Consider the following 55,999-nt stretch of genomic DNA (forward strand, 5'->3'; position numbering starts at 1 on the left):
CTATAAAGAGCGTTATGGTGAGTTCTTCCTTGAGGACGCCTACATGGTGGTCGATGTGCACAATGGGCGCATCGTGAATTTTGAGAGGATGTGGCTCGATGTGGATGAAGTGGGAGAGAGCGTCCCGCTGATCGATATCAAGCGGGCCCTTTACCAGCTGATGACAGAAATCAATCAGCGCAGACAGGTGCAGGCTGAACGTATCGAGGTCACGGATGTGACCGTCGGTTACCGGTTGGGTGGTTCGAGTCTAATCGAGAATATTAAGTCTGGAGAAGCGCTTCCCTATTATCGGATGCTCACGCATAAAGGCGAAGAATACTTCATCGAAGCGGTAGAACCTTAAGGAGTCGAAACATGTTGAAATTTTGTTCGCTGGCCAGCGGTAGCGGTGGCAACTCCCAATATATTTACACGAACGGAACGGGTTTGTTGCTGGACGCTGGGCTCAGTGGAAAGTACATAGAGACGGCCATGCGACAGGTCGAACTGGACATTCAGAAGGTAGATGGCCTGCTCGTCACGCATGAGCATTCCGACCATATCAAGGGGATCGGTGTCCTCATGAGGCGGTATGGATTTCCCCTCTACGTGACAGAAAAGACGTGGACGGCTATGCGCGAAAAAATCGGAAAGGTCAATACGGATCACGTGATCATGATCTCGCCAGACCGCGACACGCAGATCGGGGAGATCAAGGTATCGCCTTACCGGATTTCACACGATGCGGTGGAACCCGTGGCCTATACTTTTCAGAGCGCGGGGAAAAAACTGGCCATCGCCACGGATCTCGGGACCTTTGATCAAGAGATCGTGGACCGTTTGGCGGACGCTGACTTTTTGATGATCGAGTCCAATCACGATGTCGAGATGCTCAAGGTAGGCCCCTATCCCTATTACCTGAAGAAACGAATCCTAAGTCAGGTGGGGCACTTGTCGAATGAAGCGGCAGGAGAGCTAGCTTATGCAGTTCATCGGATGGGCAAAACCCGCAGCTTTCTACTCGCGCATCTATCGAAGGACAACAATTTCCCCGAACTGGCCCATGAGACGGTCAAGGGGATCCTTGAGGCTGAAGGGCTAGCGGTGGGACAAGACTACACCTTGCACATGAGTTATCGCGATCGGGCCAGCCAAATCTTTACGTTATGACCAGGTCGTGGACCTGGTCTTTGTTTTAGCTTAGGAAATAGCATGCGCAAAGAGATGTGGATGAAATGAGAATAAGTAGTTGGCATCAGTAGAGAGGAAAGATAAACTGATACTATGAAAACAACTGTTGATGCCAAATACAGAATAAAAGATATCTTCAGGGATCACTTTGCAGACTTCTGGAAAGAAAATGCCCATAAGTTTCCAGAGTCGCAACGAGAGCAGATTCAATCTCAAGTGAAGAAGATGATCGAATGTGGAGATCCAAAAGGAGGGTATATCAAATATAAGTGTACCCATTGCGCCGAAGAAAAGATAATTGGATTCACCTGTAAAAGTAGGTTTTGTAATAGTTGTGGAAAGAGATATAGTGATGAATGGAGCGATAGGCAGCAGTCTAAACTGCTAGATGTGATCCATCGCCATTGTGTATTCACCATACCTGAGGAATTCAGAGCGCACTTTTTCTATAACAAGGACTGCTTAAAGGATTTGCAAGTCTTGGCGTGGGAAGTCGTTGAGGAAACCATCAACAGGGTGAATGGAAAAAATCGCGAAGCATATGACAGAAGAAAACGACGTAAGCAAAAAGGTTTACTGTGGCAAACTGGTATGATCAGCGTGGTTCATACCTTTGGTCGTGATTTAAAATACAATCCACATGTACATGCATTGATCCCTGAGATAAAGATGAAAGGCGATGAAATAGGTGAACTGAACTATTTCAACTACACGAGTTTTCGAAAGATCTGGCAATATAAGCTTATCCAATACATGATCAAGAAAAATCCCCATAAAAGTCGAGAGTACAGTGGCTATTTCAAACGATACAAAGACGGATTTTATGTTTATGCAGAGGGGAAAATGAAAAGTGCCAAGAAGAGCGCCCAGTATATTGGGCGCTACTTGGCACGACCAGCCATGGCAGAACACCGCATCATGGGGGTCACTGAGAGAGAAATCAGGTATTGGTATATTGATCATAAGAGCGAAAAACGAGAAGAGGTCACAGAAAGCATCCATACATTCATGGGCAAACTCGTTCAACATATCCCAATGAAAAATCAGAAGTTAGTCAGGCGCTATGGAATCTATTCAGGTAGAACTGCTTTGACGAGGAAAAGGATGTATGGTTTACAGCAATATATCAAAAGTGGCTACCAGCGGACCTATTATACAAGCAAAAGCTGGTGGAATAAAAGAGCATCGAAAATGAGTTATCGCCAAAGACTCATTCAAAACTTTTCAAAAGATCCGATGCGTTGTAAGAAATGTAAGCATGTGATGGAATTATGGGAGATATGGCATCCGAAGTATGGATTGATTTATGATGTAACAGAGAATTGTCTTACTATACCATCGAGGAGTGAAGAGAAATGGATGAACGAGAATACACCATCCCATTCGGAGCAGATGCACCAGTTGAGTATGTTCAGTTTCGATGCAAACGTTGTGGCTATGAAGAAGGAATCGATGCAGATATCGTCTACGAAATGTCTACACCAGAAAACTGCGATGAAAAGGGGAAACCCACTGCACTGTGTGTCAAGTGCAATGGGCTTATGGTACCCATAGACTAAATGAATAGTCTAATCACCGTGTAGGTTTTGATTTATTGCCGCCGAAGGCGGTTTTGTTCTTTGGAGGGAAAGACTGTGAAGAGAACGCGACGTCTCAAGAGATATCTGTACAACCGCGATGAGCGACAGTGCTTTTACTGTGGTAAACCCCTGTCCTTTCAACAAATGACTATTGATCATGTGGTGCCCATCAGCCGCGGGGGTACGGACGATGTGTTCAACCTGGTCCTCTGCTGCAGAGAGTGCAACGATGCCAAGGGGGATCGGCCGACGGAAGGGGCGGAAGACTTGCATGTTCATCTTTTCAAAAGGGCGGTACGCGATGGGAAGATCGAGAGTTCCCCGGACGAGGAAATTGTCGCGTCCGTAGATCACGCATGCCGCGAGGGCGATCACACGCTTTTCGAAAGCAAGAGCCATCGCATGCAAGTGCGCGATGATCGGGTGACCAAGATCACCTATTTGGATAGAAAGGGGTTCGAATGAAGGTTACAGTGGTCAGTGTAGGAAAAATCAAAGAAAAATATTTTCGGGCTGCGATCGCGGAGTACGTTAAGCGTCTCGGTCGATACTGCAAGCTAGAGGAAGTCGTGGTAAACGACGAGAAGGCGCCGGAATCGCTCTCGGAAAACGAGATGATCCAAGTGAAAGAGGCCGAGGGGGAGCGCATCCTTGCAAAGATCAAGGACGACCAGTATGTGGTCGCCCTGGCGATCGAGGGCAAGCAGCTTACCTCGGAAGACCTGGCTTCGAAGCTCGGTGACCTGGCGCTTCGCGGAAGAAGCGATGTGGTCTTCGTTATCGGTGGGTCGCTCGGACTGTCGGAGACCGTGATGAAACGAAGTAATATGGCCCTGTCCTTCTCGAAGATGACCTTTCCCCACCAGTTGATGAAGGTGGTCCTCCTTGAACAAATCTACAGGGCCTTCAGGATCCAAAGGAACGAACCCTATCACAAGTGATCGCAAGCATGAAGGGTCTTTCCATGCACAATACACAAAAAAGCTATCCAAAGGATGGCGGAGAAAATGGGTAGTACAGGGATGTCGTGTCTTCGATAAGAGCGCGAGAAGCAAATCGTCCGAGTCGTCTACCGCCCAGAACTAGGAGAGGGCGAATCGCAAGCAGTGTACATCAGAGGGGGCATACCCGTTGAAGAATCCCATTGAGCAGTACCTCGACTACAACAGAAAGATAGGCGATAGAAAAGAGCTGTACCGAGTGGTGGCCGAAACGTTCGGCGTGGAAAGGGCTCTTTATCCCGGCAGTCATGTTGACATCAGTCCCTCCCTAGTGATTCCCCAGGTGGTCTATATTGATAATTTCAATGGAGCGATCCAATTTTTCAAGCAGTTGCAGGTAATCCAAGATTACATCGATGGTGAGAAAATCTATGACAAGGCATGCGAAATCGTGTTTTTCGGTGAGAACTATGAAGGACAATTCGATATTGAAAAGGTCGATCTGATCATTTCCCAGTACGCAGGATTCGTCGGACAAGCGACGAAAAGATACCTCCGAGAGGGCGGCATCTTGCTCGCCAACGATAGCCACGGGGATGCCACCCTAGCCTATCTGGACGAAGCTTACGAGTTCATAGGGATCGTCGATTCCCATCACCAGATCGTAACCTCTGACCTCGAGCAGTATTTTACCTTCGCGAGGAGCAGAGAGATCGACCTCGATCAAGTGCGACGCAAGATGAAGGGCCCCAAGTATAAGACACAAGCGGGAAATTATCTGTTTCGCTTGAAAAACCAGGTGCTGTAGCGGTCCTTTTTGGAAGCGTAGGACCAGTTGGAGAAGGATCCGCAAAGGGAAACTATGGGTAAGATCAATCGAATAGAGTGGGGGTAGTCGGTGGAAAAATACGTTGACGCGGAATTAAAAGCAGAGATCATCGGTCGCTTCGAGCGGTCATACTTCGATACAGTAGAAGAGGTGCTAGGGCAACTCGTATCGCGATGGGAAATCGAAATGCTCGAGCGGCTAGAATTTACCGATGCGAACCTTGTCCTCAGAGGCCTTTCAAAGATCCTTGGACCTGTGGTCCTTAAGTTCGGGAAAAACCCAGGTGAAATCAGGGTAGAAGCCTTTGCATTGCATCATTTTAGAAGTGATGCCATCGTCTCTCTTTATACGGTTGATCCTCAGGGTCGTGCACTGGTGGAAGAAGCCGTTGAACCTGGCAGCACACTTCGGGAGGAAAAGGATGTAAATCTTCGATTGGCCGTTTTCTGCTCTCTTTTCAAGCGCCTGCACAGGAAAGAACGAAGGACAGTCAAGAGACAGGAGCCGGCTTACAGACCAATAACCTACAAGGATTGGGTTTTCCGGGCGTGTGAAGACATAGCACAACGGGAGTCCTGGTGTGAAGTGGCCGACCACATGAAAAGAGCGAAAAAATATTTTATCGACTTAAGCGGAGTTTATCGGTCAGCTGTGTTGCTACATGGCGATTTCCACTACTATAACATTCTGAAAGGGAAGAATGGTTATGTGGTGATCGACCCCAAAGGCGTGATCGGCGATCCGATTTTTGACATCCCGAGGTATATGTTGAATGAGTTTTGGGATCAGCAAGAAGATCAGTCCCTCGACACAAAGATGGAGAAGGTATTCTCTGTGATCGGCAGGGAACTGGGAATACCGACCGAAGTGCTGAGAAGGTTACTCTACATCGAGGGAGCGCTGGCCATGAGCTGGATGGTCGAAGGAGGACTGGACCCCGATAACCAAGAGGCTGTGCTCAGGAGCTTAGACAAGCTTCTGGGCTACTCGAGAGAAGATTGAGAAGAAGGAGATGATCAGCATGAAGAGCAAACCGGTTAAAGCGAACATTCAGTTTGATGACCTGTCTAAAGTAGATATCCGAGTGGGAACAATCGAGTCCCTGGAGAATGTCAAGGGCTCGAAGAAGCTAGTCAAGCTACAGGTGAACTTCGGGGATTTCAATCGGCAGATCCTCGTGGGTATGCAGGGGGAACGGGAAGATCCGCAGGAGATCGTGGGCAAACAGGCTTTGTTCGTGGTCAACATGGCCCCGAAAAAAATGGCCGGTGAGCTATCGGAAGGCATGTTGTTTGACATCGGATACGAGAATGACCTTACCCCTGTTTTGGCCCAACCGGAAAAGCCGGTCCCCAACGGAGCGTGCGCAGGTTAGCGTGGAGAAGGAGAAAGAGGAGCGATCAACCGGACTTCAGCTGATCGCTCCTCATAGAGGAAAGACGTGGGTTATGCCAGAAACATCGGTGGAATCTGACAGACCTTGACCTCGATCTCTTGCCAGACGTTACCTGTGACATAAGGCTCGACGGATAGCCACTGGTCAAGAGCTTCCCTGCTCGTGAAATCCATCATCAGAACCGAGCCGATCATTTGGCCATCATCATCGAGCAGAGCTGCGGCGAAGAGCAATCGCCCCTCTTCTTTCATATCCTTCGCGAGTTGTAGGTGCTTTTCACGCACGGCCAGTCTTCTTTCCATAGCGCCTGCATCTTTGCCATCGTAACCAGAAACAATAAACTGCATGATCATTCCTCCTTGTATACTATATGTATCAGTATATACCATCAGAACAGTCGATAACGCTAAAAATGTCGGATTGAGTACGACTCGGCCAACGCAATCGAAAGGAGCGTGCGTCATATGTGTGCAGATATTTATTGGATTGGCGGATCTCCTTGCTCGGGAAAGAGCACGATTGCTGAGCGGTTGGTCGAGGGGTTCGGTTGGGACTACTATCGATGCGATGACTTTCTCGATACTTATGTAAAAAGAGGAGTTGCCAAGAACATTCCGATCATGAAAAGATTCTCGGAGATGACATTGGATGAAACGTGGTTGAGAACTGTCGATTCACTTGTGGAGGATGAGTTCGCATTTTATCGCGCGGCCTTTGAAGAGATCCTACTGGATGTATCCAACCGCCAGGGAGAAAAGCCCCTCGTGGTGGAAGGTGCAGCCATACTGCCGGGATGCATCGTCAACCGGGGGATCGATCCAAAACGGTATATCTGCCTCGTCCCCACTGAGACATTCCAACGCGAGAAATATGCAGAGCGCACGTGGGTGGCGGACTACTTGCGTGGATGTTCAGATCCCAAACAGGCTTTTGATCATTGGATGGACCGAGATGCTGAGTTCGCTCGTCGGGTAAGGTCGACGGCCGAAGGGAGGGGTTTGGAAGTGATCCTTGTGGATGGTCAGCAGGACATCGAAGCAAACTACAGAAAAGTCAAACGGCACTTTGGCTTGATGGGAGGATCAGCGAGTGAAAAGGGTCTATGAAACGGAGCGTTTGCTCCTCAAGATCTTGGACGAAAGGCACGCGAACCCTGTGGCGGACTATTTCTCGAGAAACCGCACCTTTTTGGACGAGTGGGAGCGCCCAAGGGAAGATGCGTTCTTCGAGGTGACCTACCAAGAGAAGCAGCTCAGAAGAGAACAAATGGAGATGAAAAGGGGAAAGTTATTCAAACTGTGGCTTTTCAAAAAAGAGGAGGAGGGACAGATCATCGGATCTGTTGCCTTCAGCAACATCCTGAGGGGGCCTTTCCAATCGTGTTTCTTGGGGTATAGGTTAGATAGGACCCAGCTGAACCGTGGGTATATGACGGAGGCGCCGGAGATGGGAATCGAGATCATTTTTCGAGAACTAGGCTTGCACCGGATCGAAGCCAATATCATGCCCCGTAACACACCCTCGATCCATCTGGTCGAGAAGCTGGGTTTTCATCAGGAAGGCCTGGCCCGCGACTACCTGATGATCAACGGAAAATGGGAAGATCATATCCATATGGTGTTGTTGAACGACAAGGATGGAGGATACGATGAAACGAGAGATCGTACTGTCGAAAGAGAAGAAAGCTAAGATGATCGAGGAGATCAAGACCTACTTCAGCACAGAACGTGATGAAGACTTGGGTGACCTGGCCGCCATGCTGATCCTCGATTTTGTCATCGAAAAGCTCGGGCCGGAAATCTACAACCAGGGAGTGTACGACGCCCACCTGTACATGAATGGCGCCGTGGAAGACCTGCTCGGCATTCAGAAGTATTGACAAAGAACACACGTGTATTGCGAGGTAAGCAGATGAGGGTAATTAAGAAATTTTCGGATCCAACGCTAGAAGGAACAAAGCCCCAGGAGATATTCAGACGAACCACGGCACGGGGGATTCTGGTCGATGGCGACGAGATCCTGTTGATTTACACGAAATACTACGACGATTATAGTTTCCCCGGCGGTGGTGTAGACGATGAAGAAGCCTTGGAGGAAGGTCTGCGACGAGAACTCGCGGAGGAGACCGGTGCCCAGAATGTGCAGGTGATCGGCCCCTTCGGTAAGGTAGAAGAACTTCGGTCAATCCATTACCCGGAGTACGAGGCTATGCACCAGACCTCCTTTTTCTTCCGGTGCACCTGCGATCGAGAGTTGGGTGAGGCAAAACCCGAGGCCTACGAGGTGGAGAACGGATCGGTGCCCGTATGGGTGAAGATCCAGGAGGCCATCGCTCACAACCGTCGCCTGATCGAGGAAAATCCCAAACACATCGGACTCTCTATCCACAGGGAGACCTGGGTGCTCGAGCAAATTTTCCAAGAGCAGCGGAAGAAGAACGCCGGTTAGTCAGCGAGAAAAGGAGAGGACGTATGAGCATACAGCATCTGCGCATGGCCTATCACACCTCGGACCTGGATCAGCTCATCTCCTTTTACACGGCACTGATGGATCTTGACGTGATCGGTTCTTTTGAGGACCATGAGGGTTACAGCGACGTTTTTTTGGGTCGCGAGGGTCAGACGTGGCATCTGGAGTTCGCTACCGCTTCAGATGTGGAAGAAAGAGACGAGATATTAAGTGCGATGATGGTCTTCTATCATGACGCGCCCGCAGACTATAGAGGAGCGCGTGAAGCGATTTGAAGCGGCGGGCGTTCCCCGCCTTCCATCTGAGAACCCCTACTGGGAGCGTTGGGGCAGGACCTACTTAGATCCCGACGGACATCGAATCGTGCTATGCAAACGAAAATGGTAAATGGCTAAGGAAAAAGTGAGGAGAATTTTCATGTTTCGCAAAATAGGAATCGGTTTCATCGTTGTAATGGTCCTTCTGGCCGCGATGGCGTGCACCCCGGAAGCCGTTGAGGAACCGGGTCCAGAACAGGAGGCGGGGGAAGAACCGATCGAGTGGACAAGCTATGAGAACGAGCGATTCGCCTTCTCGATTTCATACCCGGATCGGTGGACGGGCGTGGAAGCGCAAAATGGAGACGGGATCACTTTGAAATCGGAAGAAGGCGAACAAGAGGTTCGAGCCTTCGGTAATGAGCTGTCCATGGAAGCCTCGCGCACCTTCACGCTATCCGATCGTCCCGGACTCACAGAAGGGACACGGACCCTGTCCAATGGACTCGAGGGCCGCACGCTCTCTGGAGAAGCAGAGGGGCGTTACTACCACGAGGTACTGGTTGTTCAGGACCAACGGGCCGTACACCTGGTCTTCGAACTGTCGCAAGCCTTCTATGAGGAAAATCCTGAGATCGTAGAGCATATGTCGGAAAGCCTCCTCGTCGAGAAACGTGAGACGGATGAGGCAGGGCCCTTGACCCGTGAATTGGCTCTGGAAATCCAGTCGTCTCTCTACACCCTGCTCTTCGATCCCACAGTACGAGAAGGATCCTATGAGGTCGTCGGTTACGAGGACAGGGAAGCGCTCCTGCAAGCGGCTCTCGACTATGCAGAAGAGCCTTTGGTCAGAGAGTACCTGAACACGTATTACCGGGAAGAGGAGGGGAAGCTCGTCGTCGTTCCGACAGAAGGACCGGCACGCCTATCGGCGTCCGACCCGATCGAGTTGGAAACCATTGACGAGACGACAACCCGCGTTATACAGGAGGCAGAGAACGCTCTTTGGGGACCCTACCGCCTTGAGATCCTGTACAGTCGTACGGAGGGAACATGGCGCATAGCGGATCAGAGTATGGAGCTCCTCGATGACGGCAACAATTAAAAAAAATCAATAAGTGTTCAAAAACCTTAGCAATTTTCTTCGCTATTCTGTACAATGGTGATAAGAGAACAGAAGGAGTGAAGTGAATTGAAAAAGGGAGATTTGATCTGGGGGGCGGCCTTCGTCGCCTTTGTACTCTTTGTCGTGATGCCGGGCACACATGCGCTATTCGTGACCTTTACCACAAACCATCCGTTGCTGGGGGGATTCATCAAGTTCGCGATCCTGGCGTCCATGGGAGAACTGATGGCCATTCGAATAGCAACTGGTGATTACCGCAAGCCACCTGCCCTGTTGTTTCGCTCGTTGATCTGGGGATTTTTGGGCATCGTGATCACGCTGATCTTTAACATCTTTGCGACGGGGGTCATGAACTCCCTCGACAAGGGCATGCTACCGGGAGCCGGTACGGCGATTGCCTTCGCCTTTTTCACGAGTGCGATCATGAACCTGACCTTTGCCCCGACATTCATGGCCTTCCACCGTTTCACCGACACCTACCTCGATATGCGCTTCGGTGAGATGAGGAGCGGACTCACTGTCGATCAAGTACTCGAACGCATCGACTGGAAGGGGTTCGTGACCTTCGTGGTCATGAAGACGATCCCATTTTTCTGGATTCCAGCCCACACGATCACTTTCTTATTGCCTCCTGCCTACCGTGTGTTGGTAGCGGCCTTCTTGTCCATCGCGCTGGGTGCCATCTTATCCTTCGCGAAGAAAATGAAATAGGAGAAAATCCCCGGGCGACCGGGGATTTTTTAAGGTGTACTTTGCAGGAAATCACCAGCAGAGAGTCGAAAGTTACCGGGAAAGGAGTATGCCGATGACCATAGAGAAGCATTTGGACTTAACGAGTTTGCAGATCGAGGCGATCCAAGGCCTTGTGGAAACCTGCAATGAGAAAGACCAGCATGAGATCCCTGCCCCCACCTTTGAGACCTACGGAGTGTCGCAGGATTTTCCACGTCACTATTTGGCCTTTGAAGAAGAGGAGCTGATTGGCTACCTGCAGCTCTTCCTCCCCTCCCTTGAGGAAGCGGAAGCCATCGCCTGGGTGAGACCTGACAAGCGGGAGCAGGGCATCTTCCGCTATCTGGTGGAAGACGCTTCGAAAGACCTTGTGGCGGGCGGGTGGAAGGAACTCCTCTTCGTGACCAACGGGCGGTCCAAGGTGGGCGGCAGGGTCCTGCGTGCCATCGGTGCGGGGTACAGCCACTCGGAGCGCGTGATGGTCGCCGAGCTGGGTCTCTCGATCGAGCCACCGACAGGGACCCTGCACCTGTGCACGAAAGCGAATCGCAACTTGTACTTAAGGCTCGATGGAGAGATCTTTGACACGAGCGGCGTTGAGGCAGCGGCATTCTTTGAAAGCCTGGTGTCCGATGAAAAGAGACGTTTTTACCTTTACGAAGTGGACCAAGTATACGTCGGTATGGCCGGCTTCCATAAGACGGGGGATCGGGGCATGATCTTCGGTCTGGGGATTCACCCCGATCGACGGGGAGAGGGCCTCGGACGCGACCTTCTCAGAGGTATTTTGTGGGAGATCGGTCGAGAGAAGAAACCCGCGCTAGAGGTTGACGAGGAAAATACCGTGGCGATCAACCTGTACGAAAGCGCTGGTTTTGTCACGGAAAAGATGTTGGATTACTATAGGAAGGATTTGTAATGATGATGGATGCTATTCGCAAGCTCCTAGTAGAAGACCAAGCGTTCTCTGGATTGGTCGCACTCGATAGCCCCGAGAACAGTTTCAAGATCGCGGCGGGTTACGCCAGTCGCGTTCATGGGGTGAAGAATACCGCGCAGACACGTTTTGCCACGGCTTCCGTCACGAAAGGATTCACAGCGGCGGCGATACTAAGGTACCGCGATCAGGGGAAACTGGATTTGAACGATCCGATCGGGGGCTATCTCGAATTGGCGGGGAGCCAGATCGATCCGTCGATTACACTTTTGCAGCTGTTGGATCATACCTCGGGGATAGCGGATTATTTTGACGAGGACCTAGAGGGAGACTATGAAGCCCTGTGGCGGGACCACCCCACTTACCGGATGCAGCAGACAGAGGACTTCTTTCCGCTCTTCTCAGGTCGTCCGCCGGTTTCCCGGCCAGGGGAAGAATTCTCCTACTGCAACGCCGGCTTCATCCTCTTGGGGATGGTGCTCGAGCGGCTCAGTGGCGTGCGCTATCGTGATGTGATACGCAGGGAAGTGTTCGAACCACTGGGTATGGACGGGACGGATATGGATTCCCTCGATCACCTCGCACCGAAGTCCGCCACGCACTACTTACCCGACGGACGGTCGCATATCTACGCGGTGCCGATCGTCGGTGGACCGGACGGTGGGACTTATACCACGGCGGAGGATCTCAAGCGATTTTGGGAGGGCCTTCTGACGCCGGGTTATCTGGACGAAAACACACGAGCCCTTCTACTGATGCACGATGTACCCGTCAGCGGCCCCTTTTGCTATGGAGTGGGTTTCTGGAGGAAAATCGTTGAAGGGAATCTGTATAAGATCTACCTGCGCGGAGAAGATCCTGGCGTGAGCGTGATGAGCGGGTACTACCCAGAATCCGGGACGATCCTATCGGTATTCTCGAACAACGGATCCCCGACAGCGCAGAAGACGATGGCCATCGAGGTGGCAGTGGACATCCGTTAAACCGTGCAAAGCCTCTCGGATTGTGGTATGCTAGATATCATAGAAAATTTTTTGGAGGCAACAACGTGAAAAACAATCGAGATCTCTATCTACTGCTGACGCACTCCGGATCAGTCCTGAGCCGTATGATCAAGGGACTATCGGGAGCGCCCTATTCACATATCTCCATTGGGATCGATCCTACCTTTCAACGGTTTTATACCTTTGGACGCAAGCAACCGTTCAATCCGTTCTGGGCGGGCTTCGTGGAAGAAGATCTCAGGGATGGCATCTACGCTCATTTTGAGAAAGCATCCTTCGCCCTGTACCGGCTACCCGTGGAAGCCACGGTGTACAACCGCTTTCAGCGGGAACTCAAGCTCTTTTCCATCGGGAAAAACCGTTACCGGTACAATCTGATGGGCATCGTGACAGCCCGAATGGGTTATGAGCTCAATCGAAGCGAAGCCTTCTTCTGTTCTCAGTTTGTGGCCACGTTACTTGCGCTGAGCGGTGTGCAGGGCATTGAAAAACCGGCGGGGTTGATTCATCCTGTTGATTTTCTCTCGCTCCCCGGGCTTGAAAAAATTGCCGAGGGACAGATGATGGACTTTAGAAGCGAACGGTGGGACTGTCGTCCCCGTGCAAAAGTATACAGATAAAAAACGAGCCATCTCCCGTCTCAGGGGAAATGGCTCGTTTTAATACTGGGACATAAGGGTTTGCGTCGCCTCGGCATCGTGGAAGTAGTAACTCAAGCCATCGGGGCCGGAGCCCACGCTCTTTTCGGGGAGCTTGTCGAATCGGACCTGCTCCTCGTCGAGGGTCAAGAGCAGGGGTGTCAAGGGGAGAAGATCCACCATAGTGAGGTCTGTCTCCAGGGTCCCGAGTGCCTTGCTGATCAGCGTGGGGCTGGGGTTCTCTAGTACCTGGGCCAAGGCGCTTTTTAAGAAAGTCTGCTGGCGATCGATACGTCCGAGATCGCCGATGTTCCGCGTACCGTCTTTGTTCTTCCGGAAGCGTAGGTAGCCGAGGGTTTCTTCGCCCGTGAGAACGCGTGGACCGGGTTCAAAATGAATGGAGAGGGGTGGGGAGGCACGGCGGTCATCATAGTGCATGGCATAGGGAACCTCTACGGGGACACCGCCGAGGGCATCGATCAGCGGGGGAATATGCTCATACCGCACACCGATGCTGGCATCGATTTCCAGACCGATGAGTTTTTCTACCGCTTTCTCGAGGCCTTCAGCGCCACCACCTTCTTTGAATCCATAGACAGCGTTGAGCTTCTTTTGTCCTAGACCATTCTTTCCCTCGACGGGATGATAGGTATCCCTGGGGATCGAGAGCACGGATAAACTGGATTCTCCCGGATCAACCGAAACCACGAGAATCGTATCCGTACGCGTGCCCTCGAGCCCGTAAATAAGAAAACGCGACGGTCCTTGCATCTTAACAAGCATAAAACCTAGGGCGACAATGATGACGCCGGCGATCAACCATTTTTTCAATTCATTCACACTCTTTCTTTTTTCGATTCAGGCTAAGCATACCACAGGAAATGCGGTTGTACATCTCAAACGAGTTGCCATCTCGTTACGAAATGATGACAAGAGTCACCCTGCACATGTGTTGGAAAACAGGATTGTACAACGGCCGGCGTGCAGTGGAAGAGGGCTTAATATCTATGCAGGAAATCCGTTTACCAAAGGGGTGTATCGGCCTTTAATTGCAGGGGGATCACGTGTTTAAAGACAAGGGTGATTTTTAAGGTGATCGCCGGGGGACCGACCCGAAGCCTTCCGGTGGCGACCATAAGAAAATGACTGTGACAAGGAAGAGCAAGGCCCTGCCTAGTGGCACCTTTGGTCAAAATAGTACTTGACAGCATTGAAAGCCCCCTGCTACAATAGGTGACAATCCAATCGAACAAAGCGTTGAGCGAGAAAAGTAGGATCCATTCGTTTTTTCAAAGAGAGCCGGTGCAGGTGGGAACCCGGTAGAAAACGAGGATGTGAATGGCCTCGCGAGCGGCAGCCGAAAGCAGTGGTGAGTAGGTGGACCCGGGATTCTCCCGTTACAGAGATAGGATATCGATGCACCATGTGCGTCCTGTGTATCCGAAAAGAGTGGATTTCCCTGCAGGGAATCAACAAGAGGTGGCACCGCGAATAGGATCGTCCTCTATCTATGACAACCGTCATGGATAGGGGGCGTTTTTTGTTGTCCGGCCTGATCATCCGGCGATAGCAACGACAAGTACAGAAGAAACCAGGAGGTTGATGATGATGAAAAAAGGATATTTCGGACAATTCGGCGGTAGTTTTGTACCAAGCAACCTGCAGCGTGCACTCGACGAAGTGGAAGTGGCTTTCGAAGAAGCCATGAAGGACCCCGCCTTTAACGAGGAACTACTGGAGTTGAGAAAACAGTACATCGGCCGTGAGAATCCACTGACCTACGCCAGGCGGCTCAGTGAAGAGGCGGGCGGAGCCAAGATTTACCTCAAACGCGAGGATCTCAATCACACGGGTGCCCATAAGATCAACAATGCGATCGGACAAGCGCTACTGGCCAGGCGGATGGGAAAAAAGCGGGTGGTAGCTGAAACGGGCGCCGGACAGCATGGTGTGGCCACGGCCACGGCATGTGCCCTCTTTGGTATCGAGTGTAGGGTCTACATGGGCGCGGTAGATGTCGAGCGACAGGCGCTGAATGTTTTTAGGATGCAAGCCCTGGGTGCCGAGGTCTTCGCAGTAGAGGAGGGGGCCCGGACGCTTAAGGAGGCGGTGGACGCGGCCCTCGCCGACTACGCCCAAAACGCTGAGACCACCTTTTACCTATTGGGTTCTGCCGTCGGTCCCCACCCCTATCCCACGATCGTGCGTACCTTTCAGCAGGTGATCGGTGAAGAGGCCAGACGACAGATTGTCGAAGCAGAGGGCCGACTGCCCGATGCCCTCGTGGCCTGTGTCGGCGGTGGGAGCAATGCCATCGGTCTCTTCCACCCCTTTGTCGACGATACCGCCGTCCAGATGATCGGCGTAGAACCCGGGGGCATCGGTGATGCCGTGGGAGAACACGCGGTGACCCTTGGCAAGGGTAGCCCGGGGATAATCCACGGATTCAAGTGCTACACCCTTCAAGATGTAGAAGGGAACCCGAGCCCCGTTCATTCCGTGGCCGCTGGATTGGATTACCCGGGTGTCGGACCCGAGCACAGCCATTATCATGCAACGGGTCGAGCGGAATACGTGGCGATCAACGACCGCGAGGCTCTGGAGGCCTTCTTGACCCTATCGAAACTGGAGGGAATTATCCCGGCGCTCGAAAGTGCCCATGCGGTGGCACAGGCCATCAAGACGGCGGGCACCATGACCAAAGACCAGATTATCATCGTGAACCTATCGGGCAGGGGAGATAAGGATGTCCAGACGGTCCGGGCTCTCGTCGAGGAAGGCGCAAAAAAAGAACCCTCCCAGGGGAAGGTTCAAGCATCTTAGCCGATATTCTCTAGATCCCAGACCTCGTCGACGAGGTCGCTGTAGAAGTCGGGTTCGTGGCTGATCATCAAGAGGGTGCCGCTGTACTCCGAAAGGGCGCGAGCCAGCTCCGCCTTGGCATCGAAGTCCAGGTGATTGGTCGGCTCATCGAGCAGGAGCACGTTGGTCTCACGGTTCATGAGCTGACAGAAGCGAACCTTTGCCTGTTCGCCACCGCTTAGAACCCGCACCTGGTTCTCGATGTGCATAGTGGTCAATCCGCATTTGGCCAGCGCGGCCCGCGCCTCAAACTGGGACATGTAGGGGTGGGCCTCCCACATCTCTTCCAGGGAGGTACGGCCGTGATCGACTTTAAGCTCCTGTTCGAAATAGCCGATGGCCAGTTCGTAACCCTTGTCCACCGAGCCGTCGAAGGGCTTGATCTCGCCGATCAAACTCTTCATGAGGGTGGTCTTACCGATGCCGTTGGCACCCGTGATCGCCACACGCATGCCACGCTCGAACCGTAGGTTCAAGGGTTTTGATAGCGGGTCGTCGTAGCCGATGACCAGGTCCTTTGTTTCGAAGATCAATTTGCCCGATGTTCTGGACTCAGCGAAGCGGAAGGTGGGTTTTGGTTTTTCCCGGGTCATCTCAATCCGCTCCATTTTGTCTAGCTTCTTCTGCCGGCTCATGGCCATGTTTCGCGTGGCGACGCGCGCCTTGTTCCTGGCCACGAAATCCTCTAGTTCGGCGATCTCCTGCTGCTGGCGCTTGTAGGCCGCCTCCTGCTGTGATCGTTTCATCTCGTAAACAGCCGTGAAATCATCGTAAGTACCCACGTAACGCTCTAGGCGACGGTCTGCTACGTGATAGATCAAGTTGATCACGCTGTTCAGGAAGGGAAGATCGTGGGAAATGAGGATAAAGGCGTTCTCGTAGTCCTGGAGGTATCGTCGGAGCCAGTTGACGTGCACCTCATCCAGGTGGTTGGTGGGCTCATCGAGCAACAGGATATCCGGTTTTTCCAGTAAGAGCTTAGCGAGCAGTACCTTGGCGCGTTGGCCACCGGATAGTTCGCTGGCAGGGGTGTCGAAGCCCAGGGCGTCGAGGCCCAGACCGCGACCGACTTCTTCGACCTTGGCGTCGATGATGTAAAAATCGTTGTGGTCCAGCAGATCTTGCAGGGTTCCGGTTTCCTCCATGAGACGCTCGAGCTCATCCCCATCGGCAGTACCCATTTCCTCGAAATAGGTCTGCATTTCGCTTTCGATTTCATAGAGGTAGGCGAAGGCGCCCCTCAGGACGTCGCGGATGGTCGCATCGGGATCGATGGAGGTCATCTGATCGAGGTAGCCGATGCGGATGCGCTTAGCCCATTCGACGGTACCGGCATCCGGTTCAATCTTACCGGTGATGATGTTCATGAAGGTGGATTTTCCCTCGCCATTGGCGCCGAGGAGGCCGATGTGCTCCCCTTTGAGCAAGCGGAAGGAGACGTCTTCGAAGATCGCCCGGGCACCAAAACCGTGGGTCAAATGATTAACGGTCAGTAGACTCATAGTCAAGTTCCTCTCTTTTCTAGCATAACAAAAGGATTCCGAGTGAGACTCGGAATCCTTTTTCTAAGTGGTGGAGCTAGGGGGATTCGAACCCCCGGCCTCTTGAATGCCATTCAAGCGCGCTCCCAACTGCGCCATAGCCCCGTGCAAAGACTATTCTACTGGTTCTATGGCGAAAAATCAATGTTTTTTTGTCTGCACAAGATAGATTTTCAGGCTTGCTCTTCCGTTTCTACCTCTTTCTCGTCAAAATGGCGTAGGCGATAGAGCGTGTAGGCCACAGTGATCACGGCCGCACTCCAGTTGGCCAGCACGATTCCCCACCAGATACCTGTTACACCGAGGCCGAAAACGGTGCCCAGGAGATAAAAGAGCGCTGCGGCACCGATGAACTGACGGTACAAGCCGATGCCAATAGCCCACCAGGGTTTCTTCATCCCCTGGAGCAGGGAGATGGAAATATTGAGCAGGATGTAGGTGTTAAAGGCGAGGAACTCGATGCGGAGGTAGTTGGTGCCTATCCGCACGACACCAGGGTCGCTATTGAAGAGGCGGACCAGATAGGGTGCAAGGGGATAGACAGCCACCATGGCCAGGGTCATGATGGTCAGACCATAGCGTAGGCTCTTCTTATAAAGAAGGTAGAGTCTGTCCAGATTCCCAGCGCCGGCGTTTTGACCAGCGATGGATAAGGTGGCGACATTGAGCCCGAGAGCAGGGAGCAGGGCCAGTTGCTCAACCCGCACGGCCACACCGTAGGCGGCGACGGCCTGGTCACCCGCGTGTCTTAAGATGAAATAGTTGATCATGTAAACACCCAGGGCCACGGTCATCATGTTGAGGCCTGCGGGGACCCCCTGTTCGAGCAGCTCGAATTGTTTTGTGAAGGAGAGGACCTTGAGCTGGATTTCTTTGGGATCAAACCACTCTCTGACGATCACCTCGCGTCCGAGATAGATCGTACCGAGCATTTGGATGACCAGCGTGGCGAGGGCCACGCCTGCGGTCTCCAGACGGGGAAGTCCCCACCACCCGTAGATGAAGAGGGGGTCTAGGATCAGATTGAGAAAGAAGCCTGCCACGAGAAAATTTCGATAGGGTTTCGTGTTCCCTTGGCTCGAGAGCACGGCATTGAGCAGGGCGTTCAATATGAAGAAAATCGATCCCAGGTAGAGGGTGTTCACATAAGAAATTCCATAGGCCCTCGCTTCGCCCGTCGCACCGAGCACATCGAAGAGAAAGGGGCTGATCAGATAGCCCGTGAAGGTCAAGAGCAGGGCGGAGAGGATCCCCAGGAAGAAGGCGTTGGTCACCACGATACCGAAGCCCTTGCGGTCCTTCTTGCCCAGATGACGGGAGGCCAGGGCATTGGCACCGGTTCCTAGGCCGGAAGAAAAAGCGATGATCAGGAAGAAAATACTGAAGGACATACTCATCCCGGCGAGAGCCTCGGTGTTAAGACGTCCCGCGTAAAAAGTATCCACCACGTTGAACATGGTGTTGAAGAACATACCGACGCTGGCAGGTATAGCCAGATGTTTAAGATGGCCCGGGATGGAGCCGGTTGTGAGATCCCGTTCTTTTTGAGCCAAGCGCTCACCTCCTCTTTTAGATTGATATCAAACTGTTACCCTCATGAGCGACTGGGCAAACCCATGGTGTCGTGTTAAGATGAAACGAGAAGCAAAGGAGAGGAATTATGGCGACAGAACAAGAACAACTTTTGCAATGGTACAGGGACCACCACCGCGATCTTCCCTGGCGAGAGACCCGAGATCCCTACCGCATCTGGCTTTCGGAAGTTATGCTCCAGCAGACGCGCGTGGACACCGTGATCGACTACTACTATCGATTCTTGGAACGATTCCCAACGGTGGAGGATCTGGCCCATGCCGATCTAGACGACGTGCTCGGCCTCTGGCAGGGGCTCGGTTACTACGGCAGGGGAAAAAGACTCTGGCAGGCGGCCAAGAAGGTTGTCGATGTGCACGGTGGTGTCTTTCCCGACACGATGAAAGAGGTCAGGGCGTTACCGGGGATCGGTCCCTATACGGCGGGAGCGGTGCTGAGCATCGCCTTTAACAAGGCCCACCCAGCGGTGGATGGGAACGTGATGCGCGTGATCGCCCGCTACAAGGGAATCGACGAGGACATTGCCCTGCCCCGCAGTCGCAAGACTTTCGAAGAGGAAGTAGACCGGATGCTCCCGGAGGATCGAAGGCATTTCAACCAGGCCCTGATGGAGCTCGGTGCCCTCATCTGTAAACCGCTGAACCCTTCCTGCGATGTTTGTCCCTGGCGGTCCTCTTGTGTCGCCCTGGCGGAGCAACGTCTAGAGGAGCTACCGGTGAAGACGAAAAAGAAAAAGCCCGTTGAAAAGGATTGGGTGGTTCTTCACCTGGTTGATCAAGATGGGAAGATCCTGTTCGTGAGAAGACCCCAGGAGGGCCTCCTGGCAGACCTGTGGGGTCTACCGATCTATCCTCTCGAGCGTATGGACCATGCGGGGGAACTCGGCGGTGAGGTCCTAGAGGAGCTGGGGGTTCACATAGGGCCTTTGCACTTTGTCCGACGCGAGAAGCATATTTTCACCCACCGCCTTTGGCAGATGCACCGTTACGATGGAAGGGGCCGGTCGGTGAAGCGGGTGGAGGATCCGGAGATCCGATGGGTAGACCCGGGCGAGCTGGAGACCATCGCCCTACCGACGGCATTCAAGAAAGTACTGGGTGAGAAAACATGAACTACGATTATCCCTTATACCGACCGCCCAGCGAAGCCAAGAGCCTGATCCTTCAGGCGACGCTCGGGTGCTCGCACAACCGTTGCACCTTCTGCGATATGTATCGGTCCAAATCCTTCCGCATACGCTCGGAGGAAGCCGTGATGATGGATCTAGAGAAACTGGCAACCGCACAACCGCGGGCGCGACGTCTCTTTATCGCTGACGGTGACGCACTCATCCTCTCGATGAAGCGGTGGCGTGGGCTACTGCAAAGGGCCTTTGTCCTGTTTCCGGACCTCGAACGCGTCTCGGCCTACGGGAGCCCCCTGTCCATCGAGCAAAAAACGCCAGAAGAGCTGTCCGAACTCAAGGCCCTCGGCTTGACCTTGATCTACATGGGTGTCGAGACCGGTGATGACCGCCTGCTTGATGAAATTCAAAAAGGGACCCGTCACCAGGGCCTCGTGGAGGCCGGTCGGAAGGTGATGGCCTGCGGTATGGGGCTATCGGTGACGGTCATCGCCGGACTCGGTGGGAAGGCGGGCTGGAGGGAACACGCGAAGGCCACAGGTCATTTGATCGGGACGCTCTCGCCGACGTACACGGGTGTGCTCTCTCTGGTGCTATCCCCCGGGACACCGCTCGCCCGAAGAGTGGAGGAAGGCACCTTTGTTCCCCTCGATGGTCGGGAGACCCTGGAGGAGGTGCGGTACATGCTCGCGCATGCCACCGGTGCAGAGACCGTATTCCGTATGAATCATGCGTCCAACGATCTACTTCTCAAGGGCACGCTCCCGGCGGACCGGGAGGAGCTGATGCGGAAGATCGATGATCGTTTGGGTCGAAAAGATCGGATTTCCCGTGGCCCGCGCATGTTGTAAAGGGAAAGTTAAGGTGGGGTCACTTGACCCGAGACGGGTCGCTTCCGTACACTGAAAGATAAGAAGAGATACACGTTGAGGAGGTGATCCGGATGATCGCATTGGCGGTAAACAACCTGCGCTTTGGCTACGATGATGACGACCTGCTGACGGAGCTTGATCTGGAGGTCAAAGAGGGCGAGGTAGTGGCCCTTGTCGGTGAGAATGGAACGGGAAAAACCACCCTGCTCGAGTTGCTCGCCGGTCGCCGGCAACCGACGGCCGGTGAGATCATGCGGAAGAAGGGGTTGTCGGTGGGATACCTCGAGCAGCTACCGGCTGTGACAGAAGGCATGAGCGTCCTATCTTACCTAGAAGGAGCCTTCGGGGGGCTCGATAGCTTGGAACGGACACTGCGGAAGATGGAAGCAAGGCTCGAGAAAGCACCTGGAGAGGGACGACTGTTGCGGGATTATGGTGATGCACAGGCACGGTACGAGTTGGCCGGCGGCTACGAACGCGACGTCCACCTCGGACGGATTATCACGGGATTCGGCTTTTCCGAGTCGTTCTTGTCCCAGTCCCACGAAACACTTTCCGGTGGAGAGAAGACCCGGGTGGCCCTCGCGCGCCTGTTGTTGGAGCAGCACGACTTGCTCCTTCTCGACGAGCCGACCAATCATTTGGATCTGCGCACGACCGTTTGGCTGGAGACCTTCATCAACGAGAGACAGCTGACAATTTTGATGGTCAGCCACGATCGGGCCTTTATGAACCGGACCGTTAAGAAGATTTACGAGCTGGAGGAGGGGCGGGCCGTATGCTATCTCGGGGATTACGATGCCTATCGAAGGGAACGTGCTTTGCGGCGGGAACGGCTCCTAGCGGCCTACGAAGCCCAGAAGAAAGAAGTGGCCCGCATGGAGGAGGCGATCGATCGCTTCCGCAGTTGGGGGGACCAGGGGGATAATGCGAAGTTCTTCAAAAAAGCCAAGATGCTGGAAAAACGGATCGATAAGATGGAGGAACGCACGGCCCCGCGACGCGAGAGGAGGCTCCGGGGTCTCGGCTTTTCAAGTGAAGGTCGCGCTTCTAAGGAAGCGATCCGCTTGGAGCACCTTTCCCATGGCTATGGCGACAAGCCCCTTTTCAAATCGATTGGAAAGACATTGTTCGCCGGTGAGCGAATCGCGCTGGTGGGCGATAACGGTGTGGGCAAAAGCACCCTCTTGCGCTTGATTTTAGGTCGGGAGACCCCTGTCAAGGGACGCGTGGTCCTGGGTCCCAGCACGGAAGTAGCCTATCTGCCACAGGAAGTGCAGTTCGCTGACGAAAGTGCATCGCTACTCGAAGAAATCAGACAGACCCTACACATGGGTGAGCAAGCGGCTAGAGAACACCTCGCTCGTTTTCACTTCCACAGGGAAGCCGTGTTTCGTTCGCTGAGCAGTCTCTCGGGAGGCGAGCGTACGCGGCTACGGCTATCGGAACTGATCGCCAGTTCCTTTAATTGTCTGCTGTTGGATGAACCGACGAACCACCTGGATCTACCGGCGAGAGAGCAGTTGGAAGAAGCGCTAGAAACCTTCGGGGGCACACTCCTCGTAGTGAGCCACGACCGTTACTTCAACGATCGTGTGGTCGATCGATTTTGGATTTTGACCCCGGACGGAATCGAAGAGTGGGAGGGTGTGATCGAAGACTACCTGGCACTTGACTCGAAAGAGGTGCATCCTGCGAACAAGGCAACAAAAGCGAAAGTGGGAAGGGAACCTGGGGCGCAAGGGGTGAATCCCTGGAGGGTTGCGGAACTTGAGAAAGAGATCGAAAGCCTTGAGATCGAGCTTTTTGAATTGTCCGAAGCGGTGGAGGAGGCTGGTTCCGATCATCATAAGCTCATGCGTTTGAACGAGAAGATCGGGGTATCAAATAGAAGGAGAGAGGCCCTCATCGAAGCGTGGATGCGGGCACAAGGAGAAGGAGAGGATTCATCGTGAGAAAAACCATCGTGCTCGGAGGCGGCTGCTTCTGGGGCGTAGAAGCGTATTATCGTCGGATGGATGGTGTGGTCGACACAGAGGTCGCCTATGCCAATGGTCACACGGAAAACCCAACCTATGAAGAAGTGTGTAGCGGTAGGACCGGCCATGCGGAGGTGGTCAAGGTCACCTACGATTCAGACCGCATCTCTCTGGAGACGCTTCTCGAAAAACTCTTTGAAGTGATCGACCCCACCCTGATCAACCGGCAGGGGCCCGATATCGGGGAACAGTACCGATCGGGTATTTACTACACGGACCCGGAGGATCGCGAACGGATCGAGGCCTTTATTGAAGAGAAGCAATCCGAGTACAACCTGCCCATCGCTACAGAAGTAGAGCCGCTCGATACCTACTATCCGGCTGAAACCTACCACCAACGCTATCTGGAGAAGAATCCCAACGGCTACTGCCACATCCCGCTTTGAACTACACGGCACTGAAGTGCCAAGATTCCTAGGAAGACCGCCCTAACGGGCAGTTGTTTATTAGGCTAGCCCCGTGGTCCCCACGGTTAGAAGCCGTAAAGCTTCGGTTTGAAGATTCATGCTTGCGTTAACATCTCGGTCATGAGCGGTGCCACATTCAGGGCATGTCCATGTTCTCACGGAGAGATCTTTAACGGCTTTGTTTCTGTATCCGCATGATGAACAGAGCTGGCTTGAAGGGAAGTTCCGGGCAACTTTTACTACGGTCTTTCCATACCAGTCTGCTTTGTACTCGAGCATTTCGCGAAAAAGCCCCCAGCTTGCCTCGGAGATTGCCTTCGAAAGCTTTTTGTTCTTCACCATACCTTTTACGCGAAAATCTTCTAGGCCGATCACGTCGTGGTTTTTGACGATATCGGTGGAAAGCTTATGGAGGTAGTCTTCGCGTCTGTTCCTAATTTTCTCATGAAGGAGAGAGACTTTTCGCTTCTGCTTTTGATAGTTCTTCGCTTCGGACAGTTTCCGTCCCTCTTTTTTCGCTCGCTCTTTTCTGCGAGAAAGAATACGCTGTTCTTTAGCTAATTTTTTCTCGAGTGAGCGAAAGAATTTAGGGTTGTCATAGACCGTTCCGTCGGAAAGAATGGCAAAATCCTTCAGCCCAAGGTCAATGCCGACAGAAGAACCCGTCTTTTTTAATGGCTCAATGTCGACTTCGCAAAGAATTGAAACAAAGTGCTTGTTCGCAGCATTTCTGCGGACGGTAGCATTCATGATCCGCCCTTCAACCTCGCGGCTTTTGGCGAACTTCACCCAACCCAGTTTCGGAAGCTTGAGGCGGTTGCCTTTGACTTCGATGTTGTTATTGGTGAATTTTGTTTTGTAAGACTGGACGGGATTTTTCTTGCTCTTGAACCGTGGATGTTTTGATTCTCCTTTGAAAAACCGTGTATAGGCATCTTGGAGGTTTTCAATTGACGCTTGAAGAGCAATGGCATCAGGTTCCTTTAGCCAGGAGAGCTCTTTCTTAAGCGAAGGAAGCTGACTCGAACAAATGCTGCGGGTTAATCCTTTGCCGGTGGTTTTGTAGGCGGTTTCCCATTCGTGAAGGAAGTGATTGAAGATGTATCGACTACAGCCGATTGTCTTTGCGATCTGTTCTTTTTGAGCGTTGTCAGGATAGATTCTGAACTTGTACGCCTTATGCTTTAACAAAAAACCACCTCCTTGCAAAAATTTTATGAGAATATATGTTCATGTCTAGTTTATCAGTGACTCTAGGACAAAGTCAAGCGATTCATCCCACGACTAAAGTCACGGGTGTTCTTGCTTATTGCATAAAAAAAAGAAGGGTCTCGCTATCATTCGTTAGCGGGACCCTTCTGTCGTTGTTTCAAAGAGTGCTTTGTAATTGTCATAGGTCACTACCTCGCCAAAGAGCAGGCGACCGGGTGCGATGTTCTTATCGAAGTAGCTGGTGGTCAGATGCAGGTGGGGTCCTGTGGAAAAGCCCGTGGTGCCCACCGTTCCGATCTGCTCACCGGCCGCCACCAGATCGCCGTCCGAGGCATCCAGTGTATGGAGGTGGAAGTAGACGGAAAAAAGGCCGCGCCCGTGATCGATGACCACGGTGTTGCCGGTCAGGATAAGAGACCGCGCCAGGGTGATGCGCCCCCTGGCGAGTGCCCCGACGGGTGTCCCGGTGGGAGCGGCGATGTCAATACCGGAATGCCGGTAGCTGGTGGGAGAACCATTCACATAGCGGGTTTCCCCGAAGCTTGTGCTCAATCGCCCCTTGACGGGGAGGACGAAATGTCCCTCGGCAAGGTCCCGTGCGTCGGAGACGCTTCGTGCCGGCGGAAAATACATATTGTATTCATTGTAGGCCGCATCGTTTCGCGTGCTCGCCGCTACATTGGGATCGATCCATAGGTGCTGGATTTCGAAGGTTCCCGGCTCGAGGATAATCTCTTCCTCATATTGGGCGCCGTTTTCGATACCGTAGCGAAGCGTATAGGTACCCGGCGTATCGTGATAGGAAGCGGCGAGGCGTGCGACCCGGCTGCTCCCCTCGCCATAGAAGCGACTGCTCCCAAAGGGGACCTCGAGATAGGGGGTCTCGTCATCATCGAGGTGGTTGACCTCGAGGGTGATCATCTCGCCGCGCTCGAGCGAATTTTTCTGTAGCGTGAAGGTAGCGGGGTGATTTACCTTCACATCAAAGTGGCTTTCTCTTGTCCCGCGGAGGGTACCGAGATCATACTGCAACTGGAGCTTCACCCGGTAAATGCCCTCATCCTCCGGAAGCGGCAAGGTGCGGTCGAGGGACCAGGGTGTCTGCACATCGTCGACCCAGAGGGTCCCGGAGGTCGCATCGGAGTGCAGGGTCGGTGGATTCTCCCTGGAGAGATCGAACTGTGTATCCACGATTTCGGTCACGAGATCGATGGAGAGCCAGTGATCGGCAGCGGCACGGTATTCCAAACTTCCCCGGGTGGTGGGGAGGGTGTGTCGTTCCCCGCGGGTCCTTAGTTGCACCGGCTCGAGTTCGGGGGGATCATAGAGAAAATTGAAATCTTTACTGATCATGAAATCCGGGAGTTCGTAGGCTTTCTGTCCCTCGAGGAGCAAGCCGGTTTCCCGATCGAGGATGAAAGCCTCCGTGCGCTCGAGTCCACTTTTCAGATGGTGCGTGATGGTGAGCGGTACAGAATCTTGGCTTTGGGCGGGGGCCTCGGTCTCGACGCGGCGGTAGAAGGATCTCAGAGAAGAGGTCTCTTCAATCGTTTCCTCGCCCTTTTCCGATCGAATCGTAATCTGATCCGTGGTGGCCGTTCCTGGGATCGTGAGACCCGCAGTGATGAAGAGCAATATGAGGAGCAAGGGTACAATGCGTAGCATCCATCTTTTCATTTGGATTCCCTCCTGTGGGCTTTTCTTTTATCTAAAAAAAGCATATCATCATATTGACTCCCTGAAAAGCGAAAGGAGCAGACTGTCATGAGAAAGTTAGGTTACTTGATACCATTATTGATTGTACTGACAGCGTGTGGCCCGAGTCAAGAGGAACCCACACCCGAGTTTATACCCCCCGAGCAACCGGTCGTCGAGGCAGAGATCCCCCCGGAAGAAGAAGCACCGGAGGGGCTCCCGGGGATCCTGTTCGATGCACAGGCAGCTGCAGTGGGCGATAGGGTTGGAGCGTGGACCATTGCGAGCATCGATCGGCTTCCTCATGCCGTGGGATCCGATTATTCGGCCCAGATTGCCTTCGAGGGGAGCGTGCTTGTCGAAGGCACCTATACACGTCACAAGGGAGATGAACTGCTGGGGGATCTGATCACCTTTCGACCGGGGGAGGCCTCTGCCCAAGCGTTCCCACGGATGAGCGTCGATGAACGCTATATCTGGTTTGCCTTTGCCAACCAAGAGGCGGCCGAAGAGATCTTACCATCCGGAGACGGTGGTGAGGTGACCATCGAAGTCTCTGCCTACACCATTCACTTTGCCCCTTCCGATGTGCACAATACCGCCGTGATCGAGGCGGTCCGATGATCGGTGCCCTCAAGCTATTCGTCAGACTGATCGTCGGACTCTTCCTCTTTGCCCTGGGGATCTCACTGACCATTCGGGCGAACATCGGTTTAGCTCCATGGGATGTTTTTCACCAGGGCCTGGGAACGGTCGTTGGACTGACCATCGGACAGGTGAGCATTCTGGTGGGTCTTGTGATCGTGGTCTTCAATACCCTGATGGGCGAGCGCGTCGGATGGGGAACACTGGGGAACATGCTCTTGATCGGCTTGTTCCTCGACCTGCTCTTGATCCACGGACCGATCCCCACGATGAGAACACCCCTCGGGGGCGCTTTGATGGCATCGGTGGGTCTTTTGACCATCGCTGTGGCCAGCTACTTCTATCTCAGCTCCGGACTGGGATCGGGACCGCGGGATGGGCTGATGGTCGTGCTCACCAAACGAACGGGTCTGCCCGTCGGCGTGGTACGCAATGGCATTGAAATCTTGGTGCTTGCCGCGGGATACCTGATGGGTGGGTTTCTGGGTGTGGGGACCTTTGCCATGGCCCTTTTGATCGGGACCTTTGTACAGGTGGTTTTCAAGTGGTTTGATTTCGATGTGAAGACCCTGGAACACCGTTTCATCGATGACGACGTGAAAAGATTGAAAACATGGTACAATAATAAGGAGAGAACACAGCAGAAAAATAAGGAGTGACGCCATGATTCGCACGGGCATCATTGGATTCGGCCTGTCCGGCCGCGTCTTCCACAGTCCCTTTTTGACAGCACATCCTTCTTATGAATTGGTCTCGGTGATGACCCGGAATCTCGAATCCAGGGCATTTTTATCAAGTCTACAGCCTGCTCCACGGCCTGTGGATACACCGGAGGCGATCTTGGGCGATCCATCCATCGAGCTGGTGATCATCGCATCGCCGAACACAACCCATCATCCCTTGGCCAAGGCGGCCCTCGAGGCGGGAAAGCACGTGGTCGTGGAAAAACCCTTCACCGTGACGAGCGAAGAAGCGGACGATCTGATCGAAACGGCCAAGCGAAACCAGCGGGTCTTGACGGTTTACCAGAACCGACGCTACGATGGTGAGTTTCTCACGCTCAAGAAATTGTTATCTGAGGATCGCCTCGGTCGTATCGTAGCCTACGAGGCGACCTTCGATCGCTTCCGTCTTATACCCAAGGAGAACTGGCGCGAGGAAGAGCGGCCGGGATCGGGGAACCTCTATGACCTCGGCCCGCACCTGATCGACCAGGCCCTCTTTCTCTTCGGATGGCCGGAGAGATTGCTAGCCGATGTGAGAACCGAGCGGGCGGGAGCGCGGGTAGATGATGCCTTTGATCTTACGCTTTTTTACCCCGACCTGCGTGTGGACCTGAGGGCCCGGAGCCTTCTGGCCGGTCACCCGATGAAGTTGATGGTGCGGGGAACCAAGGGGACCTACATCAAGTACGGTCTCGATCCTCAGGAAGCCCGCCTGCGTGGGGGTTGGAAAGGTTCTTTGGAAGAGCTGGGGATCGAGCCAGCGGAGGCCTACGGTCGCTTGGAAACAATCGCCGGCGGTGAGGTGATCCCGACAGAAGCCGGTTGTTACAAAGCCTATTACGATACCTTGGCCGATGCAATCGCCGGAAAGGACACTGCTCCGGTAGCGCCCGAGGAGGCGCGGGATGTGATCCGGTTGATCGAGTGGGCCCTGCACAGTGCCAAGATCGGACAGGTTGTCCGGTTGTCGAAAGGAGGGGAGACGATATGATCGAGATAGTACGTGCGGACCGGTTCGATGATAAGACCATCTACTCGGTTTTCAAGGAAGCTTACAGCGATTACATCGTGAACATCATCCCACCCTACGGCGTTTTCATCGATCGTTTTTTCGGCGCGGAAGGAAATCGACGGGATCTGTCCTTTCTGGCCCTAGAAGAGGGTCGTCCCATCGGACTCGTCCTGTCGGGACTCGTGAACTACGGGGGCAAACGTATGATGCGATGCGGGACCCTGGCCGTGATTCCTTCGGCCCGCAGGCGCGGGATCGGGGATCAACTGCTTGAGAAACATCTCGAAGAGGGCGAGGCCAGGGGTGCAGAGGGCTTCTTTCTCGAGGTGATCACGGGCAACGATCGTGCCCTTCATCTCTATCGAAACGAGGGCTATGAGCCCGTGGAAACCATCTTGTATATTCGCGGCATGCCCAACCTCGTCAGAGGAGACACGATGGGCGTCCGGGAACTCGAGACTCCCGAGGGGGAAGCATTCCTCATGGGTCGCGTCGATGGCCATCTACCCTGGCAGTGTCACCCGGAGTATTACCGGGAGGATCCCAGTGCACTTTATTTGGGCTACAGGGACAACGGTGAGCTTGTCGGTGTGCTCCTGGGCACAGAAGCAGGGCACATCGCGGCTTTGCACGTGCACCCACGGTTCCGGGGGCGCGGTATCGGACGACGGTTGGTAACATATTTTTGGGAGGCGCTCGATGGCGCTGAGCTTCGATCGGCCTTTTTCGAGAGCACGGACCTTTTGCGGTTTTTCGAGGGTATCGGTTTAAAACGAACCTCCCTCTCCCAGTACCACTGCGTGAAGAATTAAAAAAAGACCGCGCGAGGCGGTCAACTGGATAGGATGAACCCGATGAGATAGAGGGCATGGAAGGCGATGGTCAGATAATTGGTCGCCGGGATGCCCTCTTTTCGTGATTTCGAGGTGCTTTTGTAGGCGGCAAGGGCCATGGGGACCGTGAGCAAGGTGAGTAGCGTCCCGAGGGGCAGCTGGTCCGTTGAGACGAAGATGAGGATCATCAGGTAACTTGAAGTGATCAGACCGATGAAGAGCGCCTTCCCCCTCTCGAAGCCCAACCGAACCACGGCGGTCTTGACCCCGTGCTCGAGGTCCCGCTGGTAGTCCCTGAGTTCGTTCGAGAACATCAAGAGCGGGATGAACAGCGTCGCCGGTAGGGTCAACACCACCACCGATAGGTCCACGCGGTGGGAGAAAACAAAATAGGCACCGACCACCATGAGGGGGCCCATGAGCAGAAAGGAGAGCGGTGCACCGAGTCCGCGTTTCTTGTAGACGATAGGTTCGCCGGTGTAGGCATAGCCGCCCAGGATGCCAGCGACACCGAAGAAGAAGAGGCGCAGATCCCCCGTGATCATGAGGTAGAGGCCGATGAGCGCTGCAAGGCCGAAACTGGCCAGACTCCACCCAAAAACCAAGAGGTCGAAGGCCGTCCGTTTTTAGCCGAGAAAGCGGTAGGTCTTCTCCTCCGGGCGGTGGTACTTAAAGGATCCCTCGAAAAAGTCATTCACCAGATTGGTGCCGGCTTGTGCCGATAGTCCGGCCAGCAGAACGAGGAAGATTCTCAGGCGGTCATCGGCTGTGCTGGGATCCAGGTAACCGAACCGCCTGGCAAAGAGCATCCCCATGCCCGTTGAGGCCACGGCGAGAGAGAGGGATAAGGCGCGAAGCGCCGTCCAAAGGTCTTTGAAAAATTTGCGATCAATCGTAAACATCTTACACTCCTTTCTCCAATGTTGACATTATGCCACAATTTCACTTGCAATTGAACTGCTCATGACAGAAGTCACGGGATTCGGGGACCGCCTCACGGTGGAGACGACCACTCTTTTCGTTTCATCGTCAAGCCAAGGCTGAAAAGCCCGATGTTACTAAACGCTTGTATTTTAATGTTGTTGGCCGTCTTCCCCTTCCCTCCGTGCACAGCTCCACAGCCCCGTGTTCTACCGCTCTGGGTGCGGGCGATTCCCTCCTCAAAAACTTTTGCATAAGCCGCCAAAAAGGCATATCATAGATGTGTTAATGAAATCACAGGAGGTTTATGATGAAAAAAATGATGCTACTGACTATGATGCTTGCCCTTTTGCTCGCGGGATGCACCGCAGAAACGGAAGAGCCGACACCCGCTACACCGGACGAGCCGCTTACCCTTTCCATCGGTGTTATGCCGGCGGTAGACAGCGCTCCGATTTTCCTCGCGGAACAAGAGGGTTACTTTGAAGAGCTAGGACTCGACATCGAGATCCAAGTGTACATGAACGCCATGAACCGACAGAGCGCCCTGATCAGCGGTGAGCTCGACGGAGCGATGACCGATGTGATCGCCCTCGTGAACAATGTGGACAACGGTTTCGATATCAAGGTGACGACGAGCACCGATGGGAGCTTCCCGATCCTGCTCAGAGACGACTTTGAAGAGACGACCAACGTGACCGTCGGTATGATGGAGGTCAGCGTCTCCAACTATCTTTCGGACGCAGCACTCAAGGATACCTATACCCTCGAGAAAATCTACATCAACGAGATTCCAGCGCGCCTGGAGATGATCAAGAGTGGACAGGTGGATATGGCGGTGCTCCCAGAACCACTTGCGTCCATGGGCGCTTTGGCTGGACTGGAGAAGAGAGTTTACGAGAATCCGGATGACTTCTATCCCGAGGTGATGGTCTTTACCGGAAGGGCCATCGAAGACAAGGCAGCGGCCGTGGAGGCCTTCCACAGGGGCTATGACAGGGCAGTCGAAGCGATACGCGCCGACACGTCCCTGGCCAGAAGTGTGCTGGTCAACCGCTTGGAGCTCAATCCCGAGGTGAAGGATCTGATGCACCTGCCAGATTACCAGCTTTCCCGTGTGCCGGATGAAGCCTACCTAGAAAAAATTATGACCTGGAATGAGCAAGTCATCGGAAAAGCGATCGACCTGGGTTATGAGGAACTTGTTGACGATCGTTTCGCAGCGCAATGATCAAGCTGAAGGGTCTGCGCGTTGACTACGGTCATACACGGGCCCTGGACGGGATCGATCTGACCATTGAAAAACAGAAGGCCACGATGATCGTCGGGCCATCGGGATGCGGGAAGACGACACTCCTCATGGTCTTGGCCGGCTTGATCAGGCCCACAGCGGGCGACGTGATCGAGGGAGGGTCTAGGGGGAGCAGGGGGCTGATCCTTCAGGACCTCGGTCTCTTTCCCTGGAAAACGGTGGAACAAAATGTGGCCTTGCCCCTGCTTTACGATAAAGTGTTGCCCGGGGTGCTTCGGAAGAAAGTGCAGGATCAATTGCAGGAGCTGGGGATCTCCCCGCTGGCCGATCGCTTCCTCGATACACTGAGCGGCGGCCAAAAACAGCGGGTGGCCATCGCCCGCACCTTGATTTCAAATCCCGAGCTACTGCTCCTCGATGAGGTCTCCTCATCGCTAGATGCCATGTCGAAAGAGGCCCTCCAAGATCTCCTCTTATCTCTCGTGGCTCGGCATCGGCTGACGCTCGTGGGCGTCACCCACGATTTGGAGGAAGCGGCCCTACTGGGCCAGACCATCGTGGTGATGAAAGAAGGGCGCGTCGTAACACGTCTCGACAATCCTTTCTACGGACGGGCCCACCTGAGGGAAAGCCTGGATTTCTATCGCTTTTGCCTGGAGATCAGGGGGTGGTTATCGTGAGCCGGCTATGGAAGCAGCTCTACGCACCCGTGGTACTCCTTGCGGCCTGGCAGGGATTGACCCTGTGGGTGGGCGCACAGCTCGTGCCGTCCCCCCTTACGACCCTTCTCCTTTTCTTCCGATTACTGCCGACGACACTCCTGCCCCACGTGATGGCCAGCATGGGGCGGATCCTAGCGGCGCTGGCCATCGCTCTCTTTCTTGGGGTGAGCACTGGTCTCGCGGCGGGTCTCCACCGCCGGGTGGACGCCCTGCTCTCCCCCCTGGTCTATGGCCTCTACCCGCTTCCCAAAGTCGCCTTCATGCCGCTTTTGATGATTCTCTTTGGTCTGGGAAACGCCCCTAAGGTAGCCCTGATCGTTCTGATCATCGTCTTTCAGATTTACGTGACCACCCGCGATGCCGTCCGTTCGATTCCAGCGCACCTCTTCACAGCCCTCAGCTCGCTCGATCTACCGGAGCGCGCACTCTACACCCACTTGGTCTTTCCTGCCATTCTCCCGAAGCTCTTCACGACGCTTCGGGTGAGCATCGGGATCGCCGTGGCGGTGCTGTTTTTCGCAGAGAACTTCGCGACGGACCTAGGGGTGGGGTACTTCATCATGAACAGCTGGAGCATGGTGAATATCCCGTCGATGTACGCTGGGATCTTGACCCTGGCGGTCCTCGGTTTTCTTCTCTTCACGTTACTCGATCGTTTGGAAAAACATTTTTGCGCATGGACCTTGGTGGGTAAAGATGAAGAATAAGGAGTTGATAAGGATGCATTTTAAGTTTGCTACGATTACCGTGACGGATATGGACGCCTCCCTGGCCTTTTATGAAAAGGTGCTGGGGTTAAAACTACACCAAAAGATCAGCCCGAAGGACGGCATGACCATCGCCTTTATGGTGGACGACCGGGGTGGTGCCCTGGAGTTGATCGGATACAATGAGATTTACGAGGGTGAGGCCACGAACCAGCGCGTGAGCCTGGCCTATGAGGTAGAGAGCCTGAAGGAATGTATCTCGCGGCTGGCCGTGGACGATATCGAGATCAAACGGGGACCCGTGGAGGCAGAAGGTGGCGTGCGCTTTCTCTTCATCGAGGATCCCAACGGGATCGAGATCGAATTGATCGAAGGGTTCAGTCTCGCATGATGACGGAGCTGCTACCGGGACTCTACCGCATCGAGATTCCGCTGCCCAAGAACCCGTTGAAGGCCCTCAATGCCTACGCCGTGGTCGGAGAAGGACGTCATTTGGTCGTGGACACGGGGTTCAACACCGAGGATAGCCAGCGGGCTTGGCTCGATGCTAGCCAGGCGATCGGTCTGGATTTTGCGAAAACGGACCTGGTGTTGACCCACTTGCACTCAGACCACACGGGTCTCGCCTCTTGGTTCGCCCAGAAGGGCGCGCGGCTTTTCGCGTCACCTGTGGACGGCGACCTGATCAACAAGATGACGGAGGAGAGTTACTGGCGCCGGTTCGGGGGATTGACAACGGCCTTCGATCTCGACCGAGATGAGGTGTCGATCGATCGCCATCCCGGCTATCGCTACTGTCCGAAGGAGCCGATGGAGATCACGCCCCTGACCGAGGGTGAGAGGCGTTCCTACGGGACCTTTACCTTCGAAGTCATGGATCTGCCCGGCCATACGCCGGGACATATCGGTCTCTACGACCCGGTCCACGAGCTTTTGATCGGAGGGGACTCGATCCTGGCTTCGATTACCCCCAATATCTCCTATTGGTCTGAGGATTTCGATAGTCTCAAGGTGTACTTCGAGACCCTCGAGAAAATCGAAGCCCTCGCCCCCGCAAAAATCCTGTCCTCGCACCGGGTGATCCTGACGGAGCCCAAGGTAAGGATCGATGAGCTGAGAGACCATCACGCCCATCGCCTGAACGAGGTGCTGGCCCTAGTCTCGGAGGGGAGACAGACGGCGCGCGATGTCGCGAGGGGCATGCACTGGGATTACCGGGCGAAAGATTGGTCGGCTTTCCCCGATCCTCAGAAGTGGTTCGCCACATCGGAAGCCATGAGTCACCTGATCTACCTCGTGGGTACCGGGAAGATCGCCATCGACCGTTCCAAACCCACCTGGCACTTCACTAGGACCTGAAAAGGTCCTTTTTTTAATGGGTTTCACCTTGTCACCCCCCGTGTGAAGGGATATAATTGTAGCTGACTTAGGAGATATGGAGGAATGATATGCTAAGAGAAAAATTGATCAACACCATTCGTTTTCTTTCGGCGGATGCGGTTGAAAAGGCGCAGTCTGGACACCCGGGTCTACCGCTCGGGGCCGCTCCCGCTGGTTACGTGCTCTATGACAAGATCATGAAGCACAATCCGGCCAACAGCAAATGGTTCGACCGCGACCGATTCATCCTATCGGCGGGACACGGATCCATGATGCTCTACAGCTTACTGCACTTGTACGGTTACGATCTACCGATCACCGAACTCGAGGATTTCCGGCAGCTGGGCAGCAAAACACCAGGCCACCCCGAGTACGGCCATACCGATGGTGTAGAGACGACCACGGGTCCTCTGGGACAGGGTTTTGCCAATGCCGTGGGAATGGCCATGGCGGAAAAATTGATGGCCAAGACCTACAATAAAGAGGGTCACACCATCGTCGATCACTACACCTACACCATGGTGGGCGACGGTTGTCTGATGGAAGGGATCACGAACGAGGCGGCTTCCATGGCGGGCCATTTGAAGCTCGGCAAACTGATCGCTCTCTACGATTCTAACCAGATTTCTATCGAGGGGAGCACGGATATCGCCTTCACAGAAGATGTGGGGAAACGCTTTGAAGCCCTCGAGTGGCATGTGGTCACGGTGGAAGATGGCAACGATGTCGAGGCCATCGAGCAGGCGATCCTCGATGCCAAAGCGGAACAAGGGCGTCCTTCGCTGGTGATTGTCGAGACGACCATCGGTTACGGATCCGGGGAAAAAGCGGGTACGGCTGATGTACACGGTGCCCCGCTCGGGGAAGAGGCTATCGCGGGGATGCGCGAATTTTTCGATTGGACCTACGCGGCCTTTGAAGTGCCCGAAGAGGTCACCGCTTATCTCGAGGAAAAGAAAAAAGAGCTCGCCGCCCACGAGGCAGAGTGGATCGAGCGATATGAAGCGTATCAGAAGGCCTACCCAGAGCTCGCAGAGCAGTTCGAAAACGCCCTGCTCGGCAAGATCGAGTCGGTGGACTTCGAAGAGATCGAGAGCAAACGTAAGAATGCCGCGACGCGCGCGTCATCTGGGGATGTCTTGAACATGCTGGCCAAAACGAACCCTCAGTTCGTGGGTGGTTCTGCAGATTTGGCCCCTTCGAACAAATCGGAGATGAAGGGCATCGATCACTTTACCTCAGCGGAGGCTGGTCGCAACCTGCACTTTGGTGTGCGCGAACACGCCATGGGTGCGGTCGCCAACGGTTTGGCCCTGCACGGTGGTTTGAAGGTCTACGCTTCAACCTTCCTCGTCTTCAGCGATTACATGAAGCCGGCGATCCGCCTGGCGGCCCTCAGCAACATCGATATGACCTATGTCTTCACGCACGATAGCATTGGCGTAGGCGAAGATGGTCCGACGCACCAACCGATCGAGCATCTGACGATGTTGCGAAGCATCCCCAATGTCAAGGTCTACCGACCCGCGGATTACTTCGAGACAGCCGTTTGCTGGCAGTGTGCGATGGAAGACGAGGGCCCCAGTGTCCTCGCGCTGACCCGCCAAGGTCTCGACAACATCCCGACCTCTTCGCTCGAAGCGAAAAAGGGTGCCTACGTGGTGCGGGATGTCGCTTCACCGAATCTCGTGTTCATGGCCTCAGGGTCAGAGGTCAACATCTGCCTGGGCGCAGCGGAGATATTGGCCAAAACGGGTGTCAACGCCCGCGTGGTCAGCGTGCCGAGCATGGAGCGCTTCAACGCACAGGGTGCTGACTACCGTGCCGGGCTCCTCCCCGCCGGTGTACCTCGCGTTGCCGTGGAAGCCGGCGTCACGATGCCCTGGTACCGCTACATGGGCGAGAAGGATCTCGTGATCGGACTCGATGACTTCGGTGCCTCCGGTAAGGGTTCCGAGGTATTCGAACACTTCGGCCTCACGCCCGAGGGCGTTGCGGCAAATGCCAAGTCCGTTCTGTAAACATAAGAAAGATTTCAGAGGGCCTCACCATCGGTGGGGCCCTTTTTGGTATACTAGAGAGAGTAGATAGAAAATTGGCACGAGAAGAGGGGGTGAGGCCCGTGAAAGATCATGCGATCTTCAGGAGTCTCTATGAAAACGAAGTGTTTTTCGAACAAGTGACGGATGCCATCACCTTTGTGGACCGCGAGGGGTACATCGTCTATATCAACAAAAAGGCCGCGGAGATCATCGGGTATACCCGCGGGGAGAAGGCGGTGAAACTGGCCGAGGTCTACGCAGACTCCCACCTGATGCAGATCATGGACCAGCAGCGGATGGAGCACGAGGTGACCATCCACATCAACGGCTACGACTGTATCGCCACGCGCTTTCCCCTCTACCGCGAGGGGCGTGTGATCGGTGCGGCGGCAATTTTTAACGACATCTCCCATTATAACGCCCTGAATGAAAAGATCCTGGAGGGTAACTCCGAGATCAACATCCTGAACACCATCCTGGAGATCGCCTACGACGGCATCGTGGTGGTGGACGCCGAGGGATACATCACCATGATGTCCAACGCCTATAAGAAATTCCTTGGGCTCGAGGACCGGGATGTCATCGGCAAGCACGTCACCGACGTGATCGAGAACACGCGCATGCACCTGGTGGCCAAGAGCAAGATCCCGGAGATCAACGACCTGCAGGAGATCAACGGTAACTATATGGTCGCCACACGAATCCCCTACTACAACGAGAGTCGATTCGCCGGGGTCATCGGCAAGGTCATTTTTCGCAACGTGTCGGAGCTCAACGAGATCTACGAGAAGATCCACAAGATGGAACAGGAGATCAAGAGCTACAAGATGGAGTTCGAACACATGTACAATGCCAAGTACAACTTCGAATCGATCATCGGTCGATCGAAAAAGATCCGCACGCTCAAGCATACGGTGGAACGGGTGGCGGCCAGTCGCTCGAACGTCCTGATCATGGGCGAGAGCGGAACGGGTAAGGAGCTCTTCGCCCACGCCCTGCACAACAGCAGCCGCCGCAGTCTTCGCCCCTTCGTGAGCGTCAACTGTGCGGCGATCCCCGAGGCGCTACTGGAAGCGGAGCTCTTCGGCTACGAGAAGGGCGCCTTCACCGGTGCGGACCAGAACGGACGGATCGGAAAGTTCGAGATCGCCGACGGTGGAAGCATCTTCCTCGATGAGATCGGCGACATGCCCCTGGCCATGCAGGCTAAAATCCTGCGTGTGATCCAGGAGGGCGAGGTAGAACGTATCGGATCGAACAAGCCCAAACAAATCGACGTCCGTATCATCGCCGCCACCAATCGACCGCTCAAGGAGATGGTGGCGGACAAGACCTTTCGCGAGGACCTGTACTACCGCTTGAACGTCTTCAATCTGAACATCCCGCCCCTCAGGGAGCGCAAGGCGGATATCAACGATATCTCTGCGCATTTCATCGAGAAGCTCAACCGGGAAATGGGGCGCAAGATCGATGGATTCAGCAAGAAGGCCGAGCACCTGATCATGCGGTACGATTGGCCTGGAAACGTACGGGAACTGATCAATGTGATCGAGCGGGCCTATACGATCATTGAGAGTGAAACGTCTATTCAAACCTACCATCTGCCGTCGAATCTCAAGGGAGAGCAGAAGAAATTCGCTGGGGAAAACTTAAAAGAGCTGATGGAAGACTATGAGAAAAGAATTATTATCGATCGGCTGGCAGCCCTGGAGGGCAACAAATCCAAGGTGGCCGAGGATCTAGGGGTCAGTCGGATGACGCTGTACAATAAGTTGGAGCGATATGGCCTCGAGGAATTGTAAATATTTTTTGACACACTTCCAAAAATAACCGGAAAAGTGTAAATAATTAATGACACATTCCCAACACACGAACACCTTATGTCAAATAAAATTGACACAAGGTGTTGTTTTTTTGTTGTTTCTTGTATGGAAAAGGCGGAAAAGTGGTCAAATGCACCGAAAAAGTTGGCACCCATCTTGCTCCTAGTAAGAGGCAGGAGGTGAAAACGTTTACCAATGAAAGAAAGGATGGTATCTATGATCACACATTACTTTGGAGATCGAGCCAAGTTTTCAAAATTCCTCTTTCTCTCCACTTTGACCTTCGTCCTTGCACAGCAGATCTATTTCCCGCAAACGCATAAATATTTTCACCTGGCGGTATTATTCGTTTTCATGATTTTCACGGATTCATACCGGTCGGAATTCCGCAATTATAACCGGGAGTATCTGATCAATGGGATCGTGGCCTTTGCAAGCATCGTCACGATTGCCGATCACGTTTTTTCGATGCAGCTGTCACTGGTCTATCTCGTGTCGCTGATCGCCGCCGTCGTCGTTGCCGCATCCCTCTTCATCGAAATGATGAGCATACTGGGCACCGAAGACGCCAACATTTGTTTAAAAGAAGACAGTCAGAAGGCCTTTGAGAAGGGACCCCGTTTCATCAAGGGACTCCTTTACGGTCTGATGGGCATTCTTCTTTTAGCCGCGCTCTACGCGGTATACGCTATTTTCCTACTATTTATTTAAGGGAGGGCTACACCAATGCTAGGAGTATTATCAATTATCTTGACCCTGTTCGCATTAATGTTCTTTGCGTACAAAGGCGTCACCGTACTCGTACTCGCACCACTTCTCGCAATGCTTGCCGCACTGTTGTCTGGAGAAATTCCAGCACTACACGCACTATCCAATATCTTTATGCCTGCAGCCGCAGGATACATTTCCGCCTACTTCCCCGTGTTCCTCGCCGGAGCAATTTTCGGTAAGCTCATGGGTATCACCGGAGCAGCTTCTGCCATCGCCAATGTGATTGCAGACAGATTCGGTACAAAACGTGCCATCTCGGCCATCGTTGTGGCCACGGCGCTCCTTACATACGGAGGGGTATCGCTCTTCGTAGTCGTTTTCGCCATGTACCCCATCGGCGCCACACTGCTTCGTAAAGCGGGCATGCCCAAGCGACTGCTCCCCGCGGCCATCGCACTCGGTGCTTTCACCTTCACAATGACAGCACTACCTGGTTCTCCACAGTACATCAACACGATGCCTACGATTTTCTTTGGAACGGATATTTACGCTGCTCCAGTACTGGGAATCATGGGTGGGGCCATGATGTTCGGTCTCGGTGTCTTCTGGTTGAACAAACGAGCCAAAGATATGATGGCTGCTGGCGAAGGTTACGGGGATCATCAGAATGAGAACCTCCACCTTCTCGACGACAACATTCCTTCGGCAGGTCTAGCTTTTGCGCCGATCGTTATGGTTTTCATCGGCAACTTCATTCTGACGAACTGGTACTTCAAAATGCCCTCTGTGATGGCGTCCTACGAAGCCATCGGATCTGGGGTCAATGGTACATGGCCTGTCGTGATTTCTCTCACCGTGGCTGTTGTGTTCATCTTGATCTCCATGCGTTCTTACATCGCACATGCCAACAAGACAGTCTTCGACGGCGCAGTCGGCGCACTGCTCCCGATCTTCAATACGGCTTCTGAGGTTGGTTACGGTGGCGTGATCAAGTCACTCGCTGCCTTCACGACAGTCAAGTTGGGTATCGTGGCCCTGTCCATCCCATCCATCTTCAAAGTGGCAATCTCCACTACCCTCCTCGCGGGTATCGTGGGTTCTTCTTCCGGTGGTACGGCCATCGCGCTCGAAGTACTGTCTGAAGAATTCTTGACGATGGGTATTCACCCCGAGGCGCTTCACCGGATCATGATCATGGCTGCCGGCGGACTGGATAGCCTGCCGCACTGTGGTGCTGTTATCACGCTCCTTTCCGTAACACAGCTGAACCATAAAGAGAGTTACTTCGACATCGCTGCCATGACAGTGGTTATCCCGCTGATCACCGTGTTCTTTGTTTCACTCTTCTACCTGATGACGGGAATCGTCTAGGTTATACAAACACCCAATACAAGAAAAAGTGAGGTTGAACATGACAAAATTAATGAGTTTGGAAGATGCAATCAAACTGATTGAGAGTGGTTCGACCGTCGCTACGGGAGGCTTCGTGGGTAACATGCACCCCGAAGCCCTTTCCCGTGGCGTCGAAGAACTGTTCCTGAAAGAAGGCAAGCCCACGGACCTGACGCTGGTGTACGCTGCAGGACAGGGTGATGGTAAAGACCGCGGTCTGAATCACCTCGGTCACGAGGGTCTCGTGAAGCGCGTGATCGGCGGACACTGGGGCTTGGCCCCCAAGCTCCAGAAGCTGGCCATCGAAAACAAAATCGAAGCCTACAATTTCCCGCAGGGAGCGATTAGCCACCTCTTCCGCACCATTGCCGGTAAGAAGCCGGGCGTGGTGACCAAGGTGGGTCTGAAGACCTTTGCTGACCCGAGACTCGAGGGTGGAAAGATCAATGACGTGACATCGGAAGACCTCGTGGAGGTCATCAACTTGCGCGGCGAAGAGTGGATGTTCTACCATTCCTTCCCCATCGACGTGGCACTGATTCGCGGGACCTACGCCGATCCGGCCGGGAACTGCACCTTCGAAAAAGAGGCCCTGAGCCTCGAGATGCTGGCCATGGCTCAAGCTGCCAAGAATTCCGGCGGCAAGGTCATCCTCCAGGTGGAAAAGGTCGTGGAGCCTGGCACTATCGACTACTCTCAGGTTAAGATCCCGGGGATCTATGTAGATGCGATCGTCGAGGCAGATGCCAAGGATCATATGCAGACCTTCGCAGAGCAACACAACCCTTCGTACTCCCAGGAGATTCGGGTGCCGGTCACTAGCATTCCTCCGCTTCCGCTCAACGAGCGTAAGGTTATCGCCAGACGGGCCGCTATGGAGCTCGTGCCCCATGCGATCACGAACCTGGGGATCGGGATGCCAGAAGGCGTATCGATCGTAGCCAATGAAGAGGGTGTCGAGGGTCTCGTGCTCACCACGGAGGCCGGTACCATCGGCGGTATACCCGCAGGCGGACTCAGCTTTGGTGCGGCGACCAACCCCGATATGATCATCGACCAGCCTTACCAGTTTGATTTCTACGACGGCGGCGGCCTCGACGTGACTTTCCTGGGTCTGGCCCAGTGTGATGGTCGCGGAAACGTGAATGTATCGAAGTTCGGGCCGAAAATCGCCGGTTGCGGTGGATTCGTGAACATTTCCCAGAATGCCAAAAAAGTGGTGTACTGTGGAACCTTCACGGCCGGTGGCCTTAAGATCAATGTGGCCGACGGGAAGATCGAGATCGCGCAGGAAGGAAAGTTCAAGAAATTCCTCGAGCACGTGGAGCAGGTCACCTTCTCCGGGGACTTTGCTTTCGAACAGGGACAGCCTGTTGTCTACATCACTGAGCGCGCTGTTTTCGAACTGACGGAAGCTGGGTTGACGCTCACTGAAATCGCACCGGGCGTGGATCTCGAGAAGGATATTTTCGCACAGATGCACTTCAAGCCCGCCGTTTCTGACAATCTGAAGGAAATGGACGCACGCATTTTCCACGCGGAGAAGATGAATCTAAAACTCTAGTAAAAACCATCAGCCAATAAGGAGGCAAAATCATGCGTTTGCAAGATAAAGTAGCCATCGTGACGGGTGCGTCACGCGGCATCGGTAAAGCCATTGCACTCACCTATGTCCGTGAAGGCGCAAAAGTCGTGAACTTGAGTTTCGACGAGCCGGATTACGAGAACGAAAATGTAGAATTCTATAAAGGCGACGTAACGGATCGCGACGGACTGAAAAAGTTCTTCGATCACGTGGTGGAAAAATACGGGAAGATTGATATCCTCGTGAACAACGCCGGGATCACACGCGATGCGCTGATCCACAAGATGTCCGAGGACATGTGGGATTTCGTCATCGATGTCAACCTCAAGGGTGTCTTCAACCTCGTTCAGCTGATCGGTCCTCAGATGATGCAGCAGGGTGCCGGATCGATCATCAACATCTCATCGGTCGTTGGTGAATTCGGTAACGTGGGTCAGACCAACTACGCGGCGACAAAAGCTGGCGTGATCGCTATGGCGAAGACTTGGGCGAAAGAGTTCTCGCGCAAGGGTGCAGCCGTTCGAGCGAATGCTATTGCCCCCGGTTACATCAACACGGAAATGATGCAGACGGTACCGGATAAGGTGCTCGATCCGATTCGCGAGAAGACAATGCTCAAGCGACTTGGGGAACCTCAGGAGATCGCCAATGCGGCCCTCTTCCTGGCCAGCGACGAATCGTCCTTCGTGACAGGGCACCTGTTGTCTGTCAACGGCGGACTTCGACTGTAATCGAAAGGAGCACCTAAGATGCGTGAAGTAGTAATCGTCTCGGCCGTCAGAACCCCAGTGGGTTCTTTCGGTGGAGCGTTGAAATCGAAAACAGCGGTGGACCTCGGTACCATCGCGGCCAAAGAAGCCATCAAGCGTGCCGGCATCCAGCCGGAGATCATCGACGAGATCATGATCGGAAATATCTTGAGCGCTGGACAGGGACAGAACGTATCACGTCAAGTGGCCGTGAACGCGGGCATTCCTTACGAGAAACCGGCCATGGCGCTGAACATCTTGTGCGGTAGCGGTCTCCGGGCCGTGAGCCTCGCGGCACAGCTGATCAAGCTCGGCGATGCTGACACGATTCTTTGCGGTGGTACGGAGAGCATGTCCAATGCGCCTTACCTCTCGGATACCAATCGTTTTGGTTCCAAGATGGGCGATGTGAAAATGGTGGACCACATGATCAAGGATGCGCTCACCGATGCCTTCCACGGTTACCACATGGGCATCACGGCAGAGAACATCGCCGAGAGATGGCAACTCACACGCGAAGAGCAAGATGCTTTCGCCGTGATGAGTCAGAATCGTGCGGAGAAAGCACAGAAGGAAGGGCGTTTCAAGGCGGAGATCGTACCCGTTGAGATTCCCCAGAGAAAGAAAGACCCGATCATCGTGGAGGATGACGAGTACATCCGCTACGGTGCGACGACCGAGGGCCTCGGCAAGTTGAGACCTGCCTTCAAGAAAGACGGTACGGTTACCGCGGGGAATGCCTCGGGCATCAACGACGGTGCGGCCATGCTGATTGTGATGTCAAAAGAAAAAGCAGACGCGCTGGGACTCGAGCCCCTCGCGAAGATCGTCGCTTACGGAACGGCCGGTGTAGACCCAGCGATCATGGGCTATGGACCAGTTCCCGCAACGAAGATCGCCCTGGAGCAATCCGGTTGGAAGATCGAGGATCTCGACCTGGTGGAGGCCAACGAAGCTTTCGCAGCCCAGAGCCTCGCCGTCGTGAAAGACCTTGGTCTGAATCCTGACATCGTGAACGTCAACGGTGGTGCCATTGCCATCGGACACCCCGTGGGTGCTTCCGGTGCTAGGATCCTGACGACGCTGATCTACGAGATGAAGAAACGAGAGTCCAAGAAGGGACTCGCCACGCTATGCGTCGGTGGCGGTATGGGTACCTCTTTACTCATCGAAATGTAACACCTACACGAAGAATCGTCCGATGAAATGTCGGGCGATTTTTCATTTTTTGGCACATAGGATGATATAATGGTGAGCGAAAAGAAATCAGGCAAAGGAGACGATTATCCCATGACCATCGCAGCTTTTTTCAAGTATGTAGAAATCCAGACCAAAGTCGCCAGTGTCTTTCCCTATCTGGTGGGCACCTTGTACGCGCTCTACCGATTCGATACCTTTGATATGCCCGCGGCGCTCTTGATGCTCGGGTCCCTTCTCTTGATCGATATGGCGACGACCGCCGTGAACAATTACCAGGATTATCGCAAGGCCAAAATGAAGGAAGGCTACGGCTACGAAGTGCATAACGCTGTGGTGGCCCACGGGCTGTCGAAAAAAGAGGCCCTGGGCACCATCGCGGGACTGCTAGCAGCGGCGGCATTTTTGGGCATCCTCCTCGTGTTACGGACAGGACCGCTGACGCTTCTTATCGGCATGATCGCAGCGGGCATCGGTATGCTGTATTCCTTCGGTCCCGCATCGATCAACCGGACGCCCTACGGGGAAGCGATCTCAGGCATCACCATGGGCTTCGGAATCGTCTTTCTCGTCGTGTACATCCACGCGGGACCCACCGTGGCTTCGCTCACCCTCAAGACCGGTCTTTGGTCCCTCACAGTGGATCCTCAGGAACTCTTGGGACTGATCCTGGTTTCTCTACCCCTGGTGACGGGAATCGCCAACATTATGCTGGCCAACAATCTTTGCGATCTGGAGGAAGATGCGCACAATCACCGCCTCACACTGGTGGTAGCCATCGGAAGAGAGCGGGGTCTGGTTCTCTTCAAGTGGCTCTATATCACAGGATTCGTAGGGACGGTGGCTGCCTCCATCGTGGGTTTTTTACCGCTTTTCGGCGTCATCCTGTCTCTCGTCCTGATTCCGATCCTAAAGAATGTGGCGACTTTTTCGGCGGATCCGCACAAGGGGCGGACCTTTGTGCTGGCGGTGAAGAATTTCGTGCTCTCGGCCGCGGGATTGATCGCGGTTCTAGCGGTAGCATGGCTCGCGGGGTGGTAATCGATGCGTATCGGACGGTTTGCCAAGAAGAATGATCTGTCGACGGATGCGATCCGACACTATATGGATCTGGGTCTTCTCCTGCCCCAGAAGCAGGGTGGGCAGTATGATTTCGACGGGCGGTGCCAGGAGGATCTCGAACGCCTCTTCACCTATCGCGAGATGGGCTTCAACCTCAAAGAGATCCGTACGATCTTTTGGTTCTTCCGACTGGGGACCCTGCGGACGGAGGAAGAGCTCGATCATCTCGTGGGGTTGATGCGTGAGAAGCGTGCCCATCTGATCGAGGAGATCAGAGAGCGACAAGGGTTTATCGAAAACCTGGATGCCCGCGTGAAGGAACTCGAGAAAACAGAGGAGCGGAGTTACCACCGACTCGATCTGCCCCTATCCTGTTTGGAAGATCTAGGTTGTCACAGGTGTGGGGGCGCCCTTCAGCTGAGCGCCGACGAGGTGGTGGATAACCAGGTGAGGTCGGGGGAACTCCGCTGCAGTTGCGGTCAGCTGTACAGGATCGCATCGGGAATCCTGTTCGCTGAAGGGGTTTATCGACCAAAGGAGAATTTCACCTACTCCATGCTGTCCTTCATCAACGGCACACCGCCGGTGTACCTCAACGCCTTCACGGAAGGTCTCGCTTGGTTTCTAAAAACCATGGATTTCTCCAGGCTTTCGGGCCACCGGGTTTTAGAATTGGGATCGGGCGCGGGTTTTTTCCTCCGCCACGTGCTCAGTAGCCTCCCCGAAGAGGTGACCTATTATGCAGTGGACTTTCACGAGGGCATGGTACGCCAGCTGAAGGCAATCCTGGAGTCCTTAGAGATCCGGCGGAATATTGTGTTCATCTGCAGCGATTTCAGGGCGATTCCTTTGAAAAAGGGAATCGTGGACACCGTGATCGATCAATCGGGCTCGAGCAACTTTGCCTTTGACGAGCCAATTTTTTTACTGGAGGTCGTCTCGCCCCTGATGGCACCGAAGTGTACGTTGGCCGGAGCCTATATCTTATACGACCACTTTGGTCCCGCGGCCGTTGTCTCTGCGGAGAAGAGACCGCAGTTTCAAGAGCAGAAGATCCTGGACAAAATCGACCGGCTGGGTTTCGACAGACTGGCGATGCGAAAGGGCCCGGAGATCGCTGAGACGGGCGGTGCCCACGAAAACTACCTGAAGCCCGGCGATCGGATCCACATGATTTCTTTGATCGCTGAAAAAGATGGGGTGGACCCCACGGTTTAGGGAGAAAGCATTAAAATGCACGCGGCTCACCTCTTGCGATGGTGTCTACACCACATCCTATGATGTAGACAAGAGGTGATCGACATGATGTACGATACAGTGGTACTTGAAAAACAAATGGAATCGAAGGAAAGACGGAACCTCGTGCTGTTCACGATGGGAAAGCTGGTCTCCCTGCTCGGTTCCTCCATCTATACCTTTGCCATCGGTCTTTATGTATTGACAGTAACGGGTTCAGCCGGTTCCTTTGCCACGACCCTGGTCTTCGGCATGATCCCGATGCTCCTGATCAATCCTTTCGCCGGCGTGCTGGCCGATCGGCTGGACAAGAAGAAGTTGGTCGTGGGGGCCGATGCGATCAGCGGGCTGTCCCTGGTGGGGCTTTATCTCTTCACGAGCGAGCGCCCGCTGACGCTCACCCTCGTGTACGGGAGCGTGTTTCTCCTGGCCCTGCTCAATACCTTTTTCGGCATCGCGCTGGAAGCTTCAAAACCCCAGATCGTGGCCAAAGACCGGCTCCTTTCGCTCAATGCATCCTCCAAGGTAGTGGATTCGCTTTCGACGATCGGCGGACCGATGCTCGGTGGCCTGATCTACGCTCTGGTCGACATCCGTTTCTTCCTCCTGTGCAACGGGATCTCTTTTCTGCTCTCCGCCCTATCAGAGGGTTTCATCGATTTTCATCTTTATCAGACCAGGGAAAAGATGACGGGCCCCATCGGATTTCGAAGAGAGATCCGTGAGGCCTTCGACTACCTGCGGGCACACGCCGATATGCAGTTCGTGATGTGGATTTTCTTGGCGATCAATTTCATATTGGGCTTCGCCGTCATGGTACCGCTACCCTATATCGTGAACGAGGTCTTTCGTCTGGAGTCCACGGCCTACGGGATCATCCAATCGGCCAGTTCGGTGGGCTTGATTTTGGGGGCGCTGGTCGTCGGGCGAATCACCAAGCACATGAGCTACAGCCGCCTGCTCCTTATGGTGAACACCCTGCTGGGGGTCTGTATCCTGGCAATGGCACTGCCGCTCGGATGGGCGGTTCCGATGGACCTGACCGTCTACTTGACCCTCGTGATGGGGCTGCTCGGGGTGGCGATCTCGCTTTTGGATATTCCCATCATGGCCATCATGCAGACCCGTGTGCCGGAAGCCATGCTCGGACGCGTGATGAGCCTGGTGATGACCCTGGTCAAGATAATCGCTCCCTTGGGCTTACTGCTCTCGGGTTGGGCGATTCAATACATCCCCACTTTTTGGATGCTGACGCTCTCGGGTATGGTCATGGTGGCACTGACCCTCTTGTACCGAAAGCTCATGACCCGAATCGATATGACGCTCTAGAAAGACCCTTCGCGGTCTTTCTTTGTTTTGTGGTAGAATAGACTTAATGAATAGGGAGGGGGAAGACCGTGCGCTGGGTATCGATGTTTTTCGTGGTGATTGTGACGGTGTTCTACCATATCTCTCAGAAGGCCATCGACACGGTGGTTCACCCTGCTGTCTCCCTGGTGGTGACCTATACGGTTTCCCTGGTGCTCTCGCTTTTGATCTTGTTGATCTGGCCACCGGAAGGAACCATCGTCGGTGAGCTGGGACGCGTGAACCGGTGGTCCGTCTTGCTGGGTGTGGCTATCGTGGGCATTGAGATCGGGTTCCTTTTGATCTACAGGAGCAGCTGGCCCATCGGGACGGCTTCCCTCGTGGCCAACGGACTGGTCGCTGCAGTGCTCTTTGCGGTGGGGGTCCTGGTCTTTGCGGAGCCCATGGGAACAAGACAGCTGATCGGACTGGTCTTTGCATTGATCGGTCTGGTGCTTTTGAACGGTTGAGGAGGAAATACAATTGGATCAGATCGATCGACAACTACTGGAACTTCTAAAGCAAAATAGCCGGCGCTCGATCTCCGATATGAGTCGTGCGGTGGATCTATCGATCCCGGCGGTTCGCGACCGGGTAAAACGCCTAGAGGAGCAGGGCGTCATCGCCAAGTACACCCTCCGGGTGGACCGGGGGATGACGGACCAGGGACTGCTCACCTATGTGGGCATCAACGTGGAACACAGCATGGATCTACCCTCTTTCAAGGCTTTTGTCCTGGGCGATGACCGGATCCTGTCCTGCCATCACATTTCGGGGGAGTTCGACTACTTCATGAAGGTGGCCTTGAAGGATACGGATTCCTTGGAGGACTTCATCATGAAGGACTTGAAGTGCTTCGAAGGCGTGAAGGAAATCAAGACCATGGTGGCTTTTTCCACGATCAAAGAAGAATGAATAGGGGCCGTTCATAGAACGGCCATTTTTTCGTCACACGCACGTTATTGTCATTTGGTAGACTTCGTGATACGGTTAGTAGAGTTGAAACGTAGAAGAAAAGGAGCGACTGAAAATGAAGCAGATGAAGAAATATGGATTACTCACGCTCATGGTGGCGGTAGCCATCACCGGAGCCGCTTGTTCACAAGAATCGGAAACCCCAGCGCCGGAGGCCGCTCAAGAAGAGATGGCTGTCGATGCGGTGGCAACGGTGAACGGTGAGCCGATCACACAGGAGCGATTCGATAGGCAGCTCGATCAGTTCCGCGCCATGTACGAGCAGCAGGGTCTCGACCTCGATGCAGAGGAGAACGCCGAGATGCTGACGCAGATCGAGAACAGCGCACTGAACCAGCTGGTGCAGGAAGAGGTGCTCCTCCAGGCCGCAGAAGAAGCCGGTGTGGAGACTTCTACAGAAGAAGTCGCCGCTGAGATCGAACTGATGAAGACGCAGTTTGGTTCTGAGGAAGAGTTCAACACCATCTTAGAGGACATCGGCATGACGCTCGAAGACCTCGACCAGATGGTGAAGATCCAGATGACCATCGATCGCTATCTTGCCGAAGCGGTGGAAGCCATCGAAGTAACGGATGAAAGAGTTCAGGAGAGCTACGACGAGTACGTGGCCTATATGGGTGCACAAGAAGTACCCGAGGGTGAAGAAGCCCAGGAAATCCCGGAGTTTGAAGAGATCAAGGAAGCCCTGAGGGATCAGATCGCCAGCCAAGAGCAGGAGACGGCGATCGGCGAGCACATCAGCAACCTCATGGAAGAGAGTACGATCGAGATCGACCAAGAAGAAGTGTCGGAAAGCGAAACAACAGAAGAATAATCGATCCAAGTAGAAGCGGCCCCCCGCCCCTTCCCCTACAAGGGAAAGGCGGGAGGCCGCATTTTATTATTCGTAGGTTTTCTTTACGTCGCTGGCGATACTGGCGAAAAGCATGGCCTGGTAGTAGGGGTAGAAGGAAAGGGTGTCGCCCACACGAAGGATTTTCTCCGACTTGGTGACATCCAGGATGAGATGGTCGCTGGAGCTGCCCACGACCGTCACGCCTGCCATGGTGGGGATCAGTTTCTCGTGGTCGCCCATGTCCTGTTTACCGAGGGCGACCAGTGCCCGCTTGCACACGCCGATATCCTCGTAGGTGGGGCGGTTACCGAAGGCATCGATGGTGATTTCGCCCACGGGATAGCTGGGTTTGTCCTTGATCTCGATGATCTGGGCGGTGATGCGCATGGTGGTGTTGATCAGGTCGTCTTGGTCGTAGCCCCAGAAATCCGTGAGATCTCTCGCGAGCAGAATCCCCTCTCCTATACGCAGGTGGTTGATCCGCGGGGGCATCTCATCGTCGTAGAGGAGCGTCAGGGAGCTGGTGGCGCCACCGCTGATGATCTCAAGAGAGCGGTGGATGATCTCGGTCTCGATGGACTCGGCGAGATCCACGAGACGGCCCAGGTTCTCCTTGGTAGGGCGGATGGATCCGTAGCAGCCGAGGTTCGTCCCGATGCCCACGAGCTCCAGGTACTTGTTCTCTTCCACGAAGGAAGCGGCTTCAAAGAGTGCCTCTGGTTCGAAGAAGCCCTCCCGTAAATCCCCGAGGTCCATCATGAGGATCACGCCGTGGTGCTTTTCCTTTTTTTCACAGAGCTTTGCCAGTGCTTTGAGCGTCTTCAGGTCGGATTGCAGGCTGCGGTCCGCGCCGGTGAGCACATCTTCCAATTCGTCCAGCATGGGGATGCGAAGGAGGAGGGTGCGGGTATCCCATTCTTTCCTGTAGGCCTTCAAGTGGTCGATACGAGAACTGGCCAGTTCGGAGGCCCCCATCTTACGAAAAATGCCTGCGATCTCAAGATCGCCTGCCACGCCCTTGGTCACACCGGCCACCTGGATACCGACCTTTTCGCATCTTGCAATGACCTGTTTGGCATTGTGCTCGATCTTCCTGAGGTTATAGATCATCTGTGGATAATTAGCCACGGTGCGTCTCTCCTTTTTCAAATAAATCCTTGGGTATTTCGAATCGCGCGGTGATCTGGGGATCCACTACCTGGCAGATCCGGAGGTCGCCACCCAGGGACATCAGGGTGGCGGCGGTGTTCTTCTCGAGGCCCCTGTGTTCGGTCAGATAGGTGAACATGGCAAGGCTGGCCGCTTCGAGCGCCGCATCCGTTGTTTTTCGCGAAGCGATGGTTGCAAAGCGGTCTTTTGTCTCGACAAAAGGTGTGGGTAGGGCGCTGTCCTGAAGAACCTCTACGGAAAGGGTGATCCTCCCGGGGATCTCCAGGCCGCTGACGCAGACCTCGCCATCCCCCATGGCCGCGTGGAGGTCGCCCACGGACAAAAGGCCGCCGTCCACCTGGGCGCGGAGGGTTACGAGGCTCCCCTCGGTGATCAGTTTGCAGTCCATGTTGCCGCCGTGCTCGTGGGGGGTGTAATTGTCCACGGCCTCGACGGGCGCCACGCCGATGATCCCGATCATGGGATCGACGGGAACGGAGAGGCCCTCGGCGATCTGGATGCGACCGCCTTTGATCTCAAAGCGGCTGACCTTTCCCTCGTCGAGCAGCGGGGCCAAATACCCGAAGGTATCGTCGGTGGCAGCGTAACCGTCCTCTTCAATCTCGATGCGGTGGATGGTGATCCGGAGCAGGTCACCCGCCCGGGCGCCCTCGATGCCCAGGGGGCCGCTAGCGGGATTTTTCTGTTTCGGCAGGTCCTCTCGGTAACCGTTCCCCCAGCAGTCGTAGGTCTCGAACTGGACCCTTTCGCCCGGTGCGGCCCAGAGAACGGCTTCTTGCGTTCCCACCATTTCCTCGTGACATTGTTCTTTTCGAATTGTTTGCATGATCTCCCTCCTCATGCACCCATTATAACAAAATTTTCTCATTCTTTGGGGTGCTCGATTTGCGCCCTTGTCAAAAGGGAGGATCTGGCATACAATGGTCCTGAAAGTAGATAAGGAAAAGGGGAGCTGGCGTACCGGCTGAGAGGAAACGAAAGTTTCGACCCTCGAACCTGATCTGGGTAATGCCAGCGTAGGGACCAAAAGTCGAGAGACAACACGTCGCTATCCTGGTGACGTGTTTTGTTGTTTTTGAAAAGGAGGGTTTTCTCTTGAAAGATATCGTGAACTTAAGCCTGCAGATTTTACCCCGCGTACCGGACGACCAACTCTACGGTGTGGTGGACCAAGTGATCGCCTTGATCCAGGCCTCGGGTTTTCCCTATGAAGTGGGCCCCATGGAGACCACGGTGGAGGGCCCGCTGGACGAGGTGCTCGAGCTGGTGAAAGAGGCACAGGTGATTTGTACGGAAGCCGGTGCCAGCCGGGTGCTGTCGGTGATCAAGATCGATTACCGGCCGGGAGGTGTGACGATGCATGAAAAGATCGGCAAGTATCGATAACCACCTGGCGCCGGCGTCGGTCTTCCTGGGACTCTTGGTCCTCTGGGAGCTGGCGACTCGCCTGGGGGGCGTGCCCGCCTACATTCTACCGGCACCCACGAACATCCTGCGGACCCTCGTGACGGACGCCCCCCGCTTGATTCCCCATGCGATCACCACGCTACAGGAAGCCCTACTCGGTTTCGGCCTGGCGGTACTTTTCGCGCTGATCCTGTCGATCCTGATGGACCGACTGCCCCTGGTGAAGAAGGCGCTCTATCCGCTTTTGGTGTTATCCCAGACAGTACCGATCATCGCACTGGCGCCGCTTTTCGTCCTGTGGTTTGGCTTCGGGATGCTACCGAAGGTCATCGTGGTGATCTTGGTCTGCTTCTTCCCGGTGGCCATCAGTCTCATCGAGGGTTTCGCCTCGGTGGATACAGAGCTTGTGGATATGATGCGCTCCATGGGGGCCTCTCAGACAGCACTTTTTTATCATGTCAAGCTACCGGCGGCCGGTGTGAGTTTTTTCTCCGGCCTTCGGATTGCGGTCACCTACAGCATCATGGGCGCTGTGATCGGCGAGTGGCTCGGTGGGTCATCGGGTCTTGGCGTCTACATGATGCGTGTAAAACAGTCCTTCGACACGACGAAAGTCTTTGCCGTGATCGTCGTGATCGTGCTGCTCAGCATGGGACTTTTTAAACTAATGACGGGCATCCAAAAATGGGTGATGCCCTGGAACCAACAGAGGAGGTAAATGAAAATGAAACGAAAAACAACCACAATGGTCCTAATGACAATCCTGATCCTTTCGGTCGCCGCTTGTGCGCCGGCGGTAGAAGAAGAAACGATGCAAGACGTTACGGTGCTTCTTGACTGGGTACCGAACACCAACCACACGGGTCTTTACGCTGCGCTAGAAGAAGGCTACTTTGCCGAGGAGGGGCTCAACGTGGAGATCATCCAGCCCTCTGAAGGCGGTAGCGCCGATCTGATCGCAGCGGGACAGGCTGATTTTGGAATCAGTTACCAAGAGCAGGTGACCTACGCACGGACGGGTGAGGCAGACCTGCCCATCGTGGCTATCGCGGCTGTGATCCAGCACAACACGTCGGGTTTTGCCTCGCCGGCGGACAAGGGGATCGAGACCCCTGCGGATTTCGAAGGTAAGAAGTACGGCGGGTGGGGCTCGCCGGTGGAAGAGGCCATGCTGCGCTCCATGATGGAGGCGGAGGGCGCTGATTTCGACGAGCTGGAGATGGTGAACATCGGGGCGATGGATTTCTTTGCCAGCGTAGCCGAACATGTGGACTTCACCTGGATTTACTACGGATGGGATGGCGTCGCGGCCGAGCAGAAGGGAATGGACCTCAATTTCATCCTGCTCCAAGATTTTGATGAAGATCTGGACTTCTACACGCCGGTGATCATTGCATCGGAAGACCTGCTCGAAAGGGATCCGGGACTGGCCGAGGCTTTTTTGAGGGCAACATCCAAGGGATACAACTTTGCAATCGAGAACCCCGAGGAGGCTGTGGGCCACCTGCTCACCCATGCGCCGGAGATCGATGCCACCATCGCGCTGGCCAGCCAGGAGTACTTGGCGGAGGAGTATGCGCGGGGTGTGGACCGCTGGGGAGAAATGGAGGCGAGCACCTGGGCGAACTACGCGGACTGGCTTTATGAGCGCGGGCTGATTGCCGAGCCCCTCGATGTGGAGGAGGCTTTCACCAATGCGTACCTCCCCGAGTAAGGGACTCTTTCTCGATGGCATCAGCTATGCCTACGAGGGGATGCCTGTGCTCGAGGACATTGACCTGTCCCTGGCGCCGGGAGAGTTCGCGGCGATCATCGGCCCCTCGGGCTGTGGGAAGACAACGCTCTTCAATATCATAGCGGGCCTCCTCAAACCGGATGAAGGGCGTGTGGTCATCGATGGTGAGGACCACACGAGTATCACGGGTCGGGTGAGCTACATGCACCAGAAGGATCTGCTCCTTCCCTGGAAAAAGGTGATCGACAACGTAGCCCTGCCCCATGTGCTCAAGGGACTGAGGAAAAAAGAGGCGCGCGAACGTGTGCGCCCTTATTTCGAGGTCTTCGGCCTGGAGGGCTTCGAGATGAAGTATCCTTACCAGCTCTCCGGTGGGATGCGTCAGCGGGTGGCCCTCATGCGTACCTATATGTTCTCGGAGGATTTGATTTTGCTCGATGAGCCCTTCGGCGGCCTGGATGCAATCACCAAGGAGCGCCTGCAGGATTGGTGGCTGGACGTCATCGGTCGACTGGACGCGGCTTGTCTGCTGATCACCCACGATGTGGACGAGGCCATTCACATGGCCGATCGGATCTACGTGCTGACGAACCGCCCGGCGGCCATCGGCGATGTGGTGGAGGTTTCGATCGACCGGGAGGATCCCGAGGCCTTTATGGCGCTCAGGAAACGGATCGTGGCAGAGTTGACGGGAGATCGCAAAGCCAAGCGGAAAGGGAAGGAAAGTGATGGACATGGCCCTATTTGACCAGGCGGCCGCTACCTATGACCAGTGGTACACCACGGAGGTCGGAGAGGTGGTGGAAGCGGTGGAATGGAAGTGTGCACGCGACCTGTTGAATCTCACAAAAGGGATGGAAGTGCTCGATGCCGCATGCGGCACGGGCCGATTCGCCCAGGTATTGGCGGACAGAGGGTGCCGCGTCACCGGTGTGGACCAGTCCGCGGCCATGCTGGCAAAGGCGGAGGAGCGACTCGTGGCATACGACCAGGTGACGCTCCTAAAAGAGGATCTCGAGCACTTACCCTTTCCGCAAGATCGGTTCGATCGGGTGGTGTCCATGGCGACCTTTGCTTTTCTAAAGGATCCGAAAGTTGTGCTCGAGGAACTCTTCCGCGTGACGAAACCCGGCGGTCAAATTGTCGTGGGGATCATCACCGCGGACGGAGCCTGGGGAAAACTATACCGATCGGAAGCCTTCCGAGAAGATCCGGTCTTCAGTCGTGTGACCTTTCTCAGCCCGGGAGAACTCGGGAGGATTCACGCTAGTGAGCTGGAGAAAACCGGTGGTTGTCTGTACCTAGCGCCGGGAGAGGAACCCTTCACGGCAGAGGCAGATCGTCAGTTGGATGGAAAAAGAGAGGCGGGGTTCGCGTGTCTGATGTGGCGAAAAGCGCGACCCTAGAGCTTTCTTATTATCCGCTTGGGGTAAGGGACGTCAAGGGATCGGTGGAAAGTATCCTCGAGATCCTGATGGCGTCGGGGCTATCCCACGAGACGAGCGCGATGTCCACGGTGGTTCGCGGGGAGATCGGGGACCTGCTGTCCCTGATCGAGGCGATCCACAGATCGGCCGACGAGAGGGACGAGGCCTTCACTTTGGTGATGAAACTGTCGAACAGTTGTGGTTGCAAAGAGTAAGGTGTGGGCCCTGTCCATGCTCTATGGGATTCAGCCCTGTTGTCTTGGGTATCTATGCGGTATAATGAAACCGTGAGATACTGGAGATATTGGGGGTGATCCCGTGGTGGACAGGGCTTTTGATATGCGTGAGTTTAACGACATCATCAAACAGACGATCGATGCGATCGAGATGAGTAAGAATGAGATCTATCATATTGTCGAGCATGCCCGCGTGGAATTCGAACAGACCAAAGAAAAAATTGACCGGGTGCAGGCACAGGTTGCCCGGGTGATCGAACATGTGGATACGCTGCAGCGCAAGGAGAAGGAAGCCAGGCAGCATCTCATGGTGGTGAGTCGCGATCTGACGCGTTACCAAGAGTCGGATATCAAGGATGCTTATGAGAATGCCACGGAGCTGAGGCTCCAGTTACAGCTGAAGCAAAATGAAGAGAAGCAGCTGATCAAACAACGCAGGGAGCTGGA

General features: G+C 54.3%; 63 protein-coding genes, 1 tRNA gene, 1 riboswitch and 1 other annotated feature (2 of these 66 running past the window's edge). Of the genes, 53 read left to right on the forward strand and 11 right to left on the reverse strand.

The window, feature by feature from the left end:
- The 8 genes from ACULM0_RS09010 to ACULM0_RS09045 all read left to right on the forward strand — a co-directional run.
- Positions 1–346, forward strand: the end of a protein-coding gene (locus tag ACULM0_RS09010; RefSeq protein WP_463677218.1) for a two-component system regulatory protein YycI. Its footprint begins 485 nt before the window's first position; 346 of the gene's 831 nt are visible here — the last part of the coding sequence; the start codon falls outside the window, past its left edge; the stop codon is at positions 344–346.
- Positions 347–357: 11 nt separating this feature from the next.
- A complete protein-coding gene (locus ACULM0_RS09015) occupies positions 358–1,152 on the forward strand; it encodes an MBL fold metallo-hydrolase (protein WP_463677219.1) in 795 nt (264 codons plus the stop codon).
- Positions 1,153–1,266: 114 nt separating this feature from the next.
- Positions 1,267–2,727, forward strand: a complete 1,461-nt coding sequence (locus ACULM0_RS09020; RefSeq protein ID WP_463677149.1) for an IS91 family transposase — start codon at positions 1,267–1,269, stop codon at positions 2,725–2,727.
- An 80-nt stretch (positions 2,728–2,807) separates the two neighbouring features.
- Entirely contained in the window at positions 2,808–3,218 is a 411-nt protein-coding gene (locus ACULM0_RS09025) for an HNH endonuclease (RefSeq protein ID WP_463677220.1), read from the forward strand.
- Positions 3,215–3,694 carry a 23S rRNA (pseudouridine(1915)-N(3))-methyltransferase RlmH gene (gene rlmH, locus ACULM0_RS09030; RefSeq protein WP_463677221.1) on the forward strand — a complete coding sequence of 160 codons (480 nt, stop codon included), beginning with the start codon at positions 3,215–3,217 and terminating at the stop codon, positions 3,692–3,694. The genes ACULM0_RS09025 and rlmH overlap by 4 nt, the downstream gene beginning before the upstream one ends.
- Before the next feature lie 190 nt (positions 3,695–3,884).
- Complete coding sequence (locus tag ACULM0_RS09035) at positions 3,885–4,502, forward strand: hypothetical protein (protein ID WP_463677222.1); 618 nt, start codon at positions 3,885–3,887, stop codon at positions 4,500–4,502.
- A gap of 90 nt (positions 4,503–4,592) precedes the next feature.
- A complete protein-coding gene (locus ACULM0_RS09040; protein ID WP_463677223.1) occupies positions 4,593–5,525 on the forward strand; it encodes an aminoglycoside phosphotransferase family protein in 933 nt (310 codons plus the stop codon).
- A 19-nt stretch (positions 5,526–5,544) separates the two neighbouring features.
- Positions 5,545–5,898, forward strand: coding sequence for a tRNA-binding protein (locus tag ACULM0_RS09045; RefSeq protein WP_463677224.1), 354 nt, complete (start codon positions 5,545–5,547; stop codon positions 5,896–5,898).
- Between the two features lie 71 nt (positions 5,899–5,969).
- On the opposite strand, the gene ACULM0_RS09050 is transcribed toward ACULM0_RS09045, so the two are convergent.
- A complete protein-coding gene (locus ACULM0_RS09050) occupies positions 5,970–6,266 on the reverse strand; it encodes a YciI family protein (RefSeq protein ID WP_463677225.1) in 297 nt (98 codons plus the stop codon).
- 117 nt (positions 6,267–6,383) lie between these two features.
- On the opposite strand from ACULM0_RS09050, the gene ACULM0_RS09055 reads away from it, so the two are divergent.
- From ACULM0_RS09055 to ACULM0_RS09105, 11 genes are all read left to right on the forward strand, one after another.
- Positions 6,384–7,025, forward strand: a complete 642-nt coding sequence (locus ACULM0_RS09055; protein WP_463677226.1) for a hypothetical protein — start codon at positions 6,384–6,386, stop codon at positions 7,023–7,025.
- Positions 7,009–7,608, forward strand: coding sequence for a GNAT family N-acetyltransferase (locus ACULM0_RS09060; protein WP_463677227.1), 600 nt, complete (start codon positions 7,009–7,011; stop codon positions 7,606–7,608). The genes ACULM0_RS09055 and ACULM0_RS09060 overlap by 17 nt, the downstream gene beginning before the upstream one ends.
- Complete coding sequence (locus ACULM0_RS09065) at positions 7,568–7,798, forward strand: DUF2164 domain-containing protein (protein ID WP_463677228.1); 231 nt, start codon at positions 7,568–7,570, stop codon at positions 7,796–7,798. Before ACULM0_RS09060 ends, ACULM0_RS09065 begins: the two co-directional genes overlap by 41 nt.
- Positions 7,799–7,830: 32 nt before the next feature.
- Positions 7,831–8,367: an NUDIX domain-containing protein gene (locus ACULM0_RS09070; RefSeq protein ID WP_463677229.1), complete on the forward strand. Its 537-nt coding sequence runs from the start codon at positions 7,831–7,833 to the stop codon at positions 8,365–8,367.
- 23 nt (positions 8,368–8,390) lie between these two features.
- Positions 8,391–8,663: a hypothetical protein gene (locus ACULM0_RS09075; protein ID WP_463677230.1), complete on the forward strand. Its 273-nt coding sequence runs from the start codon at positions 8,391–8,393 to the stop codon at positions 8,661–8,663.
- Positions 8,620–8,775, forward strand: coding sequence for a VOC family protein (locus tag ACULM0_RS09080; protein WP_463677231.1), 156 nt, complete (start codon positions 8,620–8,622; stop codon positions 8,773–8,775). The genes ACULM0_RS09075 and ACULM0_RS09080 overlap by 44 nt, the downstream gene beginning before the upstream one ends.
- Before the next feature lie 30 nt (positions 8,776–8,805).
- Positions 8,806–9,750, forward strand: a complete 945-nt coding sequence (locus ACULM0_RS09085) for a hypothetical protein (RefSeq protein ID WP_463677232.1) — start codon at positions 8,806–8,808, stop codon at positions 9,748–9,750.
- Between the two features lie 87 nt (positions 9,751–9,837).
- Positions 9,838–10,482, forward strand: a complete 645-nt coding sequence (locus ACULM0_RS09090; protein ID WP_463677233.1) for an Mpv17/PMP22 family protein — start codon at positions 9,838–9,840, stop codon at positions 10,480–10,482.
- Between the two features lie 94 nt (positions 10,483–10,576).
- Positions 10,577–11,422, forward strand: a complete 846-nt coding sequence (locus ACULM0_RS09095; RefSeq protein WP_463677234.1) for a GNAT family N-acetyltransferase — start codon at positions 10,577–10,579, stop codon at positions 11,420–11,422.
- Positions 11,422–12,423: a serine hydrolase domain-containing protein gene (locus tag ACULM0_RS09100; protein ID WP_463677235.1), complete on the forward strand. Its 1,002-nt coding sequence runs from the start codon at positions 11,422–11,424 to the stop codon at positions 12,421–12,423. The genes ACULM0_RS09095 and ACULM0_RS09100 overlap by 1 nt, the downstream gene beginning before the upstream one ends.
- Positions 12,424–12,488: 65 nt before the next feature.
- A complete protein-coding gene (locus ACULM0_RS09105; protein WP_463677236.1) occupies positions 12,489–13,064 on the forward strand; it encodes a hypothetical protein in 576 nt (191 codons plus the stop codon).
- Between the two features lie 39 nt (positions 13,065–13,103).
- Here the strand turns inward: ACULM0_RS09105 and ACULM0_RS09110 are convergent, their stop codons facing one another.
- Positions 13,104–13,913 carry an LCP family protein gene (locus ACULM0_RS09110; RefSeq protein ID WP_463677237.1) on the reverse strand — a complete coding sequence of 270 codons (810 nt, stop codon included), beginning with the start codon at positions 13,911–13,913 and terminating at the stop codon, positions 13,104–13,106.
- A 417-nt stretch (positions 13,914–14,330) separates the two neighbouring features.
- Positions 14,331–14,590 (forward strand) — a binding site (T-box leader).
- Between the two features lie 100 nt (positions 14,591–14,690).
- Between ACULM0_RS09110 and trpB the strand changes: the two genes are divergently transcribed.
- Positions 14,691–15,905 carry a tryptophan synthase subunit beta gene (gene trpB / locus ACULM0_RS09115; RefSeq protein WP_463679875.1) on the forward strand — a complete coding sequence of 405 codons (1,215 nt, stop codon included), beginning with the start codon at positions 14,691–14,693 and terminating at the stop codon, positions 15,903–15,905.
- Here the strand turns inward: trpB and ACULM0_RS09120 are convergent.
- From ACULM0_RS09120 to ACULM0_RS09130, 3 genes are all read right to left on the reverse strand, one after another.
- A complete protein-coding gene (locus tag ACULM0_RS09120; RefSeq protein WP_463677238.1) occupies positions 15,902–17,446 on the reverse strand; it encodes an ABC-F family ATP-binding cassette domain-containing protein in 1,545 nt (514 codons plus the stop codon). The genes trpB and ACULM0_RS09120 overlap by 4 nt on opposite strands.
- 68 nt (positions 17,447–17,514) lie before the next feature.
- Positions 17,515–17,590 (reverse strand) — tRNA-Ala (locus tag ACULM0_RS09125).
- A gap of 68 nt (positions 17,591–17,658) precedes the next feature.
- On the reverse strand, positions 17,659–19,038 hold the full coding sequence (locus ACULM0_RS09130; protein WP_463677239.1) for an MATE family efflux transporter: 1,380 nt from the start codon (positions 19,036–19,038) through the stop codon (positions 17,659–17,661).
- Between the two features lie 107 nt (positions 19,039–19,145).
- On the opposite strand from ACULM0_RS09130, the gene mutY reads away from it, so the two are divergent.
- The 4 genes from mutY (at position 19,146) to msrA (ending at position 23,498) form a co-directional block, all read left to right on the forward strand.
- The gene (gene mutY / locus ACULM0_RS09135; RefSeq protein ID WP_463677240.1) at positions 19,146–20,189 is read left to right on the forward strand and encodes an A/G-specific adenine glycosylase; all 1,044 of its coding nucleotides are present in this window, start codon (positions 19,146–19,148) and stop codon (positions 20,187–20,189) included.
- Positions 20,186–21,052: a radical SAM protein gene (locus ACULM0_RS09140; protein ID WP_463677241.1), complete on the forward strand. Its 867-nt coding sequence runs from the start codon at positions 20,186–20,188 to the stop codon at positions 21,050–21,052. The genes mutY and ACULM0_RS09140 overlap by 4 nt, the downstream gene beginning before the upstream one ends.
- A gap of 92 nt (positions 21,053–21,144) precedes the next feature.
- Positions 21,145–23,028, forward strand: a complete 1,884-nt coding sequence (abc-f, locus tag ACULM0_RS09145; protein WP_463677242.1) for a ribosomal protection-like ABC-F family protein — start codon at positions 21,145–21,147, stop codon at positions 23,026–23,028.
- Complete coding sequence (msrA, locus tag ACULM0_RS09150; RefSeq protein ID WP_463677243.1) at positions 23,025–23,498, forward strand: peptide-methionine (S)-S-oxide reductase MsrA; 474 nt, start codon at positions 23,025–23,027, stop codon at positions 23,496–23,498. The genes abc-f and msrA overlap by 4 nt, the downstream gene beginning before the upstream one ends.
- A 60-nt stretch (positions 23,499–23,558) precedes the next feature.
- Here the strand turns inward: msrA and tnpB are convergent, their stop codons facing one another.
- Both tnpB and ACULM0_RS09160 read right to left on the reverse strand, forming a co-directional pair.
- A complete protein-coding gene (tnpB, locus tag ACULM0_RS09155) occupies positions 23,559–24,710 on the reverse strand; it encodes an IS200/IS605 family element RNA-guided endonuclease TnpB (RefSeq protein ID WP_463677244.1) in 1,152 nt (383 codons plus the stop codon).
- Positions 24,711–24,863: 153 nt separating this feature from the next.
- On the reverse strand, positions 24,864–26,408 hold the full coding sequence (locus ACULM0_RS09160; RefSeq protein WP_463677245.1) for a M23 family metallopeptidase: 1,545 nt from the start codon (positions 26,406–26,408) through the stop codon (positions 24,864–24,866).
- An 87-nt stretch (positions 26,409–26,495) separates the two neighbouring features.
- Between ACULM0_RS09160 and ACULM0_RS09165 the strand changes: the two genes are divergently transcribed.
- The 4 genes from ACULM0_RS09165 to ACULM0_RS09180 are packed head-to-tail and all read left to right on the forward strand — an operon-like array spanning position 26,496 to position 29,620.
- Complete coding sequence (locus tag ACULM0_RS09165) at positions 26,496–27,050, forward strand: hypothetical protein (protein ID WP_463677246.1); 555 nt, start codon at positions 26,496–26,498, stop codon at positions 27,048–27,050.
- Positions 27,047–27,730 carry a YczE/YyaS/YitT family protein gene (locus tag ACULM0_RS09170; RefSeq protein WP_463677247.1) on the forward strand — a complete coding sequence of 228 codons (684 nt, stop codon included), beginning with the start codon at positions 27,047–27,049 and terminating at the stop codon, positions 27,728–27,730. Before ACULM0_RS09165 ends, ACULM0_RS09170 begins: the two co-directional genes overlap by 4 nt.
- A gap of 4 nt (positions 27,731–27,734) precedes the next feature.
- Positions 27,735–28,787, forward strand: coding sequence for a Gfo/Idh/MocA family oxidoreductase (locus ACULM0_RS09175; protein WP_463677248.1), 1,053 nt, complete (start codon positions 27,735–27,737; stop codon positions 28,785–28,787).
- On the forward strand, positions 28,784–29,620 hold the full coding sequence (locus ACULM0_RS09180; RefSeq protein WP_463677249.1) for a GNAT family N-acetyltransferase: 837 nt from the start codon (positions 28,784–28,786) through the stop codon (positions 29,618–29,620). Before ACULM0_RS09175 ends, ACULM0_RS09180 begins: the two co-directional genes overlap by 4 nt.
- A 20-nt stretch (positions 29,621–29,640) precedes the next feature.
- Here the strand turns inward: ACULM0_RS09180 and ACULM0_RS09185 are convergent, their stop codons facing one another.
- Both ACULM0_RS09185 and ACULM0_RS09190 read right to left on the reverse strand, forming a co-directional pair.
- Positions 29,641–30,246, reverse strand: coding sequence for a UbiA family prenyltransferase (locus ACULM0_RS09185; protein ID WP_463677250.1), 606 nt, complete (start codon positions 30,244–30,246; stop codon positions 29,641–29,643).
- A 21-nt stretch (positions 30,247–30,267) separates the two neighbouring features.
- Entirely contained in the window at positions 30,268–30,543 is a 276-nt protein-coding gene (locus ACULM0_RS09190; RefSeq protein ID WP_463677251.1) for a hypothetical protein, read from the reverse strand.
- 326 nt (positions 30,544–30,869) lie between these two features.
- Between ACULM0_RS09190 and ACULM0_RS09195 the strand changes: the two genes are divergently transcribed.
- The 18 genes from ACULM0_RS09195 to ACULM0_RS09280 all read left to right on the forward strand — a co-directional run bounded on the left by ACULM0_RS09195 (position 30,870) and on the right by ACULM0_RS09280 (position 49,556).
- Positions 30,870–31,793 (forward strand): ABC transporter substrate-binding protein, encoded by a 924-nt coding sequence (locus ACULM0_RS09195; RefSeq protein ID WP_463677252.1) that lies wholly within the window; start codon positions 30,870–30,872, stop codon positions 31,791–31,793.
- Entirely contained in the window at positions 31,790–32,494 is a 705-nt protein-coding gene (locus tag ACULM0_RS09200) for an ABC transporter ATP-binding protein (RefSeq protein WP_463677253.1), read from the forward strand. Before ACULM0_RS09195 ends, ACULM0_RS09200 begins: the two co-directional genes overlap by 4 nt.
- A complete protein-coding gene (locus ACULM0_RS09205; RefSeq protein WP_463677254.1) occupies positions 32,491–33,243 on the forward strand; it encodes an ABC transporter permease in 753 nt (250 codons plus the stop codon). The genes ACULM0_RS09200 and ACULM0_RS09205 overlap by 4 nt, the downstream gene beginning before the upstream one ends.
- Before the next feature lie 13 nt (positions 33,244–33,256).
- A complete protein-coding gene (locus ACULM0_RS09210) occupies positions 33,257–33,634 on the forward strand; it encodes a VOC family protein (RefSeq protein WP_463677255.1) in 378 nt (125 codons plus the stop codon).
- A complete protein-coding gene (locus ACULM0_RS09215; RefSeq protein WP_463677256.1) occupies positions 33,631–34,602 on the forward strand; it encodes an MBL fold metallo-hydrolase in 972 nt (323 codons plus the stop codon). The genes ACULM0_RS09210 and ACULM0_RS09215 overlap by 4 nt, the downstream gene beginning before the upstream one ends.
- A gap of 89 nt (positions 34,603–34,691) precedes the next feature.
- Positions 34,692–36,644 (forward strand): transketolase, encoded by a 1,953-nt coding sequence (gene tkt, locus ACULM0_RS09220; RefSeq protein ID WP_463677257.1) that lies wholly within the window; start codon positions 34,692–34,694, stop codon positions 36,642–36,644.
- 101 nt (positions 36,645–36,745) lie between these two features.
- Positions 36,746–38,467 (forward strand): sigma 54-interacting transcriptional regulator, encoded by a 1,722-nt coding sequence (locus tag ACULM0_RS09225; RefSeq protein WP_463677258.1) that lies wholly within the window; start codon positions 36,746–36,748, stop codon positions 38,465–38,467.
- 237 nt (positions 38,468–38,704) lie between these two features.
- Positions 38,705–39,199 (forward strand): hypothetical protein, encoded by a 495-nt coding sequence (locus ACULM0_RS09230; protein WP_463677259.1) that lies wholly within the window; start codon positions 38,705–38,707, stop codon positions 39,197–39,199.
- Between the two features lie 15 nt (positions 39,200–39,214).
- Positions 39,215–40,570 carry a GntP family permease gene (locus tag ACULM0_RS09235; RefSeq protein ID WP_463677260.1) on the forward strand — a complete coding sequence of 452 codons (1,356 nt, stop codon included), beginning with the start codon at positions 39,215–39,217 and terminating at the stop codon, positions 40,568–40,570.
- A 40-nt stretch (positions 40,571–40,610) separates the two neighbouring features.
- On the forward strand, positions 40,611–42,155 hold the full coding sequence (locus ACULM0_RS09240) for an acyl CoA:acetate/3-ketoacid CoA transferase (protein ID WP_463677261.1): 1,545 nt from the start codon (positions 40,611–40,613) through the stop codon (positions 42,153–42,155).
- A gap of 32 nt (positions 42,156–42,187) precedes the next feature.
- Positions 42,188–42,907: a beta-ketoacyl-ACP reductase gene (locus ACULM0_RS09245; RefSeq protein ID WP_463677262.1), complete on the forward strand. Its 720-nt coding sequence runs from the start codon at positions 42,188–42,190 to the stop codon at positions 42,905–42,907.
- Between the two features lie 18 nt (positions 42,908–42,925).
- The gene (locus tag ACULM0_RS09250; protein WP_463677263.1) at positions 42,926–44,104 is read left to right on the forward strand and encodes an acetyl-CoA C-acetyltransferase; all 1,179 of its coding nucleotides are present in this window, start codon (positions 42,926–42,928) and stop codon (positions 44,102–44,104) included.
- Positions 44,105–44,173: 69 nt separating this feature from the next.
- The gene (locus ACULM0_RS09255; RefSeq protein WP_463677264.1) at positions 44,174–45,163 is read left to right on the forward strand and encodes a 1,4-dihydroxy-2-naphthoate polyprenyltransferase; all 990 of its coding nucleotides are present in this window, start codon (positions 44,174–44,176) and stop codon (positions 45,161–45,163) included.
- A gap of 3 nt (positions 45,164–45,166) precedes the next feature.
- Positions 45,167–46,402: a MerR family transcriptional regulator gene (locus ACULM0_RS09260; protein WP_463677265.1), complete on the forward strand. Its 1,236-nt coding sequence runs from the start codon at positions 45,167–45,169 to the stop codon at positions 46,400–46,402.
- A gap of 84 nt (positions 46,403–46,486) precedes the next feature.
- Positions 46,487–47,749, forward strand: coding sequence for an MFS transporter (locus tag ACULM0_RS09265; protein WP_463677266.1), 1,263 nt, complete (start codon positions 46,487–46,489; stop codon positions 47,747–47,749).
- A 68-nt stretch (positions 47,750–47,817) separates the two neighbouring features.
- The gene (locus ACULM0_RS09270) at positions 47,818–48,237 is read left to right on the forward strand and encodes a hypothetical protein (protein WP_463677267.1); all 420 of its coding nucleotides are present in this window, start codon (positions 47,818–47,820) and stop codon (positions 48,235–48,237) included.
- A 13-nt stretch (positions 48,238–48,250) separates the two neighbouring features.
- Complete coding sequence (locus ACULM0_RS09275; protein WP_463677268.1) at positions 48,251–48,682, forward strand: Lrp/AsnC family transcriptional regulator; 432 nt, start codon at positions 48,251–48,253, stop codon at positions 48,680–48,682.
- 115 nt (positions 48,683–48,797) lie between these two features.
- Positions 48,798–49,556, forward strand: coding sequence for a SurA N-terminal domain-containing protein (locus ACULM0_RS09280; RefSeq protein WP_463677269.1), 759 nt, complete (start codon positions 48,798–48,800; stop codon positions 49,554–49,556).
- 66 nt (positions 49,557–49,622) lie between these two features.
- Here the strand turns inward: ACULM0_RS09280 and ACULM0_RS09285 are convergent, their stop codons facing one another.
- Positions 49,623–50,705, reverse strand: coding sequence for an alanine racemase (locus tag ACULM0_RS09285; RefSeq protein ID WP_463677270.1), 1,083 nt, complete (start codon positions 50,703–50,705; stop codon positions 49,623–49,625).
- Positions 50,698–51,573: an acetamidase/formamidase family protein gene (locus ACULM0_RS09290; RefSeq protein ID WP_463677271.1), complete on the reverse strand. Its 876-nt coding sequence runs from the start codon at positions 51,571–51,573 to the stop codon at positions 50,698–50,700. Before ACULM0_RS09290 ends, ACULM0_RS09285 begins: the two co-directional genes overlap by 8 nt.
- A gap of 109 nt (positions 51,574–51,682) precedes the next feature.
- Positions 51,683–51,784, forward strand: a riboswitch (TPP riboswitch).
- A 58-nt stretch (positions 51,785–51,842) separates the two neighbouring features.
- On the opposite strand from ACULM0_RS09290, the gene ACULM0_RS09295 reads away from it, so the two are divergent.
- The 7 genes from ACULM0_RS09295 to ACULM0_RS09325 all read left to right on the forward strand — a co-directional run.
- A complete protein-coding gene (locus ACULM0_RS09295) occupies positions 51,843–52,133 on the forward strand; it encodes a thiamine-binding protein (protein WP_463677272.1) in 291 nt (96 codons plus the stop codon).
- Positions 52,108–52,872: an ABC transporter permease gene (locus ACULM0_RS09300; RefSeq protein ID WP_463677273.1), complete on the forward strand. Its 765-nt coding sequence runs from the start codon at positions 52,108–52,110 to the stop codon at positions 52,870–52,872. The genes ACULM0_RS09295 and ACULM0_RS09300 overlap by 26 nt, the downstream gene beginning before the upstream one ends.
- Before the next feature lie 6 nt (positions 52,873–52,878).
- The gene (locus ACULM0_RS09305; protein WP_463677274.1) at positions 52,879–53,868 is read left to right on the forward strand and encodes an ABC transporter substrate-binding protein; all 990 of its coding nucleotides are present in this window, start codon (positions 52,879–52,881) and stop codon (positions 53,866–53,868) included.
- The gene (locus ACULM0_RS09310; protein WP_463677275.1) at positions 53,849–54,637 is read left to right on the forward strand and encodes an ABC transporter ATP-binding protein; all 789 of its coding nucleotides are present in this window, start codon (positions 53,849–53,851) and stop codon (positions 54,635–54,637) included. Before ACULM0_RS09305 ends, ACULM0_RS09310 begins: the two co-directional genes overlap by 20 nt.
- Positions 54,624–55,295, forward strand: coding sequence for a class I SAM-dependent methyltransferase (locus tag ACULM0_RS09315; protein ID WP_463677276.1), 672 nt, complete (start codon positions 54,624–54,626; stop codon positions 55,293–55,295). The genes ACULM0_RS09310 and ACULM0_RS09315 overlap by 14 nt, the downstream gene beginning before the upstream one ends.
- Positions 55,265–55,531, forward strand: coding sequence for a YkoF family thiamine/hydroxymethylpyrimidine-binding protein (locus ACULM0_RS09320; protein WP_463677277.1), 267 nt, complete (start codon positions 55,265–55,267; stop codon positions 55,529–55,531). Before ACULM0_RS09315 ends, ACULM0_RS09320 begins: the two co-directional genes overlap by 31 nt.
- Positions 55,532–55,637: 106 nt before the next feature.
- Positions 55,638–55,999 carry the 5' end (the start) of a sensor histidine kinase gene (locus tag ACULM0_RS09325; protein ID WP_463677278.1) on the forward strand. It continues 820 nt past the right edge of the window, so 362 of the gene's 1,182 nt are visible here — the first part of the coding sequence; it begins with the start codon at positions 55,638–55,640; its stop codon lies off the right edge, out of view.

The organism is Halotolerantifilum yawarlongkerapense (assembly GCF_054506745.1).

Excerpts from the sequence above, each read along its gene's own strand:
- ACULM0_RS09015 (WP_463677219.1), top strand. The coding sequence starts at position 358 with ATGTTGAAATTTTGTTCGCTGGCCAGCGGTAGCGGTGGCAACTCCCAA.
- ACULM0_RS09020 (WP_463677149.1), top strand. The coding sequence starts at position 1,267 with ATGAAAACAACTGTTGATGCCAAATACAGAATAAAAGATATCTTCAGG.
- rlmH (WP_463677221.1), top strand. The coding sequence starts at position 3,215 with ATGAAGGTTACAGTGGTCAGTGTAGGAAAAATCAAAGAAAAATATTTT.
- ACULM0_RS09045 (WP_463677224.1), top strand. The coding sequence starts at position 5,545 with ATGAAGAGCAAACCGGTTAAAGCGAACATTCAGTTTGATGACCTGTCT.
- ACULM0_RS09050 (WP_463677225.1), bottom strand. The coding sequence starts at position 6,266 with ATGCAGTTTATTGTTTCTGGTTACGATGGCAAAGATGCAGGCGCTATG.
- ACULM0_RS09055 (WP_463677226.1), top strand. The coding sequence starts at position 6,384 with ATGTGTGCAGATATTTATTGGATTGGCGGATCTCCTTGCTCGGGAAAG.
- ACULM0_RS09065 (WP_463677228.1), top strand. The coding sequence starts at position 7,568 with ATGAAACGAGAGATCGTACTGTCGAAAGAGAAGAAAGCTAAGATGATC.
- ACULM0_RS09070 (WP_463677229.1), top strand. The coding sequence starts at position 7,831 with ATGAGGGTAATTAAGAAATTTTCGGATCCAACGCTAGAAGGAACAAAG.
- ACULM0_RS09075 (WP_463677230.1), top strand. The coding sequence starts at position 8,391 with ATGAGCATACAGCATCTGCGCATGGCCTATCACACCTCGGACCTGGAT.
- ACULM0_RS09080 (WP_463677231.1), top strand. The coding sequence starts at position 8,620 with ATGACGCGCCCGCAGACTATAGAGGAGCGCGTGAAGCGATTTGAAGCG.
- ACULM0_RS09085 (WP_463677232.1), top strand. The coding sequence starts at position 8,806 with ATGTTTCGCAAAATAGGAATCGGTTTCATCGTTGTAATGGTCCTTCTG.
- ACULM0_RS09095 (WP_463677234.1), top strand. The coding sequence starts at position 10,577 with ATGACCATAGAGAAGCATTTGGACTTAACGAGTTTGCAGATCGAGGCG.
- ACULM0_RS09100 (WP_463677235.1), top strand. The coding sequence starts at position 11,422 with ATGATGATGGATGCTATTCGCAAGCTCCTAGTAGAAGACCAAGCGTTC.
- trpB (WP_463679875.1), top strand. The coding sequence starts at position 14,691 with ATGAAAAAAGGATATTTCGGACAATTCGGCGGTAGTTTTGTACCAAGC.
- ACULM0_RS09120 (WP_463677238.1), bottom strand. The coding sequence starts at position 17,446 with ATGAGTCTACTGACCGTTAATCATTTGACCCACGGTTTTGGTGCCCGG.
- mutY (WP_463677240.1), top strand. The coding sequence starts at position 19,146 with ATGGCGACAGAACAAGAACAACTTTTGCAATGGTACAGGGACCACCAC.
- ACULM0_RS09140 (WP_463677241.1), top strand. The coding sequence starts at position 20,186 with ATGAACTACGATTATCCCTTATACCGACCGCCCAGCGAAGCCAAGAGC.
- abc-f (WP_463677242.1), top strand. The coding sequence starts at position 21,145 with ATGATCGCATTGGCGGTAAACAACCTGCGCTTTGGCTACGATGATGAC.
- ACULM0_RS09160 (WP_463677245.1), bottom strand. The coding sequence starts at position 26,408 with ATGAAAAGATGGATGCTACGCATTGTACCCTTGCTCCTCATATTGCTC.
- ACULM0_RS09165 (WP_463677246.1), top strand. The coding sequence starts at position 26,496 with ATGAGAAAGTTAGGTTACTTGATACCATTATTGATTGTACTGACAGCG.
- ACULM0_RS09170 (WP_463677247.1), top strand. The coding sequence starts at position 27,047 with ATGATCGGTGCCCTCAAGCTATTCGTCAGACTGATCGTCGGACTCTTC.
- ACULM0_RS09175 (WP_463677248.1), top strand. The coding sequence starts at position 27,735 with ATGATTCGCACGGGCATCATTGGATTCGGCCTGTCCGGCCGCGTCTTC.
- ACULM0_RS09180 (WP_463677249.1), top strand. The coding sequence starts at position 28,784 with ATGATCGAGATAGTACGTGCGGACCGGTTCGATGATAAGACCATCTAC.
- ACULM0_RS09190 (WP_463677251.1), bottom strand. The coding sequence starts at position 30,543 with ATGTTTACGATTGATCGCAAATTTTTCAAAGACCTTTGGACGGCGCTT.
- ACULM0_RS09195 (WP_463677252.1), top strand. The coding sequence starts at position 30,870 with ATGATGAAAAAAATGATGCTACTGACTATGATGCTTGCCCTTTTGCTC.
- ACULM0_RS09200 (WP_463677253.1), top strand. The coding sequence starts at position 31,790 with ATGATCAAGCTGAAGGGTCTGCGCGTTGACTACGGTCATACACGGGCC.
- ACULM0_RS09210 (WP_463677255.1), top strand. The coding sequence starts at position 33,257 with ATGCATTTTAAGTTTGCTACGATTACCGTGACGGATATGGACGCCTCC.
- ACULM0_RS09215 (WP_463677256.1), top strand. The coding sequence starts at position 33,631 with ATGATGACGGAGCTGCTACCGGGACTCTACCGCATCGAGATTCCGCTG.
- tkt (WP_463677257.1), top strand. The coding sequence starts at position 34,692 with ATGCTAAGAGAAAAATTGATCAACACCATTCGTTTTCTTTCGGCGGAT.
- ACULM0_RS09230 (WP_463677259.1), top strand. The coding sequence starts at position 38,705 with ATGATCACACATTACTTTGGAGATCGAGCCAAGTTTTCAAAATTCCTC.
- ACULM0_RS09235 (WP_463677260.1), top strand. The coding sequence starts at position 39,215 with ATGCTAGGAGTATTATCAATTATCTTGACCCTGTTCGCATTAATGTTC.
- ACULM0_RS09240 (WP_463677261.1), top strand. The coding sequence starts at position 40,611 with ATGACAAAATTAATGAGTTTGGAAGATGCAATCAAACTGATTGAGAGT.
- ACULM0_RS09245 (WP_463677262.1), top strand. The coding sequence starts at position 42,188 with ATGCGTTTGCAAGATAAAGTAGCCATCGTGACGGGTGCGTCACGCGGC.
- ACULM0_RS09250 (WP_463677263.1), top strand. The coding sequence starts at position 42,926 with ATGCGTGAAGTAGTAATCGTCTCGGCCGTCAGAACCCCAGTGGGTTCT.
- ACULM0_RS09255 (WP_463677264.1), top strand. The coding sequence starts at position 44,174 with ATGGTGAGCGAAAAGAAATCAGGCAAAGGAGACGATTATCCCATGACC.
- ACULM0_RS09260 (WP_463677265.1), top strand. The coding sequence starts at position 45,167 with ATGCGTATCGGACGGTTTGCCAAGAAGAATGATCTGTCGACGGATGCG.
- ACULM0_RS09265 (WP_463677266.1), top strand. The coding sequence starts at position 46,487 with ATGATGTACGATACAGTGGTACTTGAAAAACAAATGGAATCGAAGGAA.
- ACULM0_RS09280 (WP_463677269.1), top strand. The coding sequence starts at position 48,798 with ATGAAGCAGATGAAGAAATATGGATTACTCACGCTCATGGTGGCGGTA.
- ACULM0_RS09290 (WP_463677271.1), bottom strand. The coding sequence starts at position 51,573 with ATGCAAACAATTCGAAAAGAACAATGTCACGAGGAAATGGTGGGAACG.
- ACULM0_RS09300 (WP_463677273.1), top strand. The coding sequence starts at position 52,108 with ATGAAAAGATCGGCAAGTATCGATAACCACCTGGCGCCGGCGTCGGTC.
- ACULM0_RS09305 (WP_463677274.1), top strand. The coding sequence starts at position 52,879 with ATGAAACGAAAAACAACCACAATGGTCCTAATGACAATCCTGATCCTT.
- ACULM0_RS09310 (WP_463677275.1), top strand. The coding sequence starts at position 53,849 with ATGCGTACCTCCCCGAGTAAGGGACTCTTTCTCGATGGCATCAGCTAT.
- ACULM0_RS09315 (WP_463677276.1), top strand. The coding sequence starts at position 54,624 with ATGGCCCTATTTGACCAGGCGGCCGCTACCTATGACCAGTGGTACACC.